Genomic DNA, 44907 nt, shown 5'->3' with positions numbered 1-44907 from the left:
AACGACCAAAATCTGTCAATCAGCGATTAGCTTTTGGTCATTGGGAAGTCGATACGGTACTTTCTAGCCGAGGTCAGTCACGAGCATGTTTGGTCACTTTTGTAGAACGTAAAACCCGGCTTCTATGGGCTATCAAAGCCCCTAATCGCACCGCCAAGGCCTTAAATGATACCTTTGGAAAGTTTATGGGGACCTTCGGTTCCCAAGTGAAATCTATAACTGTTGATCATGGTAAGGAGTTTACCGATTATCGATCCATAGAACAAGACTATCAGATTAAAGTTTATTTTTGTCACCCGTATTCACCATGGGAACGGGGATCCAATGAATATTTCAATCGACGGTTACGTTGGTTTTTCCCGAAAAAGACTAACTTTGACCAGATAACGACTGATGAAATCCTGGCAGCACTTGAGCTTATTAATCAACGACCATTAAAAATCCATCATCAACAGACTGCCATTGAAAGTTTCCGGGCTTGTTCGGATTAAACTTGTAATTTGCCAGTTTTCATATCTGGTCCAGTGACTTTTAAACCAACTAGTACAAAAACTGCCAACGAAATTAACGCTACCAAGGCCAGAAAACGACCGATTGAATGGGAGAATTCGCGACTAATATTTTTATTTAAAATTTTAGTCATTGCCGTTCCCCCTACTACTCAATTTCAGAAACAGGAACGGGATTATCATTATGATTATCTGATTTAACTCGACCATCACCAATTTCAATCACATGATCCGCCATCGGTTTAATCATGCCATTATGCGTCACAATGATGACATTCTTTTGCGTCTTATGAGAAAAGTCCTCAAGTAATTGCAAAATATTTTTACCGGTTTTATAGTCCAATACCCCAGTCGGTTCATCACATAGTAGCAATTGGGGATTCTTAGCCATCGCTCTCGCAATCGCCACACGTTGTTGTTCTCCTCCAGAAAGCTGAGCTGGAAAATTATTGATTCGTTTTTCTAATCCAACTTTTTTAAAGTATCCGCTGGATTCAAAGCATTTTTCACAATTTCTGAGGCCAATTCACCATTTTCCAGAGCCGTTAAATTTGGAACTAGATTGTAGAATTGAAAAACAAAACCAAGTCCAGTACGACGATATGTAGTGCGCTCTCGATCATTGTATTTACTGATATTTTTACCACTAACTAAAATATCTCCATGAGTGTTTGTGTCCATTCCACCAAGGATATTCAACAGCGTTGATTTACCAGCACCAGAGGCTCCAACAATAACAGTTAGTTCTCCTTGCTTAATCTTAAAATTGATCTGATCATTGGCCCGAACTTCGTTATCACCACTGCCATAAATTTTTGACATATCCTTCACTTCAATAAAATTCATTTTAATCTCCTTTTTCAAATCAACACTGTGTTGATTTTGCTTAATCTAGTGCCATAATAAAGAGGATCAGTAACCGAATCAATAATCAATCTAACTGAATGTGTTGATTTAAAAGTGAGGAGTACCAGCGTATGAAAGATAATATCAAGGTTGCAAGAACCTTAAATCAAATACAGATTGCAGTAATCGATCTGATCAATACAAAGGGACTATCTAAAATTACAGTCCGTGATATAACTTCAGCAGCGAAAATAAATCGAGGTACCTTTTATCTTCATTTCAAAGACAAGTTTGATTTAATCGATCAATATGAAGCTAATATTCTAGAAAAGCTCACTGAAACATTTAAAAAATATACCCCACTTCTACCTAGGTCAGAAAGTGAAATAGAGCAATTATCCTTGGAGGCTCTAACTTATTTAAACAGCGAAAGAAGATTATTAAGAGCTTTATTATCCGAAAATGGAGATCCAGTTTTCACCAATAAAATAAAGCATATGCTCCAATACGTATTACGTGAAACGCTCATTAAGCAAAAAGAATTAATGGTTAAAAAAAGCGCCATTCCTGCAAAATATGCACAGGAAATGGCGTTAGATAGTATTGTTGGTTTAGTAATTTTTTGGATTCTAGAAGACGAACCAGACTCTGTTAAAGAAGTAGCACAAATCATTACCAGAACAAGATTTATGGCACCAGTCGATTTGCTCGGATTAGCTATTAATTCAAAACGTTAATCTTATGAGTCTTACTGCATATTCCGAACATATCAGATAAATTAAAAATAGAAGTTAAACTAGAAATTCCAAGTCTAGTTTAGCTCCTATTATTTTTCTTCCTCGTAATCTACCGTATGGCTTTCCTTCAGAATCACAGAACGAAAAGCTGGAGATTTACGTGACATCCAGTAAGTGTATGAAGCACTGGAAATACCGGTTAAGGCCCAAATGTACCAGCTTCCTTGACAAGCATCCCCTAAGTGAACCCACGCAAACATGTCACTGATAATTTCCTTGAAGACTTCTCCCCAAATCTGGCTCCCATTCAAAGCTTCGTGGCCGAAGAAAAGTTCAAGTATGATCTGGATAAGCACAATGGCACCCCATCCTAAAAGATATCGACGACCGCCTTGGGAAGTAACCTGTTTTTTATAAATCGGTTGTTCACCTTGATCATTATCAATCCAATAAGTCGCAACTTTTTCAATTCGAACTCGAGATCCATTTGCTTGAAATCGACTAATTAAAATCGAGATAATCGCAATAATTGCTAACAGCACAAAATCCATCTGCGTCGCTTTGAAAACGGCTAAGAACTGATACAAAGCAAAAATTGGAATAATAATATATTCCAATCTTCCAACCGTTCCAAAACTAAATTGTTCCCGAATAAAATAAATAATGACTAATACTACAACAATTGTAGGCATGCTTAATCTCCATTACGATGTTCTTTTTTACCCATACGCCAGACGAGAATTAACCCGACCGTTACTAAAATACTCAATGCAAAGAAAGTTCCGTGATCCAACAAATCAGCCACAAATCCAAATACAAAGGCACTGATTGGGAACAGACTATCAAATACTAAGAACCAAATTGAAAAGACCCGTCCTAAATAGTCCGTGCTAACAATCTGTTGAACAATTGTCATCATTCGAATTCCGTACATTGATGAAAAGACACCAATTAAAAGTGCTGTAACTAGTAATAACGAGTAGTTCACCCAAAGGCCAGCTGCAAATGTCAGAATAGCTAATGCTGCCGCATCAACGTAGTTCTGATGAATTTTAGGATCACGTTTATCTAACGTCAACGCCAGAGCCCCAATTAAGCCACCAACCGCATAACAGGTTAGAACATAACTATAGAGCTTTTCGTTCCCGTTATAGTAGTGGTCAATTTCATATGGCAATAACAGACCATATCCAGCCGCAAAAGCTGCAAAGAATCCATCAAAAACAATTAAGCGAAATAAATCTGGCACTTTTTGAATATATCCTAAACCTTCTTTGAGACTTTCGAAGATTGGTAACCGATTTTTATTTTCCTTCTCTTCAGGTTGGTATGATAAGACAACCGTAAAAATAAATGAGAGTAAAAATGAAAATGCATTTACAACTAAGAAACTTCTAAAATCAATCCATTTCAAAGTAAGTAAGAAACCACCAAGAAGTGGTGCTAGGATTTGAGATACCATCGTAGCTGAATTAGCTAACGAATTAAATTTTGCTAATGAGCCTGGTGCAATCACTTCTGGAACAATCGCCTTAGCTGCTGGAAAATTAAATGCTAACCCAATATCCATAATCGTGGTTAATAACACTAACTGGTAAAAAATTGGCTCTTTCGCATCAATAGTCATTGCCGCTAAAATACAGGCAAGAAAACTAATCACATCTGCAATCAGCATGATATTTTTCCGATTATAGCGATCAACCAGTGGACCCGCAATCAAATCGCCAGCAACCAGAATCACACCACCAATTCCCTGTACAATTCCAAGAAGGGACGCGTGCCCAGTTGCCCGCACAATAAACCAATTCAATCCAAAAATAAAAAGTTCGTCACCCAATCTTGAGACAAAAGGACTCAAAAAGAGTGACCAACTAAATTTCTTTTGAACAATATTTGTATTCATACACATCCCCCACTTCCGCGTAATTTACTACATTCTACTCGAAAATATTTGAATGTGCTATCATCAATTACTACCTTGCGGGATTTTTCTTAACACCGTCGGGATCTGTAAAATCAATCAAGCCAACATTTGTATCAATAATCCCGCCATTTCCGCTTAATCTAAGGGTATCTTGCTGTTGATCAAACTTGAGTGACATGTGCTCATCCAAGTCATCAGCAGAGTAATCTTTAATCCAAACGTCACCTAGATTCGAGTCAATTTTCTGGTTATATTCATCCATTGGCATATCCTTACCAATTAAGTTAATTGAAAATTGAACTTGCATATGAATCATGGCATGTTGTGAATAAGGACCAACACCATCCTCAAAAGTTAATAAGATTTTTTTATCGTCACTTAACATTGGTTGTAATTTTGCAATTGCTGCCTCATCAAATTTTAGTTCCATATCAATCACTCCCATCTTTTTACCATCATCATAAACCGATTCATTAGAAAAAGTAACTAATATTATTCGAAAAACAGAAAACTCGATTTATATTTAAAATGACGCTAAAATACTACTAGATATTATTAAATTTAAAGAGGTCATTATGCAAAAATTTGAACTTTATCATCCTATATACACTGATCATTTTGTTTTAGACTGGTTGACCACATCTAAATTACGCGATGTTTACATGCTAAGAAATAATGCTGAAGTAGCTGCTGCCAGTGGGCGTGATTTAGATGACACCTTAGAAGAAACGACTGACTATGTTAACAATATGATGCGGCTTGTCATGAATAATCAATCGCTCATGTGGTCCGTTTCTGATAAAGAAAGTCATCAATTTTTGGGTACCTTCTGTATTTGGAATTTTAACGATGATAAGACCTCTGCTGAAGTTGGATTTGAAATTCTACCTGACCAACAGAATCACGGCATCATGCATGAAGTTTTAATTCGCATGATTTCATTTGCTTTTGATGAACTTGGACTAACCGATGTTCGAGGACTAACGCTTCCTAATAACGAAGTCTCACAACACCTATTAAAAAAAGCCGGTTTCCAATTGGAAGCCGACTCACCTAATCCCGATTATTTATCATTCCATATCCAAAGGGATTAATTATCAAACAATCCCATTTGCTTAAATGTTTCTTTGAGATCCTCCACAGACTTACTTGTTTCAGTTGGTGCGGGGGTCTTTTTTTCTGGTTGTTTAGTTTCTGAATGAACTTGTGGTTGAGATTGTTTTACTGTTTCAGTGTGACTATCTTGATTGGCAGCCATTTTATCCATAGTCTCATTTAACAACTCATCCACAAAGACATTGCCTTCGTTGCTAGCATGTCCCTTCGTCCATTTTAACTCCAAATGTTTAAACTGTCCTAATAACTGTTCTACTTCAATCCACAGTTCTTTATTGGCAACTACCTCACCATTTTTCTTGCGCCACTGATTTCGTTTCCAGCCTCGGAGCCAATGTTGATTGATGGCATCTAAAACGTACTTAGAATCTGAAACAACTAATACTGGTTCGTCCACACTAAAATGATCTCGAATCGCTTTTAAGCCTTCTAACAGCGCCATAATCTCCATTCGGTTATTAGTTGCACCCTTTTCACCATCAGAACCTGATATCTTTTGATTATGCCCCTGTAGTAAGAACGCCCAAGCAGCCAAATCAGTTCCTCGAACATGTCCCCCACGAACATTACCGGTATTCCGTGATCCACCATCTGTGTAAAGCACTGTTTGAACCAAGCTCTCATTAGTAGATGTTGGCGTACTTTTAGGTGTTGAACTTGCAGTAGTTTCGGTTAACCAATTTTCAGCCTCAGCTTTGGTACCAAAACTTTTATATTGGGCACCGGAAAAGCCATCCACTTGTGCCTTGGTCTCATCCCACGTATTAAATAAACCAGTTTGTTTACCTTTGCGAACAGCGTAAAACTTCTTTTTTGCCATGTAACTCTCCTAAAATCAGAGTGGAAAATAAGACGTTTTGATTCTGAGCATAGCATAGGAAATCGAATGATTCGCACTTGGAATCGTTTGGTTTTCGTAGCTAGACGGAAGAATCAGTCTTATTTTCCCGATTTAGACTATTTAAATTATAAAATAAAAAAACTAAGAGAGTCTTTCTCTTAGCTTCTATTATAAGTTAAAATCTAGTGGTTTAAAATGGCAAAGAATCCGATGAAGACGAAGAACAATCCGTACATCAATGGATGAACTTCTTTACCACGTTTTGCAGCAATCATTGTGATTGGGTACATGATAAATCCAAGTGCAATCCCATCAGAAATACTGTAAGTCAATGGCATTCCAATCATAATCAAGAAAGCAGGAATAGCGATTTCCAGTTTATCCCAACTAATTTGTTTTGTAGCTTGAGCCATCAATACCCCAACAATAATCAAAGCTGGTGCAGTAACTTGTGAAGTAACAACAACTAATAGTGGTGAGAAGAACATTCCTAAAATAAATAAGAATCCAGTTGTTACAACTGTAAATCCAGAACGACCACCAACAGCAATTCCGGCAGATGATTCAACAAAGGCACCAACAGGTGATGTTCCCAAAATTGAACCAGTTAACATAGCTGTTGAATCTGACATCAAAGCCTTACCAACCCGAGGCATTTTGTTGTCTTTCATGAAACCGGCCTGAGTAGCAAGTCCCACTAAAGTACCGGCTGTATCAAAGAAAGTAACCAATAAGAAAGTTAGAACAACGACCCATAATTGAACGGTATTGATATCACCGACATGCTTAACACCTTCTAAGAAAGTAGGTTTCAAACTTGGTGCGGCAGAGATGATACTTGAAGGCATATGAATCACACCTGCAAATAATCCAACAATTGTTGAACCAACCATTCCGATAAAGATTGCTCCCGGAACTTTTTTAACCATTAAGAAGGCTGTGAAAATTAAACCAAAAACTGTAATCCATGTTGATGCAACACTAAATGAACCTAACCCGATAATAGTGTCTTTATTAGCAACGATAATGCCACCTTCATGCAATCCAAGGAAAGCAACGAAGAGTCCAATTCCGGCTGAAATAGCATATTTCAAATCTGAAGGAATCGCATTAATAATTAGCTCACGTAATTTTAAAACAGTAATTAATAAGAAAATTAATGAAGCAACAAACACCCCTGCCAATGCTGTTTGCCATGGAATCTTCATTCCAATAACAACTGAATAAGCAAAGAACGCATTAATCCCCAGCGCAGGTGCTGAAGCAATTGGATAATTAGCTAGGATACCCATGATCATACAGCCAATTGCACTTGCCAAAGCTGTAGCCGTGAATACCGCACCCTTGTCCATCCCAGATGCTCCTAAAACATTCGGATTAACAAACATAATATAAACCATTGAAATGAACGTTGTTAAACCAGCCACCATTTCGGTTTTAAAATTGGTTTTTAATTCTTTAAAATGAAAATAGTTCGCAACTGCATTAGCCATTAAATAAATTCTCCCTTAATTAGTTCGTATAATCATATAAATCTCACAAGAACTAGTATAACCAATCTACATAAATTTGTAAATAACGAACTATACTTTTTTAAAATAAAATAAAGTTCGAATTTTACCACAAAAGTAATTACATTTAATATATTAGGCAAATGGTGTATACTAGTGGAATCTGACAAGGTGTCACATTTTAAATAAAGGACAATAATCATGAATAAAAAATTAATTGCTGGGATTTCCAGCGCTCTACTAGCACTCGTTTTAGCAGGTTGTGGTCAAAACAATTTAACAGCCGGAGCTAAAGTTAAAAAAGCTTCTGGAATGGTCGCACTAGTTAAAGGCCGCGTTAATAAAGATGCCAAGGTATCTTACAAAATTGATGATCAAAAAGCACAAGATACGAAAAATACAGACGGTTCTTATGTAATCGAAGTTCCTTCAACTACTAAAGACCAAAAAATTACTATTAATGCTAAGAACGGTAGCTCAAAAGAAAGTAAACAAGTTACCGTTAAGGCTGAAAAACGTCTTAGTTCATACTCAGATTTCAAAAATAAGTATAACCAAGCTATCGTCGGCATGAATATGTCTAAGGCTGACCAAGCTAAAGCACAAAGTCTCCAAAAAGAAGCTGCTGAAATGAAAAAGCAACCCAAAGTTGATCCTAAAAAGCTTCAAATGGAAATGGCCAAGATGCCAGCCGACAAACGCGCAGCCGAAATGAAGAAAATGCAAGCCATGAAACAAAAAGGTACTGAACTTAAAAAAGAAGGTCAACAACTTCAAGATTCAATGGACAAGATCAAGAAGGACAAAAAAGATGACCTTCTTCCTGATCACCCTGCTACTGGCGTTTCATATTTAGTAAAGAAATCCGATTACCAACTACGCGGAAATTACCAAAATGGTGATCTCATGGGTCTTACTGTAATTGCATCAAACTCAGCAATGAAACACAAAACTGGACAAAAAGATTTCGGAACAGCTTTTGGTATTTCAGCTAAAGCACTCGGTGCTGATCCTAAATCAGTGATGAAACAATTCAAGAAATTCAAAAAAGATGCCAAATCAGGCCAAACAACAATGAAGACAATCAAATCCAACGGTGTTAAATTCAACATTGGTGTGTCAGCATCTGATTTGTATATTTATGTGACAAAGTAAGGAAGTGCAAAACCTTCCACTTAGCTTTTGAGCATAGCATAGGAAAGAGCCTCATGAGTGATTTACTCATGGGGCTCTTTTCGTAGCTAAGCGGAGAAAGCTGGAAGGTTTTGCACGTTATCTGCAGTTAGAACATACTTTTAAAAAGGACCCAGCAAAATGCCAACCGCATCCCACCAAGTCCTACTTTCTATCCCTACTCCTCAAATAACTATCCAACCCAATCCGAACCAACAAGATAATCGGTCCTAAAAGCGCACTTAATATATAAAGTACAATTGCTGCACCAAAATTAATTTGATCCTGTCCCAATCGATATTGGGTCCCAGAAGTCACAACAGTTGGATTATCAGCCTTCTTCAAAGTATCCTCACTACCTTGAAAAGAAAAACTGGGGAAAATTCGATCATACTTCATCAACCAAAATTGTGAAATCCAAGAAATTAATAGCCATATTGTAAAGACTCCCCACTGAAAATGAAATACCATATTGCTGTCAGCATTGAAAAAATAAACCAGCAACCCAACAAAAATCGTTTGTAATATCATTCTAAAAATATATCGAGCCATCATATCTCCCCCCCAAAGGTTCAATTTAATAATTAAATTAAAATTAGAATATCATTATATAAAATTAATTTCAATTTTCTTTACAAATATATCAAACTGATATATTATATGCATCAGTTTGATATATGGAGATGAGTAAATGTACGAATTATTTATTCTAAGTGAACTTTTTGAGGAACCCAGCGATGGATATAAATTAAGAAGTATTTTACAAAAAATAGTTGGTAACGAACGTAAGATTAGCTTTGGAGTAATTTACCCACAGCTTGAACGCATGGAAAACAAAGGATTCATCGATGTTGAACTAGTTAACACCGATTCTAAAAGGCCTAAAAAGGTTAATCACATTACTGAATTAGGTAAAGCGAGATTTACTGAATTAATGGGAGCATCGGTCCCCTTAAATCAAAATGCTCAATTAACTTATGAAATTAAAATTGGAAGTTTTCACACTATTTCTTCCGAGCTTCAGCTTCAAGTAATGGAAGACTACATGCAATATTTAAATAATAAGATTCAAATTAATCAGGATAACATTGCAGAAATCAAACAAAAACCAACGATGTCAATCGGTGATAAGTCCGATACTGTTGAAATCATTGAATTGCGTCAAGTTCAAAATCAAGCTGCTTTAAAATGGGCACAACAAAAAATAAATCAAATGAGATGATAATATGGAACAACAAATGAAACCAAATACAAATAACAAAAAATGGTGGGTTTTAGTCGCAGTATGTTTAGGTGTTTTCATGTCACTACTAGATGTCACCGTCGTAAACGTGGCACTCCCATCAATTCAAAAGGATTTCGGAGCATCATTTTCCAACCTTCAATGGATTATTAATGCCTATACTCTTGTCTACGCTGTGATGTTATTACTAGTTTCAAAACTAGGCGACATCTGGGGACGGAAATTCATGTTTGAGGTTACTCTATCAATCTTTACTCTTGGATCTCTAGCTTGTAGTATGACTACCGGTATTTGGGGATTAATCATTTTCCGTGGAATTCAAGCAATTGGTGGTTCAGGCTTAATGAGTTTATCAATGAGCATTGTAGCCTCCACCTTTACTGATAAATCACGTGGATTAGCTCTTGGAATATGGGGTAGTGTTGCTGGTTTATCGACTGCTCTTGGTCCTCTGGTTGGTGGAATTCTAGTTCAAGCATTTAGCTGGCGTGCAATTTTCATAGTTAACGTACCAATCGGTATTCTTGCATTTATCATGGCTGCTATTTTTATCGCCGAAAGTCCTAAAATTAAAAATGGTCGAATCGATTTATTAGGTATGATCATTTCAACCGTAATGGTCTTCTGTCTTGTATTCGGTTTGATTCAAAAAGAAAGTCACTATGATTACACTTGGTTTAACTGGCACGTATCTACTCTTATTATTAGTGGAATTGTTTTACTGATTGGATTTATTCTACTTGAGCTTCATCTCAAGAATCCAATGATTGATCTACACATTTTCACTAGCCGTGGTTTCATTGGAGCTTGTGTATCATCCTTTGCTTTAGGTGGCAGTCTTTACGCCTTCTACACTTATTTAACAATTTTAATGCAAAATTATATGCAGTATACCGCTCTTCAAACTGGACTTCGTCAACTTTTAATTAGTGTCTTCTCACTTGTATTAGGTCCTGTTGCTGGTATGTTAAGTGGCAAAATCAAACCCAAATATATGATTAGTGGTAGTTTGATTCTTGCCGGAATCGGAATGATTTCAATTCGTTTGATGCTCGGATTTAGTGGGACTTGGGAGGTACTCATCCCCGCCTTCATTATGTTCGGAATTTCAAACGCTCTAATCAATCCTTCGATTTCCAATGCAGCTGTTAGTTCGGTTGAACCACGTCACATCGGAATGGCTTCAGGTGTTGTAAATGTCTTCCGTCAATTTGGCTCTAGCTTTGGTGTTGTATTCTTAGGGTTGGCTCTTACAAGCTCTTACCACAGCCATATCACTAGTGGATTAAGCAGTATTAAAGGATTACCTTCTGCTGCATTAACCGGTTTATCGAAAGGATTATTTGCAGCCGGGCCATTCTCTGGCCTTGCAGTTCTCAACAGTCCAAGAGCAATGCAATTACATCACTTACCTGTTTTTGATGCAGTTCAAACAGCAGTAATTCACGCATACTACTTTGGTATGCAAAATGTCGTAATCACATCCGCTTCATTATTTATTATTTCTGGAATTGCATGTTTCTTCTTATTCGAAAACAAAAAAGAGCTTAACTGAGAATAATCTCAGTTAAGCTCTTTTTGCTTACTACCAGATTTGAACACGATCCTCTGGCTTCTTGTACATTCCATCACCTTCATGAACATCGAAGGTTTGATAGAATTCTTCAAAATTTTGTACTTGAACATTGGCACGTAACTTGGCGGGTGAATGAACATCAATTGATAACAATAGTTGCTCACGCTCCTTTGTAGCCTTGGTGCGCCAAATAGTTGCCCAGTTTGTAAAGAAGGCTCTTAAGTCAGCATCAGATGTTGCTTTAGTTGCTTCAAGAGCACAGCTCAAGCCACCATCATCCGCAACATTTTCTGTCACAACTAATTTGCCATTCACTTTACCACCAGCAAATGGCAAACCATCAAACTCTTTTACCATTGCTTCAGAAAGTTCGTGGAAATGATTCAAGTCATCTTCTGTCCACCAGTTATCCAAGTTACCTAATTCATCAAATAAGGCTCCATTTGGATCAAAAGCATGTGAAATTTCATGAGCAATAACTGCTCCGATTCCACCGTAATTTTGACTAGCTGATTGTTTTAAGCTGTAGAATGGTGCTTGTAAAATAGCTGCTGGGAAACAGATTAAGTTTCCTTCAGGTGAATAGTAGGCATTCACAGTATCAGCACTCATATGCCATTCACTGCGATCAACTTCCTTACCAAACTTAGCTAAATTATCTTCTAAGAAAATAGTTGAGAATGCTTGGACGTTTTCAACTAAGCTGCCATTTTCTTCAGCGGTTTTAGTCTTCAATTTCTTATAAACTGGTTTAAGTTGATCAGGATAACCTACTAAAATTTGTAAGGCGTTTAATTTCTTAATAGCCTTATCCTTAGTAGCTTGACCTAACCAATCATTGTTAGCTAAACGACGTTCATAAACCTTGATCATTGAAACAACCATGTCATGAACATCTTGCTTAGCCTCTTCGCCAAAGTATTTGTGACCATAGAACTCACCGACTACTTGGCTGAATGTGCTCCGTGAAAGATAGAAAGCACTCTTTTCTTGAGGCATTGCTTCTTTTTGACCAGAAAGTGCACGATTATATGTGCCACCCAATTGACGCATTTCTTCACTTAAGTATGGTGCAAGTGAACGAACTAAATCAACTAACATCCAGCTCTTAATGTCTTCAAAGTTATCGGCAGTAACTAGTTCGTTGTAGTGTTCATAAAACTTAGGTTCCGTAACAATAATTTGATCTGGAACAGTGCCAATCAAATCTTTGATTAAACTTGTTACATCGATTTCTTTAATTGATTTTGCAAAGTCACTAAATGATTGTGGATTATATAATTTCGCAACATCACTCAACTCTTCTGAGTTTTTACGGAATGGAGCTAAACTAGCATCAAACCGTTTAGCACCTTCCATGATGGTGTGAGCTTCTTCAGCTGTCTTACCCACTTTTTGTAATAGCTCTTCAACCATTTGACTCAAAACTGCCATTAACTGTGGTCCAGCGGGATTATCTTTATCGTAATATGTCTTGTCTGGAAGAAATAAACTAACGCCACCAGCCCAGAGGACATTTAACTTCTTACCTTCATGACCCTTCAAATCAGGCTCAACACCTAAATCTACGGGTAGTTCAATGCCGTTCATCACTAAATCCTTGGCATTAGCATTAATATCAGCAAAACTGTGTAAGTTTTCAATTTTATCCAAATATGGTTTTAACGGTGCGACCCCATCAGCATCCCGTTTCTTAAAATCAGCAGCTAAATTATAGAACTTTATAAATTCAGCCAATTCTGAAGTATTAGGTTCAACCTTGCCATCACGCATTTCAGCAAAGTCTTTCATTAATTGTTTATCACCATCATCAACTAAATCCATAAATCCACCAGTTGATGAATGATCCGCTGGAATTTCAGCTTGTTCAATCCATTCGCCATTAATTGCATCATAGAAATCATCTTTTAAACTACTTGCCATTTATATCCCACCTTCAATAATTATTAGTGCCATTATACACTTTAACTCGCCTAAGACACTGCATCTTGCATGTACTTAGCCAAATGTTCATCACTCATGTTTCCACTAACTGCAATTTGTAATTTTAAACGCGCTTTGGGTCCATTTAACCCCTGACAGAAAATAACTCCCATTCGTTCCAAATCAATCCCGCCACCAATATAATCATAAATTGGTTCAGCTACTCCGTTATAACAGCGTGAAACCATTACTACCGGAACGTCACGATCAATTAACACTTGGATTGGCTCAACTACTTCAACTGGCAAATTACCGGCTCCAAGGCCTTCAATCACCACACCTTTTGTATCAGGACGATTAAGTGCCTCAAAAATAATTGCTGGCATCCCTGCATAAGCTTTAACTAAATAAACACCGTCCTTAAGGCTTTGAATATCACAAGCCTGTTGTTTAATGAGTGCCTGGAAGAATCTAATATCACGTTTATAAACCATTCCGATTGGACCAAATGTCGGTGTTCTGAACGTATTTACATTGGTTGTGTGTGTTTTAGTTACATAACGGGCCGTATGGATTTCATCATTCATAACCACAAGGACACCCTTATCAGCAGCCTCATCGGAAGCAGCTGTTAAAACCGCACTTTGGAAATTATAAACACCATCTGATCCTAATTCATTAGAAGAACGCATTGCGCCTGTCACAACGATGGGGATTTTATTTGGCACGGTTAGATCTAAGAAATAAGCTGTTTCTTCCAACGTATCGGTTCCATGAGTAACTACAATCCCATCATAGATACCTTCACGTTCAACTTCTTGTAGTTTTTTCTTAATAACCAACATATCTTCAGGTGTAATATGCTCAGATGGTTTATTTAAAATCACTTCATTAGTTAACTCAATATTGTCATTAATAAATTGACTATCCAGGAGTGGATTCTCCTCATTTGTATGAACTTCGCCATTACTAGCGGACATCGAAATTGTCCCACCAGTATGCAATGCTAAAATCTTTTTCATGTTTTCACCTTTATTATTTAATTTATTTATCTTCCATAATAACGTGCTATTTACACTTAAGCAAAAAAGCATAAAATAGATTTATCAATACTCGTCAGGAATGAATAAAATGAATAACTCTAAAAAATATAGTTTACTAGAAGATTGTTACGACGCCTTCATCGGAATCCTCGCAATTTTATCAGCAGGAATCGTAATCTTATCATTCTTCACAACGTCTATCAATCTAACCACTAGCCCATGGAATCCGCTTCTAAATGTGTTTCTAATTATTTTCGTGATAGACTACTTTGCTCGATTAGCGATTGCCAAAAATAAACGTCAATTCTTATTAAGTACTATGTTCGATTTATTATCACTGGTACCGCTCCATCCGGTTTTTGCAGTCTTTCGAATTACGCGAATCGTTCGAATTATCAGGAAACATCATTTGTTATGGGTGTTAGGACTTGATGGTAAATTTTCTAAAACTTTACATCTCTTTATTTATAATAGTGGTTTCCTAAGTTTGTTCACAGCCAGTGTCACAGTGGTTGTCTTAACTGCTTTACTATATTCCATAGTGGAAAACATTTCATTACCAAATGCGATTTGGTGGGCCATCACCACTGCCTCAACTGTTGGTTATGGTGATATCTCTCCAAAGACCAACATCGGAAAAGTAATCGCCTCTTTCCTAATGATCGGGGGCGTCGGCTTTATTGGTTTGTTAACTAGTACAATTGTTGGATTCTTCACTTCTGAAAGTTCAGACCTTCAGGAAGCCGATATTAACACTCTCATTAAAAAAATCGATATGTTGAATAATAAAGTAGATCGACTTCAGGAACGGTTGAATAAGCGGGAGAAACGTAGAAAAAGGTAGAGTGTGAGACAAACTGTTTAATCATTGAGTACCAACAGCAGAACGACCGATATTGTGTTTTTCAATATTGGTCGTTTTGTAGTTGGACGGAAATGATTGGTTTGGTGAACGCGTTTCAGCAAATAATTAATAAAGAAAACCCATTAATATAATACGAATAAAAAATAGGCATCATTCCCATTAAGGAATGATGCCTATTTTTAAGTAACCCAAGGCTACTCACGCTCTGCTTTTTAATTAAGCTTCTTCGCTACCAAGGTATTTAGCAACGTAAGCTGCGATTGCTGAACCAACAAGTGGTGCAATCAAGTATACCCAGTAATGTGCAAGAGCTGTGCCACCAACAAGAATGTCAGGACCAAAACTACGTGCAGGGTTTAATGAACCACCAGTTAAGTTCAAAGCAACAATAATCATGAAGCCAAGAGTTAAACCAATGATCAAACCAGCAAAGTTACTGTTACCAAATTTCTTGCTTGTAACAAGTAAAATAACAAGAACGAACAAGAATGTGATCAAAGTTTCAACGAAGAATGCTGCACCAGCAGAAATCTTTGGAAAGTCTGTTTGACCAAGGTTAGCAGTAGAAGCACCCATAGCACCTAATAAGAATTTAACAGTTGCTGAAGCAAGAATTGCACCAACAAATTGTGAAATTACATAGTAGATAGCGTCAGTTGCTGAGATACGCTTGTTGATAAACATACCTAATGTAACAGCTGGGTTGAAGTGTCCGCCTGAAATAGCACCAACAGAGTAAGCCATAATAGTTACAGCCAATCCAAATGCTAAACCAATAGCAAGTACGTCACCTTTTGCGATAGTTACAGTAGCTGTACCAACGAAAACAAGTACAAATGTACCGATAATTTCAGAAATATATTTACGCATAATATTATCTCTCCCATACTTTATAAATTTTTAATAATTGCGCGCAGACAATTATATAATACGATTAGCCTTTCTACAACCAACTGAATTTACTTATAGCTTAAATAATTTACAGCATTTATGGTAAAATAAAGACATAGAGTTCCTATTAGGAGGCACTGCCATGAGTAAATTTAACGTTGAATTAATCGACCAGCCTACCGCAAAAGAAATGATTGTGGAGTTTAAAAGTCAGAAACAAGATAATGTCCCTGTTTTATCAAATCCAGGACATTACATTTTGCCTGACTATAAGTTAACTCGCCAACGAAAAGCATTTAAGATTCGTAAACATACCTACTTAACTAAGAAGTTCCGTTCTTATGTAGCCTTTGATTCTGACAATGGTCATACATTGTGGTTTAAGAACTTCGGTAGTTTATCTGAAGCAGTTTTCTGGCTCGAATCTGGTTTAAAGCTTAGTGATAATGATCCAAGTTTTCCTTATAAAGAATGGCAAGAAAAGCATGCAGACGATATTGAGAACTTAAAAGCTCAATTGAAAGCACGTAAAAAGCCAGCTGCTGAAAAACAAGCATAATTAACAAACGACACTAAATTAAATTTAGTGTCGTTTTTCTATACAATCTCACTGTTCATGTAACATTCTTCATGACCGGCTTAATATTTTGAAATCTCAGTGTTATTTCTCTGTAATGTTAATCGCGTATTGTATTATGTATTAACTTTTCGGAGGAGTACTTAATAAATGAAAAAAGCGATCAAATACGTTGTCCTACTAGTTGCTGCCTTTGCAGTTGTCTTTGTTAGTTCAAATAAAAGCAATCAGGTTTTTGCAGCAAGCAAGCCAACATATTCAAAACTTTATAAAACTGCTAAGAGCAAACTTCACGCACATTACTCTTATGGTGCTGTGGGTCCTAACTGTTTTGATTGCTCAGGTTACACAAAGTACATTTATAAAAAGTCAGTTAAAAAGAATCTTCCAAGAACTGCTCAATCACAATATCAATCATTTAAAAAAGTATCAGTTCAAAACCGTAAACCTGGAGATCTAGTATTCTTCGGCGGTAGCAAACGTTCTATTTCTCACGTTGGTATCTATGTTGGTAAAGGTTTGATGATCAACGCTCAAAATCGTGGTGTAGTCCTTGAATCAGTAAGTGCTCCTTGGTGGCATGCAGTTGGATACTCTCGACCAGCGAACTTAAAATAATATTATCTATTAAAAAAGTTCAACTTCTGATGAAGTTGAACTTTATTTTTTTGCTTTTCTATTCATTCGAGCACGAGTGATAACTTCATAAAGCATCAAACCTAGATCCAAAACTGCTAGAGTACCAATAATCACATTGATGATTGTTATAAAAGTCGAATGCATTTGAAAAATAGTTGCTGTTAAAGATATGATGATTAGAATAATTCCAATCCAACCATACTTATTAAACATGATTACAAATTTTGTTGTTTTAAGTGGATGTTCTGCCCATTCTTGAATGGGTGTTTTATCGTATCGTTTCATTGTTTAACCCCTATTAAAATCGTTATATACAGTTTACTCTACTAATATATCCTATGATAAGAGGTTTACCAATATGGTACTTTTCCACTGCATAAAAATAGGATTCAAGTCTTCTCGAACTTGAATCCCTTTATGAGGAAAGGTCCTTCATCTCAACGAACATCTCTTTATAGAAATTCTTGATGAATTACACCTTCAAAATCTTTCTTTTATTCAATTGTCCTTGCCGTCGTGATTCTAACCTACCTGTAAATCTCTATTATCACATCTGCTGTTGTATGTCGCTTAGTTGTCTAAACGATTAAATACACTAAACACAGGCTAACGGTGAATATAAACGGTCTTTGAAAACATTAATGCGTTATTTGAAATAACTTAGCCTCCAATGAACTCTTGTATTTTGATACATACTACCTGATAAATCACTTAAATTTTACGTCTGACTTTTCTTCGTCAGACCACTTCTGTTGTCATCGGCAACACCTACTTATTTTCAATGCACACTGACTAGAACATTACTGTTAAATCTTGATTATTAAAACCTTGTCAATAGTTGCACGTAATAACTTTAAAGCATCGATGCTTTTAAACATCAGAACCTTCGTACAAGTACGCTCATAACTCTGACTTTTCACTGATTGCTTCATGGTCTCTCCGACAATAGTCGCACGCAATAACTTTATAGCTACAATGCTTTTAAACACCAGAACTTTTACTAGTGCGCTCATAACTCTGCCGGTAATACTACAACCAATCTGATTTGCCTTTTCACTGGTTCTCACAATCAAAGAACCAAGGCGATTGAGAAGTTTGGGTTAAGAAGAAGTTTTCTTCCTTTCCTCACTTATTATAGTAACACCTCGTGTAAGCGTTTGCAACATTTTTGTTTAACTTTTACATTAAAACTTTTACACCACGATAAATGTTATAACAGAAGAGTACCAAAGCTGTGATAAATAGGCATATAGCGATGATAAATAACAAAATTGACCACGCTGAACTATTTGCTGCGATACTTGCTACGCCGCCCATTACAATTCCAATTGCAATAACAGTCAATAACCATGGAGCCACATGCAACCATAACGCACTCCAGGCATTACGATGTGAAGTAGAATACTTTTCGTCTCCGGTTAAAGCTAAAACAATCACTGGAAAAATAACTGGTAAGAAAAAGACACTTAAATAAGATAATGAACTCAATACTTTATTTTCGGTAGTCATACAATTACCTCCCTCACTTTATTAGCTTGAGTATACCGATAAAACCAATCAGAAACAATTTAAAACAAAAAGAACGCTTGTCCAAATTAATATCTGGATAAACGTTCTATATAATTATTCGTGTTCTTTACTAAAGCGGTTATTGAACAGTGGACTAACCGGTTTATTTTCATGGATCAAGCGAATAGCTTCACCAATCAATGGACCGACAGAGATTTGTTTAATCTTATCAATCCGTTTTTCATCTGGTAAATTGATTGAATCAGTAACAATCAATTCCTTAATTGGAGAATTTTGAATTCTTTCAATAGCAGGGCCAGATAGAACTGGATGAGTACAACTTGCGTAAACTTCAGTAGCACCAGCATCCATCAATGCTTGTGCACCAAGAGTGATTGTACCAGCTGTATCAATCATGTCGTCAATCATGATACAACGTTTGCCTTTAACTTCACCAATGATATTCATAACCTCAGCAACATTAGCTTTAGGACGACGTTTGTCGATAATGGCAATTGGTGCTTTCAAGAACTCAGCCAATTTACGGGCACGAGTTACACCACCATGATCGGGTGAAACAACAACAACGTCTTTGTCTAATCCACGTTCGATGAAATGATCAGCTAATAATGGAGCACCCATTAAGTGATCTAGAGGAATATCAAAGAATCCTTGAATCTGAGCTGCATGAAGATCTAACGCAATGATACGAGTTGCACCAGCACGTTCAATCATGTTGGCAACTAACTTAGCTGTGATTGGTTCGCGGGAACGTGCTTTACGATCCTGACGAGCATATCCATAATATGGAATCACAATGTTAATTGTGCTTGCACTAGCTCGACGTAGTGCATCAACCATAATCAATAATTCCATCAAGTTATCGTTTACTGGAGCAGAAGTTGATTGGATGATGTAAACTTCATCACCACGAATACTTTCTTCAATATTAATGCGGATTTCTCCATCACTAAAGCGATCAACCGATGTTTTTCCAAGCTTAACACCAACTGCCTCGGCAATTTTTTCAGCCAAGGGCTTGTTCGAATTCAAAGCGAAAATTTTCAACTTTGGATCAGAATACTGTTCAGACATGTTTGCCTCCCAAAAAATCAAAGATATAAGGTTTTTATTCAATTATTACCATATAATATGATAAGCATTTAAGCCCTTAAAAGCAAGGCTTCGCACAATTTATTTATTCTCTTCTTCAGCCTTTTTAGCAGCTTCATAAACAGGTAACTTCTTGAAGTAGTCAGCTTTGTTAACCTGACGGCCACGAGCAATTCCCATTTCAAATTCTTTTACATCATTTGTAATTGTTGAACCAGCGGCTACATAACTGTGATCTTCCAAAGTAACAGGTGCTACAATATTTGCATTACTTCCAACAAATGAGTAGTTACCAACTGTTGAATGGTGCTTGTTAATACCATCGTAATTTACGAATACCACACCACAACCGATGTTAATATCAGTACCTAATGTTGCATCCCCAACATAGCTAAGATGTCCCATCTTTGTACGAGCTCCCAAAGTAGCATTCTTAACTTCACAGAAGTTCCCAACATGAACGAATTCACCAAGTTCACTCTTTGGACGTAAATGACTATTTGGTCCGATATTACTATCGTCATGCATAATTGATTCTTCAATTGTTGAAGAAGTAATCACGACACGATTGCCAATTGTTGAGTCAACAATCTTAGAGTGTGCACCAACCACAACGTCCCCACCAATAACAGTATTTCCTTGAAGTTGGACACCAGGTTCAATCACTGTATCTGAACCAATCTTAACGTCACAATCAATGTAAGTACTTGATGGATCAACGATTGTTACACCATTTACCATATGCATTTCGTTAATGCGTTTTTTCATAACATCAGTTGCAACAGCCAAAGCACGACGATCATTAACACCCATTGATTCAGAGAAATCTTTCATCTGATAAGCAGCAACGATTTCGCCTTGATCCTTCATGATTCCAATTACGTCTGGAAGGTAATATTCACCTTGGGCATTATCGTTCTTAACTTGGTGGAGAGCTGCAAATAATTTTTTGTTATCAAAGCAGTAAACACCAGTGTTAATTTCAGTGATTTCAGCTTCTTCACGAGTAGCGTCTTTTTGTTCGACAATTTTAGAAACTACACCAACGTTGTTACGAATAATTCGACCGTAAGAAAATGGATCATCAGCATTAGCAGTTAAAATCGTAGCAGCAGCACCCTTTTGACGATGATAGTCGAAAAGCTCTTCAAAAGTACTTGCTTTGAATAAAGGTGTATCACCACTAACAATCATTGTCATACCATCTTCATCACCTAATAGATCTTCGGTTTGAAGAACGGCATGACCAGTTCCAAGTTGTTCACTTTGTAAAGCATATTTAGTACGGTCACCAAGTAACTCTTCAACTTTTTCAGCACCGTGACCAACAACAGTAACAATTTCATCCATATTAGTTTGTTCAACTTGCGTTAAAACATGATCGACCATAGCTTTACCAGCGATTGGATGCAAAACCTTGTAAAGTTTTGACTTCATCCGTGTTCCATGACCAGCTGCTAAAATAATCGTAAACTTCTTATCCATTATCTTAAGTCCCCTATTAATATTTATTTTTTAAAATTGCGTTCCAAGTAATTCCCACCAGATACAGATACATCATTGGCACTAGCTGTATTAACCTTTAAAATTGACGTGAAATTATCGATTGCACGATCACCATTGTAATTGCCCTCTGCTAACACAGAAATTCCAATCATGTTAGCTTCAAATTCTTTGAGCAAATCAGTCATCGCTTGAATCGTTCCACCACCTTTAAGGAAGTCATCCACAATCAAGACGTTGGTATCCTTTTGAAGACTACGCTTTGAAAGCTCCATCTTCTTAATCTGTTCAGATGAACGTGATACGTAATTAACTGAAATGGTTGATCCTTCAGTAATTCGTGCATCATGTCGTACGATGATAAATGGAACATCCAAATAGTTAGCAACTGCCTGCGCTAATGGAATCCCCTTGGTCTCAACCGTCATCACAGCTTGTACATCACTATCAACATACTCGTTTGCTAACATCCGACCAACATTACGTAATGTTTTGGGATCACCAAGTAAATCTGACATGTAAAGGTACCCACCAGGTAACTTTCGACTTGGATCAGACAACTCTTCAGTTAGCTGTTCAATTACTTCACGTGCTTCATCTTCACCAATTTTAGGGAAGAATTGAACTCCACCGGCAGCTCCAGAAGTAATCTTAAGTGTCCCAAACTGCTGGGTTTCCATCGTATTCTTTAAGATACCTAAATCTTCACTGATTGAGGACTTAGCTGATTGGTACTTTTCAACAAAGTAGCGTGCTGCCACTAGTTGACGCGGATGGTTCAACATGAAATACGTCATGTCTACCAAACGTTCACTTCGTTTCAGTTTCACGATTAAATCTCCTAACTGAATTATTTATATTTAAATAATAGCATAAAGCAGTAGCAAAATCCGAACTTTATCGGTGCATACCAATCATACAGTTAAGAAAAAGATTGCAAGCACACCCAAGCATACTTGCAATCTTTCGTTTAAACCTATTTAATTCCTTATTGCCTGCCATCCCAATGCCAAGAAATAAATAATACATTCAATAACAGCGATGAAGAAACTGACTGGCCAGTTAGTTAAGTATCCGAGATACAAGCCAAGCCATACGCCAATTAAGGCAGCTACAATTGAAAAAAGAATCATACCACTAACCGTTCTAGACACAAATTTTGCGGCCGAAGCTGGTAATGTTAATAGAACAAAAATCAACAACGATCCCACAATTTGGGCTGCAGTACTAACGCTTAAAGCCAAAACAATCAGAAACAATACTGAAATAAAATTTGTATGTATTCCCTTCACTTCAGCACCAACGTGATCAAATGAATCAAATTTCAATGGTCGATACATCACTAAGATGAAAAGCAATGCGACTACTGTCAAAATCAGTACTTGCCACACCTCACCCCGACTAATTCCAATCACGCTACCGAACAAAATATTGGTTGCATAACTGACATTCTTATCTGAGATAGCTAAGAATAAAATACCAAGCCCCAAGAATAAACTAGAAATAGCTGAAATGGCACTTTCCCGACGTGATGATTTCACACTCATCCGTCCGATTAAAACAGAACTAATAATTGTAAAAAGCAACATACCATTTAATGCAGGCCATCCCATAAAGATTCCGAATGAAGCACCAGAAAAGCCAATTTCCGACAACATATGTGATAGATATGACATGTTACGACCAACCACATAAACTCCGATAATTCCACAAATAATAGCAATGAAGGTTCCCGCTATGTACGCATTTTGCATAAATTCAAAACTAAACATTGACGTGATCCTCCCTTTGTCTTAAATCTTTCACCAAACCTGAATCATATCCATCCGTTCGTAATTCCAAATACTTATTGGAGTACTTTTGCATCAAATCATAGTCATGTGTAATCGAAATAACAGTTAAATCATGTTGTTGATTAAAATGCTGAACCAAATTAAATAATTCGTACTTGCGGACATTATCCAAACTAGCAGTCGATTCATCCAAAATGAGTAAATCGGGGTCATCTACTAATGCTTGAGCCAAATATGCTTTTTGCTTTTGACCGCCGGAAGCTCGTCCCATTCGTGTATTTTTAATATCAGTTAACCCAGCCTCGTCTAAAATGCGATCAAGCTGGTCTTTTTCACGTTTGCTTAACCAAGGAAAGTTCCCAGTTTGTAGATTCAAGGCTACAAAATCACGAATCGATAATGGATAATCTTGGTCGATATTTCTAAATTGAGGAACATAGCCCACTTGTAAGCCATTGCGCTTCTTGACATAACCCTTGGTAGGATTTAATTGATCCAAAAGCACCCGAATCAAGGTTGTTTTACCAACCCCATTTTGACCAATTACACTCAAGAAATCCTTACGATCTACGTCAAAACTCAAATTATGAAATAAGTGTTGATCAGAAAATGAAACTTCTACGTCATGTACTGCAATCAATGTTTCAGTCATTATTTTCCTCCGTCTTGTACAGCTTTAACCTGTTTTAGCTGATTCAAAATCCAGTTTGGATAGGTTTCATTTGATGGCTTAGTCTCAGTCACCTTCACAACTGGAACTGAATGCTTTTCAGCCAGTGTTACTAAATCATTAATTACTGGACTACTAGTTTGCTTATTGAACACAAAGAATTTGATTCGATGCTGTTTAATATCATTTTGCATACTGCGAATTTGATTTGGAGCAGGTTCCGTTCCATTTTCCATTGCTAATGCGAATTTAGGATTGTGAACCATATAACCCAAAGCAGTTAAAGTGTAGTTATATACCGGTTCCGTCACATCAACCTGACGATTACCTTTAACATTCTTTTTCAAAACCCGATATTGTTCATTAACTTTTTGAATTTGTTTTTTATACAGTGCAGCTTGCTTTAAAAAATATTCTTTATGCTTCGGCTGAATCTGTCCATACTCACGTGCTGTCCGATCTGCCAATTTAGTCATAGTTTCAGGAACGTACCACAAATGAGGGTTAGCACCCTCTTTTTTATGTAATAGCTTGGCGATTTCAATCTGCTTAACGTTGCTAGTAGCTGACAACAAGCGTAGCATCCAACTGTCATAACCAACACCGTTCATAATAACCAAATCTGCTTGGCTCACTTGCTTAGCCGTGTTTGTAGTTGGCTCGAACTCATGTGGATCCATACTGGAGCTTTTAATAATCGTATCAACATCCACGTATTTACCACCAACTTGAGTGGCAACTTCACCGTAAAAATTAAGCGTGCTAACTACCTTAATCTTACCGTTATGTTGCTTGGGTGCCGAACATCCAGTCAAGACTAAAATCATCAGTCCAAATGCTGTTATGTATTTGAATAATTTATTCATATTTTCTCCTAAAGAGTAATGATTACTATTTAACATTAAATATAATATCGTAATTTGAGCTAAGATGCAATCAAATCATTTATAGATACCGCTTTCATTCATGTTATACTTAATATTATTAACTAATGGAGGTATTTCAATGTCTGAATTCACTCTCAAAAGCTCTGACCGCGAGACTTTATATCAACTTTATTTATATGCTTTCAATGCCAAGGATAGCGCCCAACGCCAATCTTTCTGGCAAGATCGTTTCAATCATTCAATTCCTTATGGGATTAAGGATGATCAAGATCAAATTATCAATGGTTTGATGAGCATCCCATTTAACATTAATTTCTTCGGCGCTCCAATGAAAATGAATGGAATTAGTGACGTTATGAGTGCTCCGGAAGCATCTGGTAAAGGCGGTGCCAGCAACTTAATGAAGGCATCTCTTCAAGATATGTACAAAAACCAAGTAGATGTCTCCTACTTAGCGCCCTTCTCTTTTGAATATTACCGTCGCTTTGGATATGAACAGGTTTTCAACCATACAACCTACACAATTGAATCTGACAAATTACCTCGGATCAAAGCTAGTGACAGTGAAATCACAGTTGTTAGAAGCTCTTTGGCAAAACAAATCAACCATATTAAAGAGCTTTTCAATCAGTCTGAGCTCAGTCAACAAGCTGGTTTAGTTCGTGATGAATGGTGGTGGGAATACCTCACTAAGAAATATCCTAATCGTGAAATTGCAGTAGCTTTCAAAGCCAATATTGCCGTGGGTTATTTGCTATATGAGCGTTCTGTAGATGCATTCACGATTTATGAAGTGGTTTCAAAAAATGCATCCGCTCGCCAAAGTCTCTGGCAGTTCGTAACCAAGCACGGCACTAGTTATCCAACTTTCCGATATGAGTCTGCTAATCCAACTAACCAGGTTGATTTACTAGCCAATCCATATCCAGTTCAGGTTGAAAGTCATCCCTACATGATGGCTCGAATTGTTAACTTCAAACAGTTTATGGAAAAGTATCCTGTAACAAAAGATATCGAAGAAATTACTTTTAGCATCACAGATGACGTGATTAAAGAAAATCAAGGAACCTGGACACTAAGTGTTAGTGGCAAACAAGTTCATTTGAACAAGATTTCAGATGAAACCTTGGCGAACTCACTTACAATCCAGCAACTTGCAAAGTCACTCTTTAATTTCCGTTCCCTCACTTCGCAAATTAAGTTTGGTGCGATTAACGAAGCTAATCAAAAAATTGCTGAACAACTGGATCAAATCGTAGTCACTGATCAACCTATTTTAGCTGACTACTTCTAAACAGATTTATTAATAGTTAAAACCGCTTTTGGTTTTAACTTTTTTTATTTCAAAAGACATTCGATTTCTGCTAATATTTAACTGTTACTGTATGGGGGAACAATTATGAAAAAATGGATTTTTAGCTTATTAGCACTTTGTATCGCAATTGGTGGCGGTTGGTGGTTTGTTCAAAATCAGCATTCCAAAACAAGCACTAAACATCAGACCGAAACTTCAAAAAAAGTTGCTACATCTCAACCTAGCAAACTCGATCAGGCTAAATTAGCTTATCAACAATATAACTACACTCAAGCCTATCATTTACTAAAGAACGAAAAAACCAAAGATAGCTCAAAGTTAAAAAAATATATTTCAAACCAATCTGACAAATTAGTTACTTGGAACAAACCTGATAAATTCAGACATTTATTTTTCCACAGTTTAATTGTTAATCCTAAAAAAGCTTTCAAATCGAAATCAGCTAAGGGTTATGCCGACTACATGGTTACTGTTTCTGAATTCGATAAAATTTTGAAGCAGCTTTATCAAAATGGATACGTCTTAGTTGGGATTCAAAGCCTAGTTACTAATGACCATGGCAAACTCAAGATGAATTCTATCAAACTACCAAAAGGCAAAACGCCATTAATCCTTTCACAAGATGACGTAAGCTACTATGAATATATGAAAGGCGACGGATTTGCCAAAGATCTTTTTGTTGATGGTAATGGGAAAATCAGAAACCATTACGTTGATGATGGCAAAGACCAAGTTGGCAATTACGATTTAGTTCCTATCGTTGATCAATTTGTCAGAGATCATCCTGATTTTTCATATCAAGGACAAAAAGGAACAATTGCTTTAACAGGATACAACGGTGTGCTCGGATATCGTACTTCTCCTAGTGAATATAAAAATAAAGCTAAGCGTAATGTTGCGATTAAAAAGGCAACCAAAACCGCAACAGCTATGAAAAAAGATGGTTGGACATTTGCATCCCATTCCTGGGGCCATATCAATATGACAGAATCACCTTTAGCACAGATAAAAAGGGACAACGCACTGTGGCAAAAGGAAGTCACGCCAATTATCGGTAAAACTGATATTTTCATCGATCCGTTTGGTGCTGATATTGGTGGTGTGGCTCCTTATAATAAAGGCAATCAAAAGTATGATTACATGCATCAACAAGGTTTCAATATTTTCTGTAACGTTGATGCATCACACACTTCTTGGGGTCAAATTGGATCCAACTTCTATCGAAATGCTCGAATCAACGTTGATGGAATCCGGATCAAATCAGACTTAGATAAATCTGATCCGGTTTTAAAAGACTTCTTTAACGTTCATCAAGTTATCGATCAAAGGGATCGTAAATCAGTCAAATCATAATATAAAGCCACCAATCAAATGATTGGTGGCTTTATTTAAATTAAGTTCTCTTCACTTTTATCAACTTCAGGCTGAATCTTACTAAGTTGATCCAAAATTTTTAGTAAGGTCTGATGTGCTTTATCATACTGTTCCATCTGGTTGCCAAATTTCTGATTAAATGCTTCCAGACCATCTTCCGCAAAAACACTCTCATATTGATAAACTGCATCGTAAGCTTTAGTGAACTCTTTTAAAAGATCCATATTTTGATCAATTTGAAGCGCCATTTGGATAGTTCTAAAGTCTGAATATCCTAATTCAAATTGAATTGCCCAGCGACGAATAAAATCATGTTGAGCCTGAATGTGTAAAAAGTGATGCTCTGTATTCCATTTTAAGTTATTAATTGATCCACGAATATCAAGCATATTTAGTGCCTCCAAAATTAACCTAAATTCAAAAAAATCCCCTTATCCATCATTGCTTGAACAAATTTTGGAGCTGTATCTGTTCGATTCCAGTCTCGTTGTAATTCACAAGCAAGTTGGGCAAATGTGGTTAATTGTGCACCGGCTTGTTCAACCCTTCTCAAAGCTGTTTCATGTGCAATTACTGAAGTACCACCAACCGCATCAACTACTGGAAAGACGTGGTATCCCTCTGACAATGCATCTAGTGTTGGAAATGTTAAACAGGCTTCGGTCCACAATGCTGCAATGATGATATTCTTACGACCAGTCTTCTTCACCGCTTCTTGAAATTCACGATCTTCCCAAGCATTGATCGAGGTGCAATCGTAAGATGGTTCATCTTTAAGTACTTCTTTCAAAGCTGGAATTGTATCTTTATTGCGTCCGGTTTGAACATTAACTGTTGATAGAACCACCGGTACATCATATGCCTTCATTAATTTAGTCGTAGCAACAATGTTATTAATCAATTCTGCTCGGTTCATTGAATTAATCGAATTTACCTGCGTTGGTTGATAATCGATAACTACAAAAACTGAGTTCTCTGGTGTTATTAATTCATCCTTAATTGGATCTCTCTTTTCAAAGCTGCTCATTTCTGTCACACTCCTCAAAGTTAATCACTTACATTACAATGTTAACCATTCATATGGTCACGTATATACTAGCATAATAAGTCTGTTATCGCTTTCATTTTTACTTGTGATGAAATGTACAAAAAAACGACCCTTTCAGGTCGTTTAAATATTTATTTAATTTTAAAAATTATTTCTTAGCATCTGCTTGAGCTACAGCGGCCATAGCAATGGCGTTGACGTAGTTCAAAGGTTGGTCATAGTTAGGCTGGAAGAACATATCAACCATTGATAATTCATCAATTGTCATCTTGTTTTGGATAGCAAGTGAAATTACGTTAGATGATTGTGCACAGTCATAATCACTGTAGAATGATCCTCCTAATACACGACGTGTTTCGGGATCCCATACTAAACGCATCAAAATCTTAGTTGTACTCAACATGAAATCAGGACGGTAATCTTGTTCGAGGGTGATACTATCAACCTTTAATCCACGAACTTCAGCACCAGAAGCTGTTAAACCAGAGCTAGCCATTGTCTTATCAAATAGTGCAACAGCTGAACTTGATTGAGTTCCCATATACTTCATGGTTGGTTTCTCGATATTGTGACCTACTAAGATACCTTGGCGTACAGCGTTAGTTGCCAAAGGAATGTAGTCATCTTTCCCAGTTGGATTGTAATGAACAACTGATGAGTCACCAGCTGCAAAGATATCTTTGTTTGAAGTTTGCATGTATTCATCAGTGATGATTGCACCGTTCTTCAACATATCAACTTTGCCTGTCATTAAGTCAGTCCGTGGACGGAATCCAACACATAAAATAGCATAATCAGCAGTATAACTGCCTTTATCAGTTGTAACGGTTATTTGGTCGTCACCACTAAATGATTGCACCATTTCGTTCATTTGTAATTTAACACCATGATCTTTGTAATCTTGAGCTACACGGCTTGAAATTTCTGGATCAAAGTTCTTAGCTAAAACGCTAGGTAGTCCATCAATTAATGTAACTTCCTTGCCTGTGACACTATATTGTTCAGCAAGTTCAGCACCAATGTATCCAGCACCAATTACAATGATTGATTTAGCATCTGGTGATACCTTCTTTAATTCTTCAGCATCAGCCCAGTTCTTGCACATCTTGATACGCTTGTTATCAATACCATCGATTGGTGGAATAACCGGTGCAGAACCAGTTGTAACAACCAACTTGTCCCAACTATCCGTTGAAACTTCACCAGTTTTAAGATCCTTAACTTCAAGAGTCTTGTTATCTGTATCAATGTTTAAAACATCGTGTTCCATCTTCATGTTTGCACCTAACTTAGTAAGTGCTTCAGGTGATGAATAGAACATCTTATTTGGATCAGAAACGTGGTCTCCAACCCAAAGGGCGATCCCACATGATAGGAATGACAAATTATCATTTCTTTCATATACCGTAACTTCGTAATCTGGATGTTCCGTTAAAATTTGTTGGGCTGAAAATGTTCCTGCGTGTGTACAACCAACAATTGCTACTTTCATAAAAAACCATCCTCCAATTAAGATTTAACACCTTAATTATTAACCGTTTTCATGAGATTGTCAACGCTTTCACAAACTATGAATAAAAAAAGCTAAACCCTAATGGCTTAGCTTCTTAAATTATCTTTTTCTTCTGAAAATTCCAACTACTGAAACCAGTGCTAAACCTAATAGACTAATGATCAGATCAATTCCACTTTCGTTAGTCTGTGGAAGTACTTGTTGCTTTGTACTATTTGATTTTTCAGCATGATCTATATTGGATGGTTTATTGGATTTTGCAGTTTTAGTAGGCTTACTTGGTTCCGTTGGTTTGATCGGTTCAACAGGCTTACTTGGTTCTGTTGGTTTGATTGGTTCAACAGGTTTTACCGGCTCTGTTGGTTCTACCGGTTTACTTGGTTCCGTCGGATTTGTAGTTCCACCTTCGGCAGGCCACCTTCACGATATTGACTTGTTTTGGCATTAACTGAAGTTGGACGAGCCTCTTTATTTTCTTTTAAATCCAGAGATTTTAAAACTAATTTTGGATTAGTTAATTTTGGTAAATCAATGTCACCAACATAGTATTTATCAAAGTTCATAATCTGTGTGCGGAATCGAATAACAGGTGAAACTGGATCATTTTTCCCGGCATCATCCCTATTTTCAAGACTCAACAAATTAAATAAAATCGAACCGCCGCCATGAACTAAATCCGTATCAGAGAATACTGGATTAACTTCATCTTGGTTTAATTTCTTAATACTTTTATCGGATCCATTACGATAATTAACTGAAATAGAATCCTTAACGAAGGTTTGTCCTTCACCAAATGTTTCTTCAACTGTCGGATTAGTAAGCTTTGTTCCACGCTTATTAACAGTAATTGTCCATTCGATTAAGTCAGTTAACTTACCATCTTTATCTTTAACTTGTAGACCACTCTTGTTGATAATACTTTGACCTGAGCTCGGTCCACTATCGTTTTTCTTATTTTCGACATTAAGTTTTACCTGACCACCATCAACTGATCCGGCTACCGGAAAATTAAGTTCAGTTTCTTGTCCGTCCTCACCAGTCTGCTTGTCAAAACTAGCTCCAATTGAAAAGTATCCCTTAATATCCTTTTTATTTGAAACACCATCATTAAAAGTAATTTTTACTTTATCACCCTTGACGTCAGCAGTTGCAATAACTGTTCCATCAGCATCCCTCATTGGAATTGATGTTCCATTTAACATAATCTGGTTGGGGAGTGTCATCTCATACGTCTCGCCAGGTGTAGCTTTTGGCACGGACCAATCATAGCGAATATAAAATGGCGTCTTTACACTAACTGAATCACCACTCTGCCATGCTTTTTCTCCAGCTGAATCTTCGCTTAGAGAAACTTTGGTCATGAATTGAGAAGCATCTCCGACTGTCGAGCTAGCCGCAACTTTTGTTAATGGTATTAAAAATACTAATAAACCAAGCAAAAGCAGTCCCAATACGCTTAGCTTTCGTTTCATTATTTATCTCCTTTTTTTCAACCTACACATTTAACTGAGACCATTATACATGGTTAATCTTTTTTCGAATACCGTATTTTGTGGTTATGCTACAATTAGCATGAAATGAGTTAGGAGTTGATAATATGAATGAAAAAGATCCCTTATTTAAGGAAATTAAAAACGCTCCGGAAAATAAAGAATATACTGCAAAAGGTTGGAATCCAATTTATTCAGTAAACCCTGAAGCTGAAATACTAATTATTGGCCAGGCACCTGGTAAACGTGTTCAGGATACCGAAGTGATGTGGAACGATAAAAGCGGTGATCGACTGCGTGATTGGATGGGTATTTCACGCGACACGTTCTACAATTCTCATAAAATTGCGGTTATTCCGATGGATTTCTACTATCCAGGCCGTGGCAAGAGTGGCGATCTGCCACCACGCAAAGGTGTCGCTGACAACTGGCATCCTCGTCTTTTAGAATTAATGCCTAATATCAAATTAACTATCTTAATAGGAAACTATTCTCAAAAATACTATTTGCCTGAAGATAAAAAGTTAACAACAACAGCTATTGTGAAGAATTATCAAAAGTACCTTCCAAAGTATTTCCCAATTGTGCATCCTTCTCCTCGTAACAACATTTGGCTGGCTAAGAACCCTTGGTTTGAAACTGATGTTGTTCCTGAATTAAGAAAGATTGTTCAACAAAGTTTATAAAAATGAACCTACAAAAAATCAGCGAAAAAAATTCGCTGATTTTTATTTATCTAATTTTCTTCTGTTGCAGTTGTTTCATTTGTCATCGGTTTTAACTTTGAAATTATCCACCCAGTCGCAAAACCGACTAACATAAATGGTAGAAAATCCATTCCTTGATTAAACCAAGGTAAATATTGTGCACCCTGCTCGCTATAAAAGCGGGCCTGACGTAATACTTGCTCACTACGACCTGAAACAGAGAGACATATCAGAATTGTTTTATCATAATCATGTTGTCCGGAAGGTTGTGGTTGGAAAGGATCAGTAATCCCTACCGTATACAACCCATAATTTGCAAAGAGACGAGAACCATATTGAGCCATGCTACCGCTCGTTCCAATGCCAAACATAATAATAGTATCAGCCTCAGCAATTACTTTAGCAACATTCTGCACAATTTCACGGTAATGAGGTTGTTCAGCTTGTAGAAAGAATTGATTCACTGGTTCCATATCATGACTAATTGGATTGGTTTCCTCCGTATCTTTGCGGTGCTTTAACGCATATTTAAAATCAGAAAATCCTTCAAAACCCATTTTCTTTAGAAAACGTAAAATGGTGGTTGATGAAACGTGACTTTCATTCGATAACTGTCGAATCGTCATATCTTCAATCGCCTCGGTATGCGCGATTACATAGCGATAAACACATAACTCTAATTGATTTAACGTTTGAATTCGCTCATAACTAAACACTCAACCTCATCCTACTTTCTTCTATTATTATAGGTTCTCACCATCACTAGCGATGACATTCTTGTACCAATCGAAGGAATCCTTCTTCGAACGTTCTAAGCTACCATTACCCTCGTCGTCTTCATCAACGTAAATGAAGCCGTAGCGCTTAGCCATTTCACCAGTACTTGCGGAAATCAAATCAATGCATCCCCATGGAGTATAACCAATCAAGTCAACACCATCTAATGCAACCGCCTTTTCCATTTCAAGAATGTGATCATGGAAGTATTTCACACGATAGTCATCATGGACACTGCCATCAGCTTCTTTCTTATCATAAGCCCCAAATCCATTTTCGACAATGAACAATGGTTTGTGCCAACGGTCTGTCATCCAGTTCATAGCGTAACGCAAACCAACTGGGTCAATTTGCCAACCCCAATCAGATTTTTGGACATATGGATTGCTTACTAAATCTTTTGATTCAGTATAAACGTAATCAGCATTGTCGTCAGTGTACTTCGTTGTAAATGACATGTAGTAACTGAATCCGACATAGTCTACGCGACCATTCTTCAATGTTTCAAGATCGTCTGGTTCCATATCAATCTTCATGTTGTTACGTGCTAAGTATTTTGGTAACCAAGCTGGGTATTCACCATTAGCTTGAAGATCACCAAACCAGTAACGAGTCTGCATAGCACGTTCAGCCATCATAATATCTTCTGGCTTAGCAGTTAATGGGTAGATTGGGCACATAGCGATCATTGCTCCGATTTGGTAATCAGGGTCAATCTTGTGGCCTAATTGAACGACTTTAGCACTAGCTACACATTCATTATGAGCAGCTTGGTACATCATTTGTTCCATACCTTCAGTTCCTTCATCAACTTTAATAGCTGAATCTTGGAGTAAATGATGAGGACTATCCCATGTTGTTTGGTTATTAATTTCGTTAAATGTCATCCAGTACTTAACTTTGCCTTTGTAACGCTTGAAGACAACTTCAGCAAAATGAACAAAGAAGTCGATCAATTTACGGTTAGTCCAACCACCATATTCTTTAACCAAGTGGTAAGGCATTTCAAAATGAGAAAGTGTGATTACAGGTTGGACACCATTTTTAAGAAGTTCATCAAACATATCGTCATAGAACTTTAAGCCTTCTTCGTTAGGTTCTGCTTCGTCACCATTTGGAAAAATACGTGTCCATGCAATTGATGTACGGAAACATTTGAAGCCCATTTCAGCAAAGAGTTTAATATCTTCTGGGTAACGGTGGTAAAAATCAATTCCCCAATGATTAGGATAAACTTCTCCATCTTTAACACCATCAGTCACGCGACGAGGTGTGTCTTTGTTTCCTGCAGTCATGATATCGGCAATGCTGACACCCTTTCCGCCTTCTTGCCATCCACCTTCTAATTGGTGAGCTGCAACTGCTCCGCCCCAGAGAAATCCTTCGGGCATTTTATATCCTTCAGCCATGTTTTAAATATCCTTCTTCCTTAATATAGAAAGAGCCGGGATCAAAGTATCCTTTGCTTCCAGCCCTTTTGCACTATTTTTAATGATGTATTATTTGTCGAGACGTTTATATAAATCAACAATTTCGCCAGCCAAATCACGGAATGTAATAGCATTCATGATGTGATCTTGAGAGTGAACTGTAAGCAAAGTAACCTTAGCGTGGTCACCGTTTGCTTCGTCAGTTAACATGCTTGTTTGAGCGTTATGTGCATCAGTTAAGAAGCCATCTGATTCCTTAAGCTTTGCATCAGCTTTTTCGAAGTCGCCTTCTTTAGCAGCATTGATTGCTTCAAATGCGGAGCTCTTAGCATTTCCTCCGTTGATAATAAGTCCCATGATTGCTTCCATGTTTTGTTCTTCTTCAGCCATTTTATAAAAATCTCCTTCTATATATGTAAGAACTAACCGAAGTTAGCTCCTTAATTAATTTTTGATAACGCTCTCATTTTTAAATAAATAAAAATTAGTTACCCATTGTTGTAAGAGCTTCTTTAAGCACTTTTTCACCGTTCATCATACCGTAGTCTTGCATGTTGATAACTTCAACTGGGATTTCCAATTTGCTCTTGAAGTTACTTTCAAGGTAACGAACTTGAGGTCCGAGCATTAAAATATCAGGATTCTTTTCTGCTAATTTGTTATCTGCATCTGATGCAGCAGTAGCGAAGATTTCAGCATCAACACCTTCTGCTTCAGCAGCTTTTTGCATCTTTGAAACTAGTAAACTTGTTGACATACCTGCAGCACACACTAACATAATTGTTTTTTCAGCCATAATAATACACTCCTAAATATATTTTTTTAATTTTGCGGTTGACTATGTAACCGCTTACGTTACAATTGAATTATAAATCGTAGGTACAAATTTCACAAGTACCTTTAATTAATTTTTTTAAATTGGGGGTGTCAAAATGTATCATGACATTGCAGATGATCTAATTCGTTCTATTCAGCATCACTTTTTTCAAGATAAATTACCCACTGAACAACAACTGATGCATCGCTATAATGTCAGCCGAAATACTATTCGTAAGGCTGTCGATATTGTCTGCCAAAAAGGACTCGCCCGCCGTGTCCAAGGAAGTGGCTATTACATTAATGATATTAATCAGGACGAAAAACACGTTGTTAATTTAACGATGGGACTTTCTACTAGAATTAGTTCTCAACGTTTGAAATCAAAAGTAATTACATTTGATCGCATCACCGCTGATGAAGCCCTAGCTCGGCAATTTGGTGCCAAGCCTGGAGACGAACTTCACCGCATTATTCGGAGTCGTTATTTGGATGGCAAACTATATTGTTTGGAATATTCTTACTATGAAAAGAGCGAAGTACCTTTCATCCCCATCGATGCTGCGCATGAATCACTACTAACCTTTATCAATGAAGAATACGGCATTACCGTTAATAATACGGACCAGTATCTCAGTACTGAGCCATTATCTGAAGAACAATCTAGTATTTTGAACTTGCCGACTGGTGAAACTCATATTGTGTTGAATCAGTCTTTATATAGAAAGAACAACACCCTATTCAACTTTTCTTATACCGTCTATTTGTATAAGGATCTGAGTTTTTACTTCCATTCGATTAATTTGGGAAATTAGGGAAGTGTGCAACAAAGCGGGTTGGCTTTGAGTACTAGCATAGCAATGTTTAATATCCGCACTTGGGATATTGAATATTGTGTAGCTAGACGGAAAAGGCAGCTTTGTGAAGCACGTTATGACCGAATTCAAACAGAACCTATACTAAAAAAGTCTCGTAATCACTCCCTTAGGAGAATAATTACGAGACTTTTTACGTACCTCTTCACTATCAATGTTATAAATCAGACATTCCAAATGATAAATCCTTAACATAACCGCTAATCGACTATGTAACGGGCTAAGTCAAGACTTATATAGCATTGTTTTTTCAAGTATATTTGAATAGCTGTTGAATAGCTACATTTGCAACAGCCAAGGGGGTGAAACCTTTGACGTTATCAATTATACTGCTGCAATGTGAGTTGACTTTTATAAATCAACTCATATCAATTTATTTTGCTTGGTGGTTGAATAACCAAAAAAATTACAACACGCGTTTTAAACTTTAAATGCTATTTATCCAATTTTCACTATCACCCAACATGCAATCCATAAATCTCCAAATCACGATCAATACCGTCCATATCAGCAATCTTTGGCAAGTGTCCACACTGTTCAAATCCATTGCGTTCAAATAATTTACGACTAGCAGTATTATGTCCGAAAATGAATGCTAATAAGCTATGTACCCCAATACTTGGCGCTAAACTAATCACATGATCAATTGCTTGTTGGCCCAATCCTTGGTGTTGAAATCCATTATCAATATAAATGCTTACTTCTACTGTTTCATGATAAGCAGGTCGTCCATAAAAGCTACTTAAACTAATCCACCCAGCAATTTTATCGTCCACTAAAATAACTTGTAATGGTCGTTTGTCGTTGTGTTGTTGAAACCACTCTTCACGGTCATCAACTGTCACTGGTTCCAAATCGGCCGTGGCTAGTTTGCCTGGAATAGACTCATTATAGATGTCAACAATTTTTGGTAAATCATCGTGGGTTGCTGTCTTGTATTCTATCATCATGTACTTTGCTCCTGAGATTATATTACTTTTTATTATGATAAATATTATTCATAAATCAATCAAAAATATTTTTTCACAATCACCATTGACAAATGAAAACTTTATTAGGTATACTCATAAACAATTAATGAATTGAAAGTTGGATATGCAAATGAGTAAAAAACAAGTTCAACAATTGAATAACCATTGGCAAAGCCGGTAATCAGGTTGTAGTACTTCACGTACAGATACGACCTGAACAACAGATCGTATCTGTGCCGGCTCATTTGTGATGAAAGCCCGCATGGATTTTATAAAAATCATGCGGGTTTTGTGTTTAATTTATTAAGGACAATCCCACGAGGGTTGTCCTTTTTATTTTCTACAAAGTGTTCAGCCCTCAAAATAAAAGGAGTGGAGAATTTGAAAAGATTAGTTGGTTTTATCGTTATTATATTTGGATTTTTAGGTTTTGCATTTGTTACCAGTAAAAATCACCAAACAGCTCCCAAAAATAAGATTCCAAAGATTGGTCTGTTACAATTGATGGATCAACCGGCCCTCGCCCAAATTCAAAAAGGTGTCTATCAAGGTCTGAAAGAAGAAGGCTTTGAAAAGGGTAAGAATATCAAAATTGATTATCAAAATGCGCAAGGTAATCAAAGTAATTTAAAAATAATGAGTGAAAAATTTGCGAATGAAGACGTAGATTTATCAATCGGAATCACTACCCCTTCGGCTATTTCACTAGCTGACGTTATGGACAAAGCTCCAATCGTCATGGGTGCTGTCACTGATCCAAAGAGTGCCGGTTTAGTTACTAATTTGAACAAACCAAGTAAAAATATCACCGGAGTTTCTGATCAAGCTCCATTAGATGAACAACTTGGCTTAATCAAAAAGCTAATGCCAAAAATGAAGACATTGGGAATCATTTACACGTCCAGTGATAACTCTGCTGTTACTCAATACAAGAAGTTCAAACAACTTTGCCAAGAACAAAATATTAAATTGAAAGCTTACTCGATTGCTAACTCAAATGACTTGAACCAGGTTTCTCAAACGATGGCTCAAGAAGTTGACGCAATCTATGTTCCTACTGACAATACCGTTGCCGGAGCCATGAGCACTTTAGTTAAGAATGCCAACGCCGAAAAAGTCCCCGTCTTCCCTGCTGTTGATTCAATGGTAAAAGCCGGTGGTGTTGCAACTTACAGCGTTAACCAATTCAAACTCGGTGTGATGTCTGGTAAGATGGCCGGTCGCCTTTTAAAGGGTGAAAAAGTCAAAGAAACTCCGGTCGAATTCATTCGTCATGGCGATTTAACCATCAATATAAAACAAGCTCAAAAAATGGGCGTTCACATCCCAGACTCACTGATTAAAGAGGCTCAAAAGAAAGGGGAACTGATCAAATGAATTTAATTACATCTGCAATTGGACAAGGGCTCCTCTGGGGCTTACTTGGTATCGGACTATTTTTAACTTTTAGAATTTTAGATTTCCCTGATATGACGGTCGAAGGAACGTTTCCTCTGGGTGCAGCCGTCTGTGTCACTGCCATTTCGCACGGCATGAGTCCACTACTTGCTACTATTCTTGCTTTCTTAGCTGGAATGGTTGCTGGATTAATAACTGGCCTCCTTTATACCAAAGGTCGTATTCCAATTCTACTCGCTGGAATCTTAGTTATGACCGCATGCTACTCTGTTAATTTACGAATCATGGGAACTTCAAACATTTCATTGTTAGGTAAACAATCATTTTTCACAAACTCATTCTTAGAATCATTACCTAAGTTCTTCGACAGTGTCACTTTAGGACTATTCATTATTATCATCGTTATTGTCCTGCTAGCACTTTTCTTACAAACTGAATTAGGACAAGCTTTTATTGCCACAGGTGACAACGAAAAAATGGCAAAATCACTCGGAATTGCAACTGATCAAATGAAGAACATGGGATTAATGGTTTCAAACGGTTTAATCGCCTTATCTGGTGCTTTAATCGCCCAAAGCAATGATTACGCTGACGTTAACATGGGTATCGGAATCATCGTTATCGGACTAGCTTCGATCATTATTGGTGAAGTGGTCTTCGGTGAATTAACTATGAACCAACGCTTAGTCGCAGTTGTCTGTGGTAGTGTAATTTACCGTTTCGTTCTCCTGCTCGTTTTGAAAGCCGGATTTGGAACAAACGACTTGAACTTAATTTCATCCGTTGTTCTAGCTCTATGCTTAATGTTACCAACTATTCGTACTAAATTAGGACTCGGTCGTGTATTACGACGTGGTGTTGAAATTCCAAAGAAGCAGGTGAATGACAATGACTAATCAACCAATTTTAGAATTAAAACATGTTTCTACTTATGTAAATAAAAATACGCCAGACCAAATTAAAATCTTGAACGATATTAATTTAAGCGTTTATGCCGGCGACTTTATTACCCTCTTAGGTTCTAACGGTGCTGGTAAATCAACCCTTTTCAACGTCATCGCTGGAAATTTAGCCGTTGATGAGGGACAGGTTTTACTTAAAGGCAAGGACATCACCCATTTATCAGAAGAAAAAAGAACTAAGTATATCAGTCGTGTGTTCCAGGATCCTAAGCTAGGAACTGCACCCCGTATGACAGTTGCTGAAAACTTACTTTTAGCTGAAAAACGTGGTCAACGACGTGGATTAAGACTACGCGGATTAAACAAACAAGCTGATAAATTTGAAAAATTAACAAGCACTATGCCAAATGGATTAAATCAACGTTTAAAGACACCAACTGGCAATTTATCAGGTGGACAACGTCAGGCATTGAGCTTCTTGATGGCAACAATCAAACGTCCCGATATCATTTTATTGGACGAACATACCGCTGCGTTAGATCCCAAAACCAGCCAAGAGTTAATGGAAGCTACACAACAACGAATTACTGAAGATAAGCTAACCGCTTTGATGATTACTCATCATTTGGAAGATGCTTTGAACTACGGTAATCGCTTGATTTCATTACAAAATGGTTCAGTAACTAATGATCTACGTGGCGCCGAACGTGATGCGATTACGATGGATAACTTGTTTACGGTGTTTGAAGGATAAAAAAAGCCTACCAAAATTGGTAGGCTTTTTGAATACTCTCTTATAAGTAGGATTCTCAGAAGGAGTATTAGTTGTGAGACTATATAAAACGTTAATCAGACGCTTATAGAGATTCACTTGTGTATTCATTTACTGTAACTTCACTAGTACCAGTATAATTTCTTTATCTCATTTAATCCATAATTTTATATTTTTTAGCTCATTACATTATAAATTCGTTTAGCCAAATCACTAATCTTTTGGTCAGACCATCCCTTAGTCATCACCGTTAACACAAATGGATGCTTACCCAACACAATAGCTGCGTCGTGATTGTACGCATCATTAATTCCAATTTTGTGTTCAACGTCTACTGGTAACTTGCCAATTTTCGATTTTTGCCAATCGGTATGTTTCAAATCTATATTGGCTGGACCACTTTGATGATAAATAGTTTTAATCAACTGACCAGCTTGTTTTGCTGACAAGTACTTTGTATAATCTTTACTGCCATAGGTCTGATAAATGAACTGCTTAAATTCTTTGGGATTCTTATAGCAAACCTGTGCTAAAAGTTGATTGCTGGCCTGATTATCAGAATTTCTAACAGTCCATTTCAACAAATCGGATATTGTGTACTCGGCCTGATGATTTTTAAATTGTAAAACTCCTGTACCTCCACTAACCATTGCTGAAGGCACTTGATTAGCACTCGCTTGATATGGCAGGTTAGTATCAAGGCTGAGTTTATTATGATTAATCTGATTCTGAACAAAAGCGACTACTGGAAGTTTAGCAACTGATGCTGCATAAAACACCATGTTTTCATGTACTCCAGCTGGCTTTGCATGTTTTTCTAAACTTTCATAATAAACGCCAACACTCGAATCTTTAACCGATTTTAAAATATTGTTTACTTTTTTATCCGTGTTATCAGTATACTCAACCTTTTTCGTTATCTTAACTTGAGAATGTTTGGCAGAAGTAACATGAGTATTCTTAGGTGCACAGCCAGCAATAAAGACAATCGATAGACATAAAATGTATTTGAAAAATTTCACCCTAATAATCCTCATCGCTGTCCGTACTTACAGCAATTGAATCATCAATATATTGATTAGGTTGACGGATTAAATCAGCAATAAAACTACCGACTGTAATTCGATTAATTGGACCACCAGAAAGTTGATCATTGCGATGCGTAATCCGAACATCTTGAACTTCATCCCCGTTTTGTAGCCAATTTGGACGAATAATTGTGTAATCTAATCCACTTTCCGCCACCATATCTGCTGCTAAACGTTGGTCTCCGAGATAGCTATCAGCATCACTGGTTTCGCCAAGTTGTTCTTTAGCGAGTTCTTGATGACTAGCTGGTAGTTCATCATAAATACCGGACGTTGCTATCCAAATTATACGTTTTACATTCGTTGCTTGAATCGCACCTAACACACTTTGTGCCATTTCAACCATGTGATATGGTCCTAAATTAGAATACACAATGTCAATATGATTATTGCGAATCGCTTCAACCAACTGACTTTCATCAGTTGCATCACCAACAATCGCATTTGATTGATTATCTAGTTTATCGATATTTCTCACATATGGAAATACCTTAATCGTGGCATCATCCTCTAAAAATTCACGAGTAAATTGTGCAATCGTTCCGGTTGCTCCAATAATTAAAACATTCGTCATATGCCCACCTCCAATTGTTCTAGTATCACTAGTTTAGACCGTGTTTTATCAAAAGTAAAAGTTAAGCGTTTAGTTTTTTGATTCTAGATTTACTGATTTCATCTTTGGGCGTAAAAACATACATTTTTAGTTGCATATTTCCCGATACATCAAAGCTCGTTTCTTCAAAACTAACATCACCGATTTTATCATTTTGAAAAGTTTTTTCATGTTCCTCTTCACTATTGATATCATGCAAGGCCCAAAGTCGAGTAAATTCAGTACTATCTTGTATTAATTGATCAACAAAGTCATTCATCCACGGATCTTCAATATTACGACCAAATTCTTTACGAAAACGCCCCGTCATAATCTCAGCCACTGAACTCCATTCTGGCATTGTTGCCATAAATTTCGCATTGGTAAACATCAATCGCAATAAGTTTTCATTTTTAAAATGACTAATCCCTTCCAGTTTAACCGCCTTATCCAATATATGATTAGTTCCAACTATATTCCAACGAGAATCTAAAATTAGCGTTGGTGAATATTCCAGACTGTCGATCATATGCTGAAGCATCGGATTGATTGCACCTTCAAATGGTGTGATATGGATTGGAACTGGTACCTGGGCTAAATCGTACAAATGTGTACTTTCTTCCATATTAAGTTGTAATACTTTAACTAAGCTTTGAACAACTTGTTCAGAAACTTGGATTTCACGGCCCTGTTCTAACCATGTGTACCAGGTTAGACTAATCCCTGCTAAAGTTGCGACTTCTTCTCGTCTCAGGCCTGGAGTCCTTCGTCGTCCAACGCTAGTGATACCGGCTTGTTCTGGAGTAATTTTTGCTCGACGCGTTTTTAAAAAATCGCCTAATTCTTGATAACGCTGATCTTCATTTTTCATAAACATTCCTCTTAAACTAGTAGTCGTTATACTAGTATAAACTACCATATTTAACTATTATAATTGCTAGCTATAATAATAGTCACAAACAGAAAAAATTTCAAACTAAAAAGAGGATTATTATTATGAACGAAAAAGTTTTAGTAACTGGTGGAACGGGATATATCGCAAAATACATTATTGCCGACTTATTGGACGAGGGATTCTCAGTCCGAACAACAATGCGTTCGTTAAAAAAGAAAAACAATGTTATTGATGGATTGGCAGAACTAAACCATTTTGACACTGACAAGTTAGAGTTTGTGGAAGCTGACTTAACCAAAGACGATGGTTGGTCGGAGGCTATGCAAGATATTAATTTAGTTATGCACGTTGCTTCTCCACTACCTTTAACCATGCCAAAGGATGAAAACGAACTAATCAGACCAGCCAAATAAGGAACCTTACGGGTTTTGAAAGCTGCTCATCAAGCACATGTTCAACGCGTTGTTATGACATCTGCATTTGGTGCCTCAGGTATGGGCTACAAGAAAGATAAAAATGACTATATCTTCACCGAAAAAGACTGGAGCTACATGGGTGCTGGATCAACAATGGACGCTTACTACAAAAGTAAGACATTAGCTGAAAAAGCAGCTTGGGATTATGTTAAAAATGAAGCACCCGACATGGAACTCGCAACCATTTTACCAGTAGCAGTATTCGGTCCCATTTTAGGTGGTAAAGCTTCTGGTTCTAACTCTCTGTTGTTAATGTTATTAACAGGTGGCTTGCCAGGATTAATGGATATGTACTTGCCTGTTGTGGATGTTCGTGACTTAGCTCGTGCACACGTTTTGGCTCTAACAACACCGGAAGCAGCCGGACAACGATTTATCATTTCGGATGAAATGTCATATAGTATGAAAGACGTCTCTAACATTTTGAAACAAGGCTATCCAGAAGATGCTAAGAAAGTACCTTCGATGGTTATTCCAAATTTCTTATTAAAAATGATTGCGCCATTTAACCACACTATTCGTGATACAGCTAAAGTACTTGGAATCGACCGTAAAATGAGTAGTAAAAATGCCCATGATTTATTAAACTGGGAACCAACGATTGCTCCCAAGCAGAGCGTTTTAGATGCTGAGAAGTCTATTATTGATGCAGGATTAACTAAAAAGAGGTAAATATAATGAAAACTATTTTAATTACTGGTGCTAACAAAGGAATTGGATTTGGAATTGCTGAAGCCTTGGGAAAAACCGACGTTCATGTACTGATCGGAGCACGAAACGAAGAACGTGGCATGGAAGCTGTTAATAATTTAGAGGCACAAGGTATTAAGGCTGATTTTCTTCAGGTCGATTTAGCTGATTCCAGTTCAATCGATCAAGCGATTGAAACAGTTAAATCGGACTATCCTGAAACATCTATTTTGATTAACAATGCTGGTGTCCCTGGGCCTGCCAAACAAAACAACGCTGATATAACTGTCGAAGATTTAAAACAAGCTATGCAAGTGAACTTTTTTGGCACCTTTCAATTAACTAATGGTCTAATTCCAATTATCGAAAATAATCACGGTTCCATTGTTAATATCACTATCCCAACTGTACCTAATCCTGTTTGGAATCCGTTGGCATATAAAACCACAAAAGCAGCTCAAAACGTGATGATGGAATCAATGGCTGTTGATTTTGAAAAAGATGGCCGCAGTATTCAAACATATAGTGTCCATCCCGGTCCCGTTACAACAGATTTGAATCACAATTTAAAATTACCTGGTTTCAGCACAATCGAACAAGTTGGACAAGAAATTAGCGAATTAGTTTTGGATGGCAAGAATCATCAGGGTCAGTTGGTGGAGTTGCATGAGGAATTGAAGTAATAAATTCATTGTATGATGACAAAAAAGACTAACCTAAGTTAGTCTTTCCAACATTTACAAAGCGACAATAGTAAACATGTGAGATAGACAATGGCCTTTGTCTATCTTTTTTATTGTCCTTTTAACGTATATTATTATAAACCATTCCAAATAAATAAAAAATAACTACAATTGCCAAGTTGAACTGAACCCCTGATATTGGACAA

The 44907-nt window shown here is 37.0% G+C and carries 48 protein-coding genes and 2 pseudogenes; 18 read left to right on the top strand and 32 right to left on the bottom strand.

All coding sequences use genetic code 11. The features are described from left to right. On the top strand, positions 1-491 hold a 491-nt coding region (locus IV88_RS04305), incomplete at its 5' end, for an IS30 family transposase (RefSeq protein ID WP_157059325.1). Here the strand turns inward: IV88_RS04305 and IV88_RS09190 are convergent. Next, complete coding sequence (locus tag IV88_RS09190; protein WP_157059324.1) at positions 488-643, bottom strand: hypothetical protein; 156 nt, start codon at positions 641-643, stop codon at positions 488-490. The two genes, IV88_RS04305 and IV88_RS09190, sit on opposite strands and share 4 nt — an antisense overlap. A gap of 14 nt (positions 644-657) precedes the next feature. Beyond that, a pseudogene (locus IV88_RS04300) lies at positions 658-1355 on the bottom strand (ABC transporter ATP-binding protein). Between the two features lie 131 nt (positions 1356-1486). Here IV88_RS04300 and IV88_RS04295 point away from each other — a divergent pair. Beyond that, positions 1487-2092: a TetR/AcrR family transcriptional regulator gene (locus IV88_RS04295; protein WP_057799132.1), complete on the top strand. Its 606-nt coding sequence runs from the start codon at positions 1487-1489 to the stop codon at positions 2090-2092. 89 nt (positions 2093-2181) lie between these two features. On the opposite strand, the gene IV88_RS04290 is transcribed toward IV88_RS04295, so the two are convergent. The 3 genes from IV88_RS04290 to IV88_RS04280 form a co-directional block, all read right to left on the bottom strand. Next, positions 2182-2784: a hypothetical protein gene (locus IV88_RS04290; protein WP_057799130.1), complete on the bottom strand. Its 603-nt coding sequence runs from the start codon at positions 2782-2784 to the stop codon at positions 2182-2184. 2 nt (positions 2785-2786) lie between these two features. Further along, entirely contained in the window at positions 2787-3995 is a 1209-nt protein-coding gene (locus IV88_RS04285; protein WP_236698601.1) for an MFS transporter, read from the bottom strand. Between the two features lie 70 nt (positions 3996-4065). Further along, complete coding sequence (locus tag IV88_RS04280; protein ID WP_057799137.1) at positions 4066-4446, bottom strand: iron-sulfur cluster biosynthesis family protein; 381 nt, start codon at positions 4444-4446, stop codon at positions 4066-4068. A gap of 145 nt (positions 4447-4591) precedes the next feature. Here IV88_RS04280 and IV88_RS04275 point away from each other — a divergent pair, with 145 nt between their 5' ends. Then, complete coding sequence (locus tag IV88_RS04275; RefSeq protein ID WP_057799126.1) at positions 4592-5110, top strand: GNAT family N-acetyltransferase; 519 nt, start codon at positions 4592-4594, stop codon at positions 5108-5110. On the opposite strand, the gene IV88_RS04270 is transcribed toward IV88_RS04275, so the two are convergent. Both IV88_RS04270 and IV88_RS04265 read right to left on the bottom strand, forming a co-directional pair. Continuing rightward, positions 5107-5952, bottom strand: coding sequence for a ribonuclease H family protein (locus IV88_RS04270; protein ID WP_057799123.1), 846 nt, complete (start codon positions 5950-5952; stop codon positions 5107-5109). The two genes, IV88_RS04275 and IV88_RS04270, sit on opposite strands and share 4 nt — an antisense overlap. A gap of 203 nt (positions 5953-6155) precedes the next feature. Further along, complete coding sequence (locus IV88_RS04265; RefSeq protein WP_057799121.1) at positions 6156-7466, bottom strand: NCS2 family permease; 1311 nt, start codon at positions 7464-7466, stop codon at positions 6156-6158. A 219-nt stretch (positions 7467-7685) separates the two neighbouring features. Here IV88_RS04265 and IV88_RS04260 point away from each other — a divergent pair, with 219 nt between their 5' ends. Continuing rightward, the gene (locus tag IV88_RS04260; protein WP_057799120.1) at positions 7686-8639 is read left to right on the top strand and encodes a hypothetical protein; all 954 of its coding nucleotides are present in this window, start codon (positions 7686-7688) and stop codon (positions 8637-8639) included. 183 nt (positions 8640-8822) lie between these two features. On the opposite strand, the gene IV88_RS04255 is transcribed toward IV88_RS04260, so the two are convergent. Continuing rightward, on the bottom strand, positions 8823-9212 hold the full coding sequence (locus tag IV88_RS04255; protein ID WP_147165234.1) for a hypothetical protein: 390 nt from the start codon (positions 9210-9212) through the stop codon (positions 8823-8825). Between the two features lie 136 nt (positions 9213-9348). Between IV88_RS04255 and IV88_RS04250 the strand changes: the two genes are divergently transcribed. Further along, entirely contained in the window at positions 9349-9879 is a 531-nt protein-coding gene (locus IV88_RS04250) for a PadR family transcriptional regulator (RefSeq protein ID WP_057799115.1), read from the top strand. A 4-nt stretch (positions 9880-9883) separates the two neighbouring features. Continuing rightward, positions 9884-11455 carry an MFS transporter gene (locus IV88_RS04245; protein WP_236698600.1) on the top strand — a complete coding sequence of 524 codons (1572 nt, stop codon included), beginning with the start codon at positions 9884-9886 and terminating at the stop codon, positions 11453-11455. 30 nt (positions 11456-11485) lie between these two features. Here IV88_RS04245 and IV88_RS04240 read toward each other — a convergent pair whose 3' ends face one another. After that, the gene (locus tag IV88_RS04240; protein ID WP_057799113.1) at positions 11486-13399 is read right to left on the bottom strand and encodes a M13 family metallopeptidase; all 1914 of its coding nucleotides are present in this window, start codon (positions 13397-13399) and stop codon (positions 11486-11488) included. A gap of 50 nt (positions 13400-13449) precedes the next feature. Further along, positions 13450-14421 carry an asparaginase gene (locus IV88_RS04235; protein ID WP_057799111.1) on the bottom strand — a complete coding sequence of 324 codons (972 nt, stop codon included), beginning with the start codon at positions 14419-14421 and terminating at the stop codon, positions 13450-13452. Between the two features lie 109 nt (positions 14422-14530). On the opposite strand from IV88_RS04235, the gene IV88_RS04230 reads away from it, so the two are divergent. Continuing rightward, a complete protein-coding gene (locus IV88_RS04230; RefSeq protein ID WP_057799109.1) occupies positions 14531-15286 on the top strand; it encodes a potassium channel family protein in 756 nt (251 codons plus the stop codon). Positions 15287-15523: 237 nt separating this feature from the next. Here IV88_RS04230 and IV88_RS04225 read toward each other — a convergent pair whose 3' ends face one another. Beyond that, positions 15524-16177 carry an MIP/aquaporin family protein gene (locus IV88_RS04225; RefSeq protein WP_057799106.1) on the bottom strand — a complete coding sequence of 218 codons (654 nt, stop codon included), beginning with the start codon at positions 16175-16177 and terminating at the stop codon, positions 15524-15526. Positions 16178-16340: 163 nt separating this feature from the next. Between IV88_RS04225 and IV88_RS04220 the strand changes: the two genes are divergently transcribed. Together IV88_RS04220 and IV88_RS04215 are read left to right on the top strand one after the other, a co-directional pair. Continuing rightward, complete coding sequence (locus IV88_RS04220) at positions 16341-16757, top strand: hypothetical protein (protein WP_057799104.1); 417 nt, start codon at positions 16341-16343, stop codon at positions 16755-16757. 168 nt (positions 16758-16925) lie between these two features. Further along, complete coding sequence (locus IV88_RS04215) at positions 16926-17393, top strand: C40 family peptidase (RefSeq protein WP_057799102.1); 468 nt, start codon at positions 16926-16928, stop codon at positions 17391-17393. 42 nt (positions 17394-17435) lie between these two features. Here the strand turns inward: IV88_RS04215 and IV88_RS04210 are convergent, their stop codons facing one another. The 8 genes from IV88_RS04210 to IV88_RS04175 form a co-directional block, all read right to left on the bottom strand. Further along, the gene (locus IV88_RS04210) at positions 17436-17699 is read right to left on the bottom strand and encodes a hypothetical protein (RefSeq protein WP_057799100.1); all 264 of its coding nucleotides are present in this window, start codon (positions 17697-17699) and stop codon (positions 17436-17438) included. An 894-nt stretch (positions 17700-18593) separates the two neighbouring features. Beyond that, a complete protein-coding gene (locus IV88_RS04205; RefSeq protein ID WP_057799098.1) occupies positions 18594-18923 on the bottom strand; it encodes a hypothetical protein in 330 nt (109 codons plus the stop codon). Positions 18924-19037: 114 nt separating this feature from the next. After that, positions 19038-20018: a ribose-phosphate diphosphokinase gene (locus IV88_RS04200; RefSeq protein ID WP_057799096.1), complete on the bottom strand. Its 981-nt coding sequence runs from the start codon at positions 20016-20018 to the stop codon at positions 19038-19040. Positions 20019-20117: 99 nt separating this feature from the next. Then, positions 20118-21521, bottom strand: coding sequence for a bifunctional UDP-N-acetylglucosamine diphosphorylase/glucosamine-1-phosphate N-acetyltransferase GlmU (gene glmU, locus IV88_RS04195; protein WP_057799095.1), 1404 nt, complete (start codon positions 21519-21521; stop codon positions 20118-20120). A gap of 23 nt (positions 21522-21544) precedes the next feature. Further along, the gene (gene purR, locus IV88_RS04190) at positions 21545-22369 is read right to left on the bottom strand and encodes a pur operon repressor (RefSeq protein WP_057799093.1); all 825 of its coding nucleotides are present in this window, start codon (positions 22367-22369) and stop codon (positions 21545-21547) included. A gap of 150 nt (positions 22370-22519) precedes the next feature. Then, a complete protein-coding gene (locus IV88_RS04185; RefSeq protein ID WP_057799091.1) occupies positions 22520-23311 on the bottom strand; it encodes a metal ABC transporter permease in 792 nt (263 codons plus the stop codon). Beyond that, a complete protein-coding gene (locus tag IV88_RS04180; protein ID WP_057799090.1) occupies positions 23304-23984 on the bottom strand; it encodes a metal ABC transporter ATP-binding protein in 681 nt (226 codons plus the stop codon). Before IV88_RS04180 ends, IV88_RS04185 begins: the two co-directional genes overlap by 8 nt. Beyond that, a complete protein-coding gene (locus IV88_RS04175) occupies positions 23984-24868 on the bottom strand; it encodes a metal ABC transporter solute-binding protein, Zn/Mn family (protein ID WP_057799088.1) in 885 nt (294 codons plus the stop codon). Before IV88_RS04175 ends, IV88_RS04180 begins: the two co-directional genes overlap by 1 nt. A 139-nt stretch (positions 24869-25007) precedes the next feature. On the opposite strand from IV88_RS04175, the gene IV88_RS04170 reads away from it, so the two are divergent. Beyond that, positions 25008-26183: a GNAT family N-acetyltransferase gene (locus IV88_RS04170; protein ID WP_057799086.1), complete on the top strand. Its 1176-nt coding sequence runs from the start codon at positions 25008-25010 to the stop codon at positions 26181-26183. A gap of 105 nt (positions 26184-26288) precedes the next feature. Further along, positions 26289-27557, top strand: a complete 1269-nt coding sequence (locus tag IV88_RS04165) for a polysaccharide deacetylase family protein (protein ID WP_057799084.1) — start codon at positions 26289-26291, stop codon at positions 27555-27557. Between the two features lie 35 nt (positions 27558-27592). On the opposite strand, the gene IV88_RS04160 is transcribed toward IV88_RS04165, so the two are convergent. The 5 genes from IV88_RS04160 to IV88_RS04145 form a co-directional block, all read right to left on the bottom strand. Then, positions 27593-27967, bottom strand: coding sequence for a hypothetical protein (locus IV88_RS04160; RefSeq protein WP_057799082.1), 375 nt, complete (start codon positions 27965-27967; stop codon positions 27593-27595). 17 nt (positions 27968-27984) lie between these two features. Continuing rightward, complete coding sequence (locus IV88_RS04155) at positions 27985-28605, bottom strand: hydrolase (protein ID WP_057799080.1); 621 nt, start codon at positions 28603-28605, stop codon at positions 27985-27987. A gap of 169 nt (positions 28606-28774) precedes the next feature. Then, on the bottom strand, positions 28775-30118 hold the full coding sequence (locus tag IV88_RS04150) for an FAD-dependent oxidoreductase (RefSeq protein WP_057799079.1): 1344 nt from the start codon (positions 30116-30118) through the stop codon (positions 28775-28777). A gap of 120 nt (positions 30119-30238) precedes the next feature. Further along, entirely contained in the window at positions 30239-30376 is a 138-nt protein-coding gene (locus IV88_RS09560) for an LPXTG cell wall anchor domain-containing protein (RefSeq protein WP_353990406.1), read from the bottom strand. A gap of 128 nt (positions 30377-30504) precedes the next feature. Further along, positions 30505-31611, bottom strand: a complete 1107-nt coding sequence (locus tag IV88_RS04145; protein WP_057799077.1) for an Ig-like domain-containing protein — start codon at positions 31609-31611, stop codon at positions 30505-30507. Between the two features lie 125 nt (positions 31612-31736). On the opposite strand from IV88_RS04145, the gene IV88_RS04140 reads away from it, so the two are divergent. Beyond that, positions 31737-32315 (top strand): uracil-DNA glycosylase family protein, encoded by a 579-nt coding sequence (locus IV88_RS04140; protein WP_057799075.1) that lies wholly within the window; start codon positions 31737-31739, stop codon positions 32313-32315. A gap of 50 nt (positions 32316-32365) precedes the next feature. Here IV88_RS04140 and IV88_RS04135 read toward each other — a convergent pair whose 3' ends face one another. From IV88_RS04135 to IV88_RS04120, 4 genes are all read right to left on the bottom strand, one after another. Continuing rightward, positions 32366-33052 (bottom strand): MurR/RpiR family transcriptional regulator, encoded by a 687-nt coding sequence (locus tag IV88_RS04135; RefSeq protein ID WP_057799073.1) that lies wholly within the window; start codon positions 33050-33052, stop codon positions 32366-32368. A 27-nt stretch (positions 33053-33079) separates the two neighbouring features. Then, the gene (locus IV88_RS04130) at positions 33080-34522 is read right to left on the bottom strand and encodes a 6-phospho-beta-glucosidase (protein ID WP_057799071.1); all 1443 of its coding nucleotides are present in this window, start codon (positions 34520-34522) and stop codon (positions 33080-33082) included. A gap of 90 nt (positions 34523-34612) precedes the next feature. After that, positions 34613-34933 carry a PTS lactose/cellobiose transporter subunit IIA gene (locus IV88_RS04125; RefSeq protein ID WP_057799068.1) on the bottom strand — a complete coding sequence of 107 codons (321 nt, stop codon included), beginning with the start codon at positions 34931-34933 and terminating at the stop codon, positions 34613-34615. Positions 34934-35027: 94 nt separating this feature from the next. Then, positions 35028-35339, bottom strand: coding sequence for a PTS sugar transporter subunit IIB (locus IV88_RS04120; RefSeq protein ID WP_057799065.1), 312 nt, complete (start codon positions 35337-35339; stop codon positions 35028-35030). A 136-nt stretch (positions 35340-35475) separates the two neighbouring features. Between IV88_RS04120 and IV88_RS04115 the strand changes: the two genes are divergently transcribed. Next, positions 35476-36174, top strand: a complete 699-nt coding sequence (locus tag IV88_RS04115; protein ID WP_057799063.1) for a GntR family transcriptional regulator — start codon at positions 35476-35478, stop codon at positions 36172-36174. A 515-nt stretch (positions 36175-36689) separates the two neighbouring features. Here the strand turns inward: IV88_RS04115 and IV88_RS04110 are convergent. Continuing rightward, a complete protein-coding gene (locus IV88_RS04110) occupies positions 36690-37184 on the bottom strand; it encodes a GNAT family N-acetyltransferase (RefSeq protein WP_057799061.1) in 495 nt (164 codons plus the stop codon). Positions 37185-37586: 402 nt separating this feature from the next. On the opposite strand from IV88_RS04110, the gene trpX reads away from it, so the two are divergent. Genes trpX through IV88_RS04095 form a run of 3 tightly spaced genes read left to right on the top strand, consistent with a single transcriptional unit; the run spans position 37587 to position 40259 of the window. Beyond that, positions 37587-38582 carry a tryptophan ABC transporter substrate-binding protein gene (trpX, locus tag IV88_RS04105; RefSeq protein ID WP_057799059.1) on the top strand — a complete coding sequence of 332 codons (996 nt, stop codon included), beginning with the start codon at positions 37587-37589 and terminating at the stop codon, positions 38580-38582. Beyond that, a complete protein-coding gene (locus IV88_RS04100; RefSeq protein ID WP_057799057.1) occupies positions 38579-39499 on the top strand; it encodes an ABC transporter permease in 921 nt (306 codons plus the stop codon). The genes trpX and IV88_RS04100 overlap by 4 nt, the downstream gene beginning before the upstream one ends. Beyond that, entirely contained in the window at positions 39492-40259 is a 768-nt protein-coding gene (locus tag IV88_RS04095) for an ABC transporter ATP-binding protein (RefSeq protein ID WP_057799055.1), read from the top strand. The genes IV88_RS04100 and IV88_RS04095 overlap by 8 nt, the downstream gene beginning before the upstream one ends. 194 nt (positions 40260-40453) lie before the next feature. On the opposite strand, the gene IV88_RS04090 is transcribed toward IV88_RS04095, so the two are convergent. The 3 genes from IV88_RS04090 to IV88_RS04080 form a co-directional block, all read right to left on the bottom strand. Next, positions 40454-41299 (bottom strand): serine hydrolase, encoded by an 846-nt coding sequence (locus IV88_RS04090; RefSeq protein WP_057799053.1) that lies wholly within the window; start codon positions 41297-41299, stop codon positions 40454-40456. Position 41300: 1 nt separating this feature from the next. After that, positions 41301-41939, bottom strand: a complete 639-nt coding sequence (locus IV88_RS04085; protein ID WP_057799051.1) for an NAD(P)H-binding protein — start codon at positions 41937-41939, stop codon at positions 41301-41303. A 61-nt stretch (positions 41940-42000) separates the two neighbouring features. After that, complete coding sequence (locus IV88_RS04080) at positions 42001-42828, bottom strand: helix-turn-helix transcriptional regulator (RefSeq protein WP_057799049.1); 828 nt, start codon at positions 42826-42828, stop codon at positions 42001-42003. Positions 42829-42953: 125 nt separating this feature from the next. Between IV88_RS04080 and IV88_RS04070 the strand changes: the two are divergent. Together IV88_RS04070 and IV88_RS04065 are read left to right on the top strand one after the other, a co-directional pair. Then, positions 42954-44000, top strand: a pseudogene (locus IV88_RS04070) (SDR family oxidoreductase). 5 nt (positions 44001-44005) lie between these two features. Further along, positions 44006-44701: an SDR family NAD(P)-dependent oxidoreductase gene (locus IV88_RS04065; protein ID WP_057799043.1), complete on the top strand. Its 696-nt coding sequence runs from the start codon at positions 44006-44008 to the stop codon at positions 44699-44701. Positions 44702-44907 lie beyond the last annotated feature (206 nt).

Origin of the sequence: Pediococcus argentinicus, assembly GCF_001437605.1 — a bacterium.
Taxonomy (GTDB): domain Bacteria; phylum Bacillota; class Bacilli; order Lactobacillales; family Lactobacillaceae; genus Pediococcus; species Pediococcus argentinicus.
Note: the sequence above shows the minus strand (reverse complement) of the source record. Positions and strands in the feature narration are given on the sequence as shown.

Coding starts and splice junctions, on each gene's coding strand:
- IV88_RS04160 (WP_057799082.1), bottom strand. CDS start 27,967: ATGCTTGATATTCGTGGATCAATTAATAACTTAAAATGGAATACAGAG.
- IV88_RS04130 (WP_057799071.1), bottom strand. CDS start 34,522: ATGGCTGAAGGATATAAAATGCCCGAAGGATTTCTCTGGGGCGGAGCA.
- IV88_RS04235 (WP_057799111.1), bottom strand. CDS start 14,421: ATGAAAAAGATTTTAGCATTGCATACTGGTGGGACAATTTCGATGTCC.
- IV88_RS04260 (WP_057799120.1), top strand. CDS start 7,686: ATGAATAAAAAATTAATTGCTGGGATTTCCAGCGCTCTACTAGCACTC.
- IV88_RS04290 (WP_057799130.1), bottom strand. CDS start 2,784: ATGCCTACAATTGTTGTAGTATTAGTCATTATTTATTTTATTCGGGAA.
- IV88_RS04230 (WP_057799109.1), top strand. CDS start 14,531: ATGAATAACTCTAAAAAATATAGTTTACTAGAAGATTGTTACGACGCC.
- IV88_RS04170 (WP_057799086.1), top strand. CDS start 25,008: ATGTCTGAATTCACTCTCAAAAGCTCTGACCGCGAGACTTTATATCAA.
- IV88_RS04095 (WP_057799055.1), top strand. CDS start 39,492: ATGACTAATCAACCAATTTTAGAATTAAAACATGTTTCTACTTATGTA.
- IV88_RS04120 (WP_057799065.1), bottom strand. CDS start 35,339: ATGGCTGAAAAAACAATTATGTTAGTGTGTGCTGCAGGTATGTCAACA.
- IV88_RS04180 (WP_057799090.1), bottom strand. CDS start 23,984: ATGACTGAAACATTGATTGCAGTACATGACGTAGAAGTTTCATTTTCT.
- IV88_RS04140 (WP_057799075.1), top strand. CDS start 31,737: ATGAATGAAAAAGATCCCTTATTTAAGGAAATTAAAAACGCTCCGGAA.
- IV88_RS04250 (WP_057799115.1), top strand. CDS start 9,349: ATGTACGAATTATTTATTCTAAGTGAACTTTTTGAGGAACCCAGCGAT.
- IV88_RS04150 (WP_057799079.1), bottom strand. CDS start 30,118: ATGAAAGTAGCAATTGTTGGTTGTACACACGCAGGAACATTTTCAGCC.
- IV88_RS04285 (WP_236698601.1), bottom strand. CDS start 3,995: ATGAATACAAATATTGTTCAAAAGAAATTTAGTTGGTCACTCTTTTTG.
- glmU (WP_057799095.1), bottom strand. CDS start 21,521: ATGGATAAGAAGTTTACGATTATTTTAGCAGCTGGTCATGGAACACGG.
- IV88_RS04280 (WP_057799137.1), bottom strand. CDS start 4,446: ATGGAACTAAAATTTGATGAGGCAGCAATTGCAAAATTACAACCAATG.
- IV88_RS04215 (WP_057799102.1), top strand. CDS start 16,926: ATGAAAAAAGCGATCAAATACGTTGTCCTACTAGTTGCTGCCTTTGCA.
- IV88_RS04185 (WP_057799091.1), bottom strand. CDS start 23,311: ATGTTTAGTTTTGAATTTATGCAAAATGCGTACATAGCGGGAACCTTC.
- IV88_RS04220 (WP_057799104.1), top strand. CDS start 16,341: ATGAGTAAATTTAACGTTGAATTAATCGACCAGCCTACCGCAAAAGAA.
- IV88_RS04275 (WP_057799126.1), top strand. CDS start 4,592: ATGCAAAAATTTGAACTTTATCATCCTATATACACTGATCATTTTGTT.
- IV88_RS04125 (WP_057799068.1), bottom strand. CDS start 34,933: ATGGCTGAAGAAGAACAAAACATGGAAGCAATCATGGGACTTATTATC.
- IV88_RS04245 (WP_236698600.1), top strand. CDS start 9,884: ATGGAACAACAAATGAAACCAAATACAAATAACAAAAAATGGTGGGTT.
- IV88_RS04165 (WP_057799084.1), top strand. CDS start 26,289: ATGAAAAAATGGATTTTTAGCTTATTAGCACTTTGTATCGCAATTGGT.
- IV88_RS04080 (WP_057799049.1), bottom strand. CDS start 42,828: ATGAAAAATGAAGATCAGCGTTATCAAGAATTAGGCGATTTTTTAAAA.
- IV88_RS04210 (WP_057799100.1), bottom strand. CDS start 17,699: ATGAAACGATACGATAAAACACCCATTCAAGAATGGGCAGAACATCCA.
- IV88_RS04265 (WP_057799121.1), bottom strand. CDS start 7,466: ATGGCTAATGCAGTTGCGAACTATTTTCATTTTAAAGAATTAAAAACC.
- IV88_RS04225 (WP_057799106.1), bottom strand. CDS start 16,177: ATGCGTAAATATATTTCTGAAATTATCGGTACATTTGTACTTGTTTTC.
- IV88_RS04085 (WP_057799051.1), bottom strand. CDS start 41,939: ATGACGAATGTTTTAATTATTGGAGCAACCGGAACGATTGCACAATTT.
- IV88_RS04295 (WP_057799132.1), top strand. CDS start 1,487: ATGAAAGATAATATCAAGGTTGCAAGAACCTTAAATCAAATACAGATT.
- IV88_RS04110 (WP_057799061.1), bottom strand. CDS start 37,184: ATGATGATAGAATACAAGACAGCAACCCACGATGATTTACCAAAAATT.
- IV88_RS04255 (WP_147165234.1), bottom strand. CDS start 9,212: ATGATGGCTCGATATATTTTTAGAATGATATTACAAACGATTTTTGTT.
- IV88_RS04240 (WP_057799113.1), bottom strand. CDS start 13,399: ATGGCAAGTAGTTTAAAAGATGATTTCTATGATGCAATTAATGGCGAA.
- IV88_RS04065 (WP_057799043.1), top strand. CDS start 44,006: ATGAAAACTATTTTAATTACTGGTGCTAACAAAGGAATTGGATTTGGA.
- IV88_RS04270 (WP_057799123.1), bottom strand. CDS start 5,952: ATGGCAAAAAAGAAGTTTTACGCTGTTCGCAAAGGTAAACAAACTGGT.
- IV88_RS04100 (WP_057799057.1), top strand. CDS start 38,579: ATGAATTTAATTACATCTGCAATTGGACAAGGGCTCCTCTGGGGCTTA.
- IV88_RS04115 (WP_057799063.1), top strand. CDS start 35,476: ATGTATCATGACATTGCAGATGATCTAATTCGTTCTATTCAGCATCAC.
- IV88_RS04205 (WP_057799098.1), bottom strand. CDS start 18,923: ATGACTACCGAAAATAAAGTATTGAGTTCATTATCTTATTTAAGTGTC.
- IV88_RS09190 (WP_157059324.1), bottom strand. CDS start 643: ATGACTAAAATTTTAAATAAAAATATTAGTCGCGAATTCTCCCATTCA.
- IV88_RS04145 (WP_057799077.1), bottom strand. CDS start 31,611: ATGAAACGAAAGCTAAGCGTATTGGGACTGCTTTTGCTTGGTTTATTA.
- IV88_RS04175 (WP_057799088.1), bottom strand. CDS start 24,868: ATGAATAAATTATTCAAATACATAACAGCATTTGGACTGATGATTTTA.
- IV88_RS04155 (WP_057799080.1), bottom strand. CDS start 28,605: ATGAGCAGCTTTGAAAAGAGAGATCCAATTAAGGATGAATTAATAACA.
- IV88_RS04200 (WP_057799096.1), bottom strand. CDS start 20,018: ATGTCTGAACAGTATTCTGATCCAAAGTTGAAAATTTTCGCTTTGAAT.